The 56,602-nt window shown below is 69.7% G+C and carries 51 protein-coding genes (1 of these 51 cut by a window edge); 28 read left to right on the plus strand and 23 right to left on the minus strand.

The window, feature by feature from the left end; translation table 11 throughout:
- Positions 1-261: 261 nt before the first annotated feature.
- Positions 262-1,239: a LuxR C-terminal-related transcriptional regulator gene (locus ACFXHE_RS23375; RefSeq protein ID WP_379386167.1), complete on the minus strand. Its 978-nt coding sequence runs from the start codon at positions 1,237-1,239 to the stop codon at positions 262-264.
- Between the two features lie 156 nt (positions 1,240-1,395).
- Here ACFXHE_RS23375 and ACFXHE_RS23380 point away from each other — a divergent pair, with 156 nt between their 5' ends.
- The 3 genes from ACFXHE_RS23380 to ACFXHE_RS23390 are packed head-to-tail and all read left to right on the plus strand — an operon-like array spanning position 1,396 to position 4,532.
- Positions 1,396-2,820 (plus strand): amidase, encoded by a 1,425-nt coding sequence (locus ACFXHE_RS23380; protein WP_379386168.1) that lies wholly within the window; start codon positions 1,396-1,398, stop codon positions 2,818-2,820.
- Between the two features lie 54 nt (positions 2,821-2,874).
- On the plus strand, positions 2,875-3,525 hold the full coding sequence (locus ACFXHE_RS23385; protein WP_379386170.1) for a hypothetical protein: 651 nt from the start codon (positions 2,875-2,877) through the stop codon (positions 3,523-3,525).
- Positions 3,522-4,532: a nucleotidyl transferase AbiEii/AbiGii toxin family protein gene (locus ACFXHE_RS23390; RefSeq protein ID WP_379386172.1), complete on the plus strand. Its 1,011-nt coding sequence runs from the start codon at positions 3,522-3,524 to the stop codon at positions 4,530-4,532. The genes ACFXHE_RS23385 and ACFXHE_RS23390 overlap by 4 nt, the downstream gene beginning before the upstream one ends.
- 71 nt (positions 4,533-4,603) lie before the next feature.
- Here the strand turns inward: ACFXHE_RS23390 and ACFXHE_RS23395 are convergent, their stop codons facing one another.
- On the minus strand, positions 4,604-5,308 hold the full coding sequence (locus tag ACFXHE_RS23395; protein ID WP_379386173.1) for a hypothetical protein: 705 nt from the start codon (positions 5,306-5,308) through the stop codon (positions 4,604-4,606).
- Between the two features lie 115 nt (positions 5,309-5,423).
- Here ACFXHE_RS23395 and ACFXHE_RS23400 point away from each other — a divergent pair, with 115 nt between their 5' ends.
- The 7 genes from ACFXHE_RS23400 (at position 5,424) to ACFXHE_RS23430 (ending at position 12,223) form a co-directional block, all read left to right on the plus strand.
- Positions 5,424-6,461, plus strand: a complete 1,038-nt coding sequence (locus ACFXHE_RS23400; protein WP_379386175.1) for a FecCD family ABC transporter permease — start codon at positions 5,424-5,426, stop codon at positions 6,459-6,461.
- A gap of 143 nt (positions 6,462-6,604) precedes the next feature.
- Positions 6,605-7,630 carry a FecCD family ABC transporter permease gene (locus ACFXHE_RS23405; RefSeq protein WP_379386177.1) on the plus strand — a complete coding sequence of 342 codons (1,026 nt, stop codon included), beginning with the start codon at positions 6,605-6,607 and terminating at the stop codon, positions 7,628-7,630.
- Positions 7,627-8,454, plus strand: a complete 828-nt coding sequence (locus ACFXHE_RS23410) for an ABC transporter ATP-binding protein (protein WP_379386179.1) — start codon at positions 7,627-7,629, stop codon at positions 8,452-8,454. The genes ACFXHE_RS23405 and ACFXHE_RS23410 overlap by 4 nt, the downstream gene beginning before the upstream one ends.
- 78 nt (positions 8,455-8,532) lie before the next feature.
- Complete coding sequence (locus ACFXHE_RS23415; protein ID WP_369636422.1) at positions 8,533-8,934, plus strand: BlaI/MecI/CopY family transcriptional regulator; 402 nt, start codon at positions 8,533-8,535, stop codon at positions 8,932-8,934.
- Between the two features lie 43 nt (positions 8,935-8,977).
- Positions 8,978-9,919 (plus strand): M48 family metalloprotease, encoded by a 942-nt coding sequence (locus ACFXHE_RS23420; RefSeq protein ID WP_354831820.1) that lies wholly within the window; start codon positions 8,978-8,980, stop codon positions 9,917-9,919.
- Positions 9,912-11,624, plus strand: coding sequence for a DEAD/DEAH box helicase (locus ACFXHE_RS23425; RefSeq protein WP_379386182.1), 1,713 nt, complete (start codon positions 9,912-9,914; stop codon positions 11,622-11,624). The genes ACFXHE_RS23420 and ACFXHE_RS23425 overlap by 8 nt, the downstream gene beginning before the upstream one ends.
- 215 nt (positions 11,625-11,839) lie before the next feature.
- Entirely contained in the window at positions 11,840-12,223 is a 384-nt protein-coding gene (locus ACFXHE_RS23430; protein WP_379386184.1) for a hypothetical protein, read from the plus strand.
- Positions 12,224-12,231: 8 nt separating this feature from the next.
- On the opposite strand, the gene ACFXHE_RS23435 is transcribed toward ACFXHE_RS23430, so the two are convergent.
- Entirely contained in the window at positions 12,232-12,672 is a 441-nt protein-coding gene (locus ACFXHE_RS23435) for a nuclear transport factor 2 family protein (protein ID WP_379386186.1), read from the minus strand.
- A gap of 95 nt (positions 12,673-12,767) precedes the next feature.
- Between ACFXHE_RS23435 and ACFXHE_RS23440 the strand changes: the two genes are divergently transcribed.
- The 4 genes from ACFXHE_RS23440 to ACFXHE_RS23455 all read left to right on the plus strand — a co-directional run bounded on the left by ACFXHE_RS23440 (position 12,768) and on the right by ACFXHE_RS23455 (position 17,896).
- Positions 12,768-14,204, plus strand: a complete 1,437-nt coding sequence (locus ACFXHE_RS23440; RefSeq protein WP_379386187.1) for a GuaB1 family IMP dehydrogenase-related protein — start codon at positions 12,768-12,770, stop codon at positions 14,202-14,204.
- Between the two features lie 338 nt (positions 14,205-14,542).
- A complete protein-coding gene (locus ACFXHE_RS23445) occupies positions 14,543-15,919 on the plus strand; it encodes a hemolysin family protein (protein ID WP_379386414.1) in 1,377 nt (458 codons plus the stop codon).
- Positions 15,912-16,976 (plus strand): hemolysin family protein, encoded by a 1,065-nt coding sequence (locus ACFXHE_RS23450; protein WP_379386189.1) that lies wholly within the window; start codon positions 15,912-15,914, stop codon positions 16,974-16,976. Before ACFXHE_RS23445 ends, ACFXHE_RS23450 begins: the two co-directional genes overlap by 8 nt.
- Positions 16,976-17,896 carry a 3-methyladenine DNA glycosylase gene (locus tag ACFXHE_RS23455; protein ID WP_379386416.1) on the plus strand — a complete coding sequence of 307 codons (921 nt, stop codon included), beginning with the start codon at positions 16,976-16,978 and terminating at the stop codon, positions 17,894-17,896. The genes ACFXHE_RS23450 and ACFXHE_RS23455 overlap by 1 nt, the downstream gene beginning before the upstream one ends.
- A gap of 270 nt (positions 17,897-18,166) precedes the next feature.
- Here ACFXHE_RS23455 and ACFXHE_RS23460 read toward each other — a convergent pair whose 3' ends face one another.
- Positions 18,167-18,805 carry a DUF4232 domain-containing protein gene (locus tag ACFXHE_RS23460; protein WP_379386190.1) on the minus strand — a complete coding sequence of 213 codons (639 nt, stop codon included), beginning with the start codon at positions 18,803-18,805 and terminating at the stop codon, positions 18,167-18,169.
- A gap of 268 nt (positions 18,806-19,073) precedes the next feature.
- On the opposite strand from ACFXHE_RS23460, the gene ACFXHE_RS23465 reads away from it, so the two are divergent.
- The 5 genes from ACFXHE_RS23465 (at position 19,074) to ACFXHE_RS23485 (ending at position 23,950) form a co-directional block, all read left to right on the plus strand.
- Positions 19,074-20,651 (plus strand): LVIVD repeat-containing protein, encoded by a 1,578-nt coding sequence (locus tag ACFXHE_RS23465; RefSeq protein WP_379386192.1) that lies wholly within the window; start codon positions 19,074-19,076, stop codon positions 20,649-20,651.
- Positions 20,652-20,722: 71 nt separating this feature from the next.
- Entirely contained in the window at positions 20,723-21,307 is a 585-nt protein-coding gene (locus tag ACFXHE_RS23470; protein WP_379386418.1) for a DUF305 domain-containing protein, read from the plus strand.
- Positions 21,308-21,439: 132 nt separating this feature from the next.
- Positions 21,440-22,438, plus strand: coding sequence for an adenylate/guanylate cyclase domain-containing protein (locus ACFXHE_RS23475; protein ID WP_379386194.1), 999 nt, complete (start codon positions 21,440-21,442; stop codon positions 22,436-22,438).
- Between the two features lie 184 nt (positions 22,439-22,622).
- Positions 22,623-23,345 carry a PaaI family thioesterase gene (locus ACFXHE_RS23480; protein ID WP_379386196.1) on the plus strand — a complete coding sequence of 241 codons (723 nt, stop codon included), beginning with the start codon at positions 22,623-22,625 and terminating at the stop codon, positions 23,343-23,345.
- A gap of 101 nt (positions 23,346-23,446) precedes the next feature.
- Positions 23,447-23,950: a DUF4231 domain-containing protein gene (locus ACFXHE_RS23485; protein ID WP_379386197.1), complete on the plus strand. Its 504-nt coding sequence runs from the start codon at positions 23,447-23,449 to the stop codon at positions 23,948-23,950.
- 67 nt (positions 23,951-24,017) lie between these two features.
- Here the strand turns inward: ACFXHE_RS23485 and ACFXHE_RS23490 are convergent, their stop codons facing one another.
- The 3 genes from ACFXHE_RS23490 to ACFXHE_RS23500 are packed head-to-tail and all read right to left on the minus strand — an operon-like array spanning position 24,018 to position 26,694.
- A complete protein-coding gene (locus ACFXHE_RS23490) occupies positions 24,018-25,307 on the minus strand; it encodes an acyl-CoA dehydrogenase family protein (RefSeq protein WP_379386198.1) in 1,290 nt (429 codons plus the stop codon).
- A 2-nt stretch (positions 25,308-25,309) separates the two neighbouring features.
- Positions 25,310-25,951 carry a TetR/AcrR family transcriptional regulator gene (locus ACFXHE_RS23495; RefSeq protein ID WP_379386200.1) on the minus strand — a complete coding sequence of 214 codons (642 nt, stop codon included), beginning with the start codon at positions 25,949-25,951 and terminating at the stop codon, positions 25,310-25,312.
- A complete protein-coding gene (locus ACFXHE_RS23500; RefSeq protein ID WP_379386202.1) occupies positions 25,948-26,694 on the minus strand; it encodes an SDR family NAD(P)-dependent oxidoreductase in 747 nt (248 codons plus the stop codon). The genes ACFXHE_RS23495 and ACFXHE_RS23500 overlap by 4 nt, the downstream gene beginning before the upstream one ends.
- 183 nt (positions 26,695-26,877) lie before the next feature.
- On the opposite strand from ACFXHE_RS23500, the gene ACFXHE_RS23505 reads away from it, so the two are divergent.
- The 3 genes from ACFXHE_RS23505 to ACFXHE_RS23515 all read left to right on the plus strand — a co-directional run bounded on the left by ACFXHE_RS23505 (position 26,878) and on the right by ACFXHE_RS23515 (position 30,444).
- Positions 26,878-29,061: a malate synthase G gene (locus ACFXHE_RS23505; protein ID WP_379386204.1), complete on the plus strand. Its 2,184-nt coding sequence runs from the start codon at positions 26,878-26,880 to the stop codon at positions 29,059-29,061.
- Positions 29,062-29,164: 103 nt separating this feature from the next.
- Complete coding sequence (locus tag ACFXHE_RS23510; protein ID WP_379386205.1) at positions 29,165-29,752, plus strand: Uma2 family endonuclease; 588 nt, start codon at positions 29,165-29,167, stop codon at positions 29,750-29,752.
- A gap of 116 nt (positions 29,753-29,868) precedes the next feature.
- On the plus strand, positions 29,869-30,444 hold the full coding sequence (locus ACFXHE_RS23515) for a TetR/AcrR family transcriptional regulator (protein ID WP_379386207.1): 576 nt from the start codon (positions 29,869-29,871) through the stop codon (positions 30,442-30,444).
- Here the strand turns inward: ACFXHE_RS23515 and ACFXHE_RS23520 are convergent.
- Positions 30,435-31,406: a helix-turn-helix transcriptional regulator gene (locus ACFXHE_RS23520; protein WP_379386209.1), complete on the minus strand. Its 972-nt coding sequence runs from the start codon at positions 31,404-31,406 to the stop codon at positions 30,435-30,437. The genes ACFXHE_RS23515 and ACFXHE_RS23520 overlap by 10 nt on opposite strands.
- A 109-nt stretch (positions 31,407-31,515) precedes the next feature.
- Between ACFXHE_RS23520 and ACFXHE_RS23525 the strand changes: the two genes are divergently transcribed.
- The 3 genes from ACFXHE_RS23525 (at position 31,516) to merB (ending at position 33,416) form a co-directional block, all read left to right on the plus strand.
- A complete protein-coding gene (locus ACFXHE_RS23525; RefSeq protein ID WP_379386211.1) occupies positions 31,516-32,355 on the plus strand; it encodes an alpha/beta fold hydrolase in 840 nt (279 codons plus the stop codon).
- A 99-nt stretch (positions 32,356-32,454) separates the two neighbouring features.
- Positions 32,455-32,859: a MerR family transcriptional regulator gene (locus ACFXHE_RS23530; RefSeq protein WP_379386213.1), complete on the plus strand. Its 405-nt coding sequence runs from the start codon at positions 32,455-32,457 to the stop codon at positions 32,857-32,859.
- Positions 32,856-33,416 carry an organomercurial lyase gene (gene merB, locus ACFXHE_RS23535; protein ID WP_379386215.1) on the plus strand — a complete coding sequence of 187 codons (561 nt, stop codon included), beginning with the start codon at positions 32,856-32,858 and terminating at the stop codon, positions 33,414-33,416. Before ACFXHE_RS23530 ends, merB begins: the two co-directional genes overlap by 4 nt.
- 75 nt (positions 33,417-33,491) lie before the next feature.
- Here merB and ACFXHE_RS23540 read toward each other — a convergent pair whose 3' ends face one another.
- From ACFXHE_RS23540 to ACFXHE_RS23550, 3 genes are read right to left on the minus strand one after another with little or no spacing between them, the layout of a single operon-like run.
- Entirely contained in the window at positions 33,492-34,454 is a 963-nt protein-coding gene (locus ACFXHE_RS23540) for an NAD(P)-dependent alcohol dehydrogenase (protein ID WP_379386217.1), read from the minus strand.
- Complete coding sequence (locus ACFXHE_RS23545; protein WP_040857236.1) at positions 34,451-34,678, minus strand: helix-turn-helix transcriptional regulator; 228 nt, start codon at positions 34,676-34,678, stop codon at positions 34,451-34,453. The genes ACFXHE_RS23540 and ACFXHE_RS23545 overlap by 4 nt, the downstream gene beginning before the upstream one ends.
- Positions 34,672-35,097 (minus strand): hypothetical protein, encoded by a 426-nt coding sequence (locus tag ACFXHE_RS23550; RefSeq protein WP_379386219.1) that lies wholly within the window; start codon positions 35,095-35,097, stop codon positions 34,672-34,674. The genes ACFXHE_RS23545 and ACFXHE_RS23550 overlap by 7 nt, the downstream gene beginning before the upstream one ends.
- 99 nt (positions 35,098-35,196) lie before the next feature.
- Between ACFXHE_RS23550 and ACFXHE_RS23555 the strand changes: the two genes are divergently transcribed.
- Positions 35,197-36,414 (plus strand): cytochrome P450, encoded by a 1,218-nt coding sequence (locus ACFXHE_RS23555; protein ID WP_379386221.1) that lies wholly within the window; start codon positions 35,197-35,199, stop codon positions 36,412-36,414.
- Between the two features lie 12 nt (positions 36,415-36,426).
- On the opposite strand, the gene ACFXHE_RS23560 is transcribed toward ACFXHE_RS23555, so the two are convergent.
- Positions 36,427-38,979, minus strand: a complete 2,553-nt coding sequence (locus ACFXHE_RS23560) for a cytochrome P450 (RefSeq protein WP_379386223.1) — start codon at positions 38,977-38,979, stop codon at positions 36,427-36,429.
- A gap of 119 nt (positions 38,980-39,098) precedes the next feature.
- Here ACFXHE_RS23560 and ACFXHE_RS23565 point away from each other — a divergent pair, with 119 nt between their 5' ends.
- Together ACFXHE_RS23565 and ACFXHE_RS23570 are read left to right on the plus strand one after the other, a co-directional pair.
- Positions 39,099-40,376 (plus strand): glycosyltransferase, encoded by a 1,278-nt coding sequence (locus ACFXHE_RS23565; protein ID WP_379386225.1) that lies wholly within the window; start codon positions 39,099-39,101, stop codon positions 40,374-40,376.
- A complete protein-coding gene (locus ACFXHE_RS23570) occupies positions 40,373-41,152 on the plus strand; it encodes an ABC transporter permease (protein ID WP_379386227.1) in 780 nt (259 codons plus the stop codon). Before ACFXHE_RS23565 ends, ACFXHE_RS23570 begins: the two co-directional genes overlap by 4 nt.
- A gap of 4 nt (positions 41,153-41,156) precedes the next feature.
- On the opposite strand, the gene ACFXHE_RS23575 is transcribed toward ACFXHE_RS23570, so the two are convergent.
- The 11 genes from ACFXHE_RS23575 to ACFXHE_RS23625 all read right to left on the minus strand — a co-directional run.
- Positions 41,157-42,104: a hypothetical protein gene (locus ACFXHE_RS23575; protein WP_379386229.1), complete on the minus strand. Its 948-nt coding sequence runs from the start codon at positions 42,102-42,104 to the stop codon at positions 41,157-41,159.
- Positions 42,101-42,733, minus strand: coding sequence for a nitroreductase family protein (locus ACFXHE_RS23580; RefSeq protein ID WP_379386231.1), 633 nt, complete (start codon positions 42,731-42,733; stop codon positions 42,101-42,103). The genes ACFXHE_RS23575 and ACFXHE_RS23580 overlap by 4 nt, the downstream gene beginning before the upstream one ends.
- A complete protein-coding gene (locus ACFXHE_RS23585) occupies positions 42,733-43,740 on the minus strand; it encodes a ScbA/BarX family gamma-butyrolactone biosynthesis protein (protein ID WP_379386233.1) in 1,008 nt (335 codons plus the stop codon). The genes ACFXHE_RS23580 and ACFXHE_RS23585 overlap by 1 nt, the downstream gene beginning before the upstream one ends.
- Positions 43,737-44,672 carry a nucleoside-diphosphate kinase gene (locus tag ACFXHE_RS23590; protein ID WP_379386235.1) on the minus strand — a complete coding sequence of 312 codons (936 nt, stop codon included), beginning with the start codon at positions 44,670-44,672 and terminating at the stop codon, positions 43,737-43,739. The genes ACFXHE_RS23585 and ACFXHE_RS23590 overlap by 4 nt, the downstream gene beginning before the upstream one ends.
- A complete protein-coding gene (locus ACFXHE_RS23595; RefSeq protein ID WP_379386237.1) occupies positions 44,669-45,778 on the minus strand; it encodes an SDR family oxidoreductase in 1,110 nt (369 codons plus the stop codon). Before ACFXHE_RS23595 ends, ACFXHE_RS23590 begins: the two co-directional genes overlap by 4 nt.
- Positions 45,775-46,056 carry an acyl carrier protein gene (locus tag ACFXHE_RS23600; RefSeq protein ID WP_379386239.1) on the minus strand — a complete coding sequence of 94 codons (282 nt, stop codon included), beginning with the start codon at positions 46,054-46,056 and terminating at the stop codon, positions 45,775-45,777. Before ACFXHE_RS23600 ends, ACFXHE_RS23595 begins: the two co-directional genes overlap by 4 nt.
- Entirely contained in the window at positions 46,053-49,574 is a 3,522-nt protein-coding gene (locus ACFXHE_RS23605; RefSeq protein ID WP_379386241.1) for an AMP-binding protein, read from the minus strand. The genes ACFXHE_RS23600 and ACFXHE_RS23605 overlap by 4 nt, the downstream gene beginning before the upstream one ends.
- On the minus strand, positions 49,571-52,297 hold the full coding sequence (locus ACFXHE_RS23610) for a phosphoenolpyruvate synthase (protein WP_379386243.1): 2,727 nt from the start codon (positions 52,295-52,297) through the stop codon (positions 49,571-49,573). Before ACFXHE_RS23610 ends, ACFXHE_RS23605 begins: the two co-directional genes overlap by 4 nt.
- A gap of 568 nt (positions 52,298-52,865) precedes the next feature.
- A complete protein-coding gene (locus tag ACFXHE_RS23615) occupies positions 52,866-54,134 on the minus strand; it encodes a cytochrome P450 (protein WP_379386245.1) in 1,269 nt (422 codons plus the stop codon).
- Entirely contained in the window at positions 54,116-55,561 is a 1,446-nt protein-coding gene (locus tag ACFXHE_RS23620; protein WP_379386247.1) for an FAD-dependent oxidoreductase, read from the minus strand. The genes ACFXHE_RS23615 and ACFXHE_RS23620 overlap by 19 nt, the downstream gene beginning before the upstream one ends.
- A protein-coding gene (locus tag ACFXHE_RS23625; protein WP_379386249.1) for a cytochrome P450 crosses the window boundary here: on the minus strand, positions 55,558-56,602 show its 3' portion. Its footprint extends 176 nt past the window's final position; 1,045 of the gene's 1,221 nt are visible here — the last part of the coding sequence; the start codon falls outside the window, past its right edge — the gene reads right to left on this strand; it ends in the stop codon at positions 55,558-55,560. The genes ACFXHE_RS23620 and ACFXHE_RS23625 overlap by 4 nt, the downstream gene beginning before the upstream one ends.

Raw genomic sequence — 56,602 nt, forward strand, 5'->3', positions numbered from 1 at the left:
ACCGCCGGGGCTACGCCCTGCCCATTTAAGTAAAGCCTCCCCTTACCGGGATGGGGCCTAAGGCTCGACGTCGCCCCCCCGGGCGGCGGGGGCCCCGAACCCCTGCGGGTGGTGGGTTCCGTCGTTCGACGGAACCCACCACCTTCGTCTTGTCCGGCCATGCCCCACAGCAGGCGGATCCATCCCGGGTATCGGGCGCTCTCCACGTCGTAGAGCTGCAGATCGAGCGGGACCCCGCCGCGACTTCATGTTCCGCGCCGATCAGCGTGCGGCATCGACCTCGAGGCCCCAGCGCACCGCGGTGGTGGCGGCGACGGTTCGGTTGGGCGCGTTCAGTTTCCGCAGGATGCGTTCGATATGGGTGGCGATGGTGGAGGGTTCGACGCCGAGGTCGGCGGCGATCCGGGCATTGGATCCGCCCGCCGGGAGCAGCGCGAGGACCTCGAGTTCGCGCAGGGTGAGCGCGTGCGGCGGGTCGATCCGGCGGTAGGCGACCCGGGTGCCGCCGGAGCGGGCCGGGCGCATCCGGGTCCGGTAGACCTCCCCGCCGGCGAGCAGGAGATGGTCACGCGGACAACCGGATTCGGCCACCAACCGCGCGAGCTGGAATCCGGCGGTACCGGCCGCGAACAACCTCGGTGTGGCGAACTCCGTCACCGCGTGCACGGCATCCCCGGGGCCGACGAGCACGACCGATTCCCCGGGATCGACCGCGGTCTCGGGGCTGCGGCACGGATCGAGCGCCGCGCCGACCACGTCGGCGAGCAGGGCGAGCGCGGTCATCGACGACCGCGAGAACGGCACGCCCGCAGTGCCACTCATGTTCAGCATGCCCAGGTAGCGGCCGTCCGCGCCGAACAGCGGCTGGGTGAGACCCTGCCGGTAGCCGAGCGGCACGATGACCCGTTCGAACACCGGGCCGGAGCGGGCCGTGGCCGGAACCTCGGCGAGTTCCAGCGGTACCCGCTCGTCGCGGAGCCGGGTGAACATCGGATGCGTGTGCAGGCAGGTGTCGATGACCTCGAGCGCGCTCGACGGATACCCGACGCTGGCCGCGGTGTGATGCACTCCGGCGACCGGATCGAACCGTGTCAGCGCCGCGTGCTCGAAGGCGACGACCCGCGACAATTCGAACAACACCCGGCCCAGACCCGGCCGGTCCGGTGTCGCCGCCGCGATCGACGTCCGGACCCGCAGGGCGACGGCCGGGTCCAGACCCTCATCAGATGCGGCAACCATCCGGCCAGTATGACGCCGGTCACGATTCCCGCTGCCGCGGGACGGTGTGCAGACAGCACCCGGACCGCTGAACCGCGTCCGTCGATCGACGGACGCCGCACCCGGCGCGGCGACCTACGTTCTGGCGCACCAGCACACAGCACCGGGAGGTTTCCGATGGATATCGCCGACTACGCGGCACACGACGCGACGGGTCTAGCCACCCTCATGCGGCAGGGACAGGCCGGGGCCGCCGAGGTCCAGGCTGCGGCAGCGGCCGCGATCGCCCAGGTCGATCCCCAGCTCGGGGCGGTCGTGGGCGAGGTGTTCGAGCGGCCGCTGGACTACGACCCGTCCGGTCCGTTCGCCGGCGTGCCGTTCGCGATCAAGGATCTGATCATCCACGCGGCGGGCGTGCCGCAGCGCAATGGCAGCCGGCTGTTCGGTGACGGTGTGGCGCACCCGCACGACACCGCGCTGATGACCCGCTTCCGGCGCGCGGGCCTGGCCACCATGGCGGTGACCACCTCCCCCGAGCTCGGTTTCAACGCCACCACCGAGGCCCGCGCCTACGGTGCGCCCACCCGGAATCCGTGGGATCCGGCGCGCAGCGCGGGCGGATCCAGCGGTGGCGCAGCCGCATTGGTGGCTGCCGGGGCGCTGCCGGTCGCGCATGCCAATGACGGCGGCGGATCCATCCGTATCCCGGCGGCGGTGTGCGGACTGGTCGGGCTGAAGCCGAGTCGCGGACGGGTCTCCGCCGCACCCGATTACGCCGATCCGCTGCTGGGTATGGGTGTGGAGTTCGCGGTCACCCGGACGGTGCGGGACTGCGCGGGCCTGCTCGATGCCGTACACGGCAGCGAACCCGGGGACAAGTACCTGTTCCCCTCCGAGCCGGCCGACTTCCGCACGCTCATCACCCGGCCCGCGCCCGTACTGCGCATCGCCGTGACCGCCGACCTGTCGCAGGCCGATCCGGACTGCGCGCGGGCGGTCGCGGACGTCGCCCGCGAGCTGGCCGACATGGGGCATCAGGTCGAACTGGCCGATCCCGCTGTCGATTACGAGGCGTTCCACCGCGCCAACCTCGACGCCTGGTGCAGTTTCCTCGCCGACGCCGTCACCAACGCCGCGGCCGCGCTGGGCGTCACGCCGGGTGCCGATCACCTCGAAGCCACCACCCGCGCCTGTGTCGCCTACGGCGCCACCCGCACCGCGGCCGATCTGTACGCGGTCGAGTCGACCTTCAATACGGCTCGCCGCGCGGTGGCCCGGCTGCTCACCGACTACGACCTGTACCTCACCCCCACCACCGCGCGCCCGGCGCTGCCGCTGGGCCACCTCGATGCCGACGATCCGGCGCTGACCGCATCCGAGTGGTATCGCAAGATCTTCGAATTCGGTTCGTACACCGCACTGTTCAATGCAACGGGCAACCCGGCGATCTCGCTGCCGCTGGGCCGATCGGCGTCGAACCTTCCGGTCGGTGTGCAGTTCGTCGCCGGCTACGGCCGGGAGGCCACCCTGCTCGCGATCGCCGCCGACCTGGAGCGCCGACTCCCCTGGCACCGGCAGCGCCCCGGGATCTACGCGCACTGATCCTCCGCCGAAAACCCTGCGACGGCACGGCGGTGGGTTTGCGAGGATGGCGCGGTGACCGCGACCGCTCCCCCGATCTTCCACGGCGACTTCGAAGCCCACCTCACCGTGCGCGCGACCGATGCCGGACGCCTCGAACGGTACGCCGCCGCACACGGATTGAAGTTCGTGCACATCGTGCTGGAGCGCGGCCGCGTCATCGACCAGCCGATGCTCACCGTCCACGCCGCGGGATCGCTTCCCGCGGTTGCGGATTCGGTAGCGGCACTCACCGCGCGGCTCGATGCTGCGGGATTCGAGGTGGTCCGCACCAAGATCGAGGCGACACCCTGGACGACAGGCGTGCCCGCCACCGATGACGCAGCCGTCGCACTGGGTGCCGGCTACTACTTCGAGCACCACATCAAACTGCTGCTCACACCCGGCACCGAGGTGCGCCCACTCGCCCGCCTCGCCACCGCCCACACCGCACACCTGTCCGCCAATGCCCGCCGCACCCGCCCCGACGGCCGCACCGAGCGGTTCGTCACCCAACGCTGCCGCCTGGTCGGCGACGCCACCGCCACCGCCCGCCACACCGCCCTGCTGACCGCGCTGCAGGCGAACAACTACGAAGTACTCTCCGCCGAACGTGAATTCGTCGTCCTCGACACCGACGAGTCGATCGACGCCGGCTGGATCGCCGAGGGAGGGAATCGGCCATGACAACCACCCCGTGGACCGCGCTGGGGCCCGGCCCGTGGAAACCCACCGCCGTGGTCCCGGCCCAGCCGCCGTCCCGAGCGGACCGGGAACTGCGCGACCTGCCCGGCACGCTGCTGCCGGTCGCCGGTGACGGCGTCCTGCAGCGGCCGGTCTTCGATCCCGCCATGGCGGAGCATCGTATGGGAATGCGTTTGAGCGAACCGCACTTCGACGATGCGGACCTGGCCGCGGCCTGGTTCGCCGCCCGCCGCGACGCCCTCGATACCGTCCTGGCGGCCATCGCCGCTTCTCCCTGGAACGACCACCTGGTATTGCGCGGTAGCGTCCTGCTCGGCGCCTGGTTCGGCGACCTGGCCCGCGAGCCCGGCGACGTGGATTTCATTGTGCTGCCTGCCGAGTGGGAGTTCCACAGCGACCTCACCGACAGCATGCTCGCCGATATCGCCGCCCGGGTGGCCGCGGCCGCCGAGACCTCCGAGTCGATCCGTCTCCACGCCGGCGAGGCCCTCGATGCCGACATCTGGACCTACGACCGGGTCCCCGGTCGCCGCCTGGTCGTGCCCTGGACCGCCCTCGATACCAGGATCCCCGCCGGCACAGTGCAATTGGACTTCGTGTTCAACGAACACCTGCCCGAACCGCCGCGCTGGACCGAGATCCCTCGCCTCGGCCGCCCCGGCCCGGCCGCCGCCATGCTCGCGGCCGGCCCGGAACTGTCGCTGGCGTGGAAACTGCTGTGGCTCACCGACGACCGCTTCCCCGAGGGCAAGGACCTCTACGACGCCGTCCTGCTCGCCGAGCACTGCGCGCCGACGCCGGAACTGCTCCGCGCGGTCACCCCGGACACCCGGTTCATCCAGCTGCGGCAGATCGCCATCGACGCCGACTGGGCCGAGTTCGCGAAGGACCGCCCGGACCTGGCGGACCAGCAGGAGGCCTTCGCCCGGCGGCTGACCGAAGCCCTCGCGCCGGCCTTTCCCCCAGGGGAGGTCGGTGAGCAGCGCTGACAGGGATTGCCCCTCACCCCGGTCGAGACCGGATCCGGTCTCGACCGGCCGACGCCAGGTGCGGGTCGGGCCTACCTGATGCAGGCCCGGCGGACCGGTAGACCGCGGTCCTCGAACGCGGCCAGCATGGCCTGGCCGCGACGCGCGCCCTCCGAGGAGGACGTGCGCGACAGCGCGGGCACGTAGGTCGCCGCGCCCACAATGGATTCCGCGACCAGGCCCCAGAAGCGGCGGACGCCCAGACCCGCGCAGCGCGCCATCGCCTCCTGGACCAGGGACAGGGCCGGCAGGCAGCGGTGGGCGAGCCAGACGTAGAGCGCCGGCTCACAGGGCAGGGCCACGACGCCGTCCTCGCCGGTGAGGAGGTCGCCGTCGATCACGCGGATCGTGGTGTCGGACAGGCCCGCCCAGTCGATGCCGCCGTCGTTGTCGGTGTGGATCCACAGGTTCTCCAGGCCCGGATCCCAGGCTCGGCCCTCGGACACCACCATGGCCATCACCCGTCCGATCACCGCATGGATGAGCGCCGTGGCCACTACCTCGGCCGCGATGTCGGCATTGCTCATCTCGGCCGCGTGCCGCCGGTACATCATCTCGATCCGGCCCTCGCGGATGCCGTCGGCGAGCCGCCACCAGCGGCGTTTGCCCTGGTCGGCCATGGCGGCGACGGCGTAGACGCGCGGGTGTTCGGGTTGCAGGGCGCGCAGGCGGGAACAGGCCGTCCCGAAGGCGAGCCTGGAATCGCGCGGCGGGCACACGGTTACGGGTTCGAGCATCGAACCTCCTCATTCATCGACTATTCGGCCAATGCATGGACAACGAGCACGGGAAGATAGGTTAGGCTTACCAGACTTATCGAAGCAATGAACGCGTCAGGAGTAGTTCGTCACCGTGCCCGCCGTAGTCACCACCAGACGGCGACGTCTGTCCGGACTTCTCGTTCTCGCCGCCCTGCTGCTGTGTGCCATCGCGGCCAGCATTGCCCTCGGCTCCCGGAATCTGAGTCTCGGAACCGTGTACGACGCGCTCATTTGCCCTGGTGGACTGCCACTCTCGTGTCCCGCGGACAGCTCGGCCGCCCAGATCGTGCGCGAATTACGCCTTCCGCGAACAGGACTCGCCCTGGCCGCCGGACTCGCGCTCGGCATGGCCGGAACCCTGATCCAGGGCTACACCCGAAATCCGCTGGCGGACGCCGGATTACTCGGCATCAATGCGGGCGCGGCCTTCCTGGCCGCGCTGAGCATCCACCTGCTCGCCCTCACCACGCCCGCGCAGTACATCTGGTTCGCCTTCGCGGGCGCGCTGCTCGCGGGCCTGGTGGTGTTCGGCGTCTCCTCGCTCGGGGGCGGCCGGGCGAGCCCGCTCAGCCTGGTCCTCGCCGGCGCCGCCGTCACCGCGTTCCTGCAGGCCATGACCAATATCGTTGTCCTGCTGGACGGCACGGCCCTCAACACCTACCGCTACTGGGTGGTCGGCGACGTGGCCGGGCACGACGCTTCCACCTTCGGTCAGGTCCTGCCGTTCCTCGCGCTGGGCGCGATCCTCGCCCTGGCCTCCGCCCCCGCCCTCAACCTGCTCGGCCTCGGCGATGATGTCGCCCGTGGTCTCGGCGTGAATGTCACCCGCAGCCGGGCGCTCGGCCTGGCCGCGATCGTCCTCCTGGCGGGCGCGGCCACCGCCGCCGTCGGACCGATCGCCTTCCTCGGCCTGATCGTCCCCCACCTGGCGCGCGCCCTCACCGGCCCCGATTACCGCTGGCTACTCCCCTTTTCAGGCCTGCTCGGCGCTCTGGTCCTGCTCCTGGCCGACACCGCCGGCCGCCTCATCGCGCGCCCGGGCGAACTCCAGGCCGGCGTCACTCTCGCCGCCCTGGGAGCACCGTTCTTCATCCTTCTGGTCCGCCGCCGAAAGCTGGTGAGCCTGTGACTCTTCCGACACCTCCCAACGCCACCCGCAGTGCAGTGAGCCCCAGCCACCCCACGGCAAACACCCGCGGAAACACCGCGCCAACTTCCGTCGACACGGTGCGCACTGTTCGACCTGCGGTGCGAGTGGGTCGAATATCGGCGGTGTTGCGAATCGGCGCGGCGCTCACCGTGGTTGCGCTGGCGGCGATTCTGTTCGGGTTGTTCGCGCTGGATATCGCGGTGGGCGAGTTCCGGATTCCGCTCGGGCGAGTGCTGGATGTGCTGGGCGGCGGAGGGACTCGCGCGCAGCGATTCGTGATCATGGATTCGCGGCTGCCCAGGGCGCTGACCGCGATCGTGGTCGGAGCGGCGCTGGGATCGGCGGGCGCGGTGACGCAGTCGATTCTGCACAATCCGCTGGCCAGCCCGGATCTACTGGGCATCACCTCCGGCGCGAGCTGCGGTGCGGTCGCGGTGCTGGTCGGGATGGGTGGCGTCGGGACGGGTACCGCCGCGGCGCTGGGAGTTTCGGCGGCGGCACTGGCCGGCGGGCTGCTCACCGCCGTGCTGATCTACCTGCTGGCCTGGGGCCGGACCACGACCGGGGACAGCGGGGTCATGGGATTCCGGTTGGTGCTCATCGGGATCGGCGTGAACGCGGCGCTGCTGTCGGTGGTGAGCTGGCTACTGACGCGGGCCACGCTGGCCGATGCCGCACATGCCCAGCAGTGGCTCACCGGGTCGCTGAACGCGGCGGACTGGTCGACCCTCGTGCCCGCCGCGATCGGCCTGGGCGTCGCGCTGCTCGTCACGGCCGGGTCGGCGCGGACGCTGGCCGCGCTGCGGTTCGGCACCGACACCACGCGCATTCTCGGCGTCCGCATCCAGACCCGGCAGGCGATTCTCATTGCCGCCGCGGTCGGTTGCGCCGCGCTGGCGACCGCGGCGGTGGGCCCGCTCGGGTTCGTCGGGCTGGCTGCACCGCAGATCGCGCGGCGGCTGCTGCGGACCCCCGGGGAACCGGTCATCGCCTCGGCGCTGGTCGGAGCCATCGCGGTGGTCGGGGCGGACCTGCTCGCGCGCACCGTCTTTCCCGTCTCGCTGCCGGTCGGCGTGGTGACCGCGGCCGTCGGCGGACCGTTCCTGCTCTACCTGCTCGTTCGCACCAACCGGAAGGCGACCCTGTGACTCTCGCGGCGGAAAGCATCACCCTCGGCTACGGCGAGCGGGTCATCGTCGACGGGCTCTCGGTGCAGATCGAGCCCGGGCTGATCACCACGGTCATCGGCCCCAACGGCTGCGGCAAGTCGACGCTGCTGCGCTCCCTGGGCCGGTTGCTGCGGCCCCGGTCGGGCCGAGTCCTGCTGGACGGCAAGGCCATCTCCACCCTGAAGACCAAGGACATCGCGCGGATTGTCGGCATGCTGCCCCAGACGCCGGTCGCGCCCGAGGGCCTGACCGTCGCGGATCTGGTTGCTCGCGGCCGGCATCCGCATCAGTCCTGGCTGCGGCAGTGGTCGGCCGACGACGAGGCCGAGGTGACCGCCGCCCTGGAACAGACCGGTATCGCGGAGCTGGCGGGCCGCACCCTCGACGAGCTCTCCGGCGGCCAGCGCCAGCGCGCCTGGATCTCCATGGCCCTGGCCCAGGGCACCGACATCCTGCTGCTCGACGAGCCGACCACCTACCTCGACCTCGCCCATTCCCTCGAGGTCCTCGACCTCGTCGACCGCCTGCACGACGACCTCGGCCGCACCGTGGTCATGGTCCTGCACGATCTGAATCTGGCCATCCGCTACAGCGACCGCCTCATAGTCATGCACGCCGGCCGCATCGTCGCCCAGGGCGTCCCCGCCGACATCATCGACGCCGAGCTGCTGCGCGAGGTTTTCGGCCTGCGCGCCGAGGTGCTCGAGGACCCGGTGTCGGGGCGGCCGATGATCGTGCCCATCGGCGCGCGGCACGTGCGCGACTCCCGATCCGGAGACATGCCGGCGGATGCCGGGGTATGAGCAATACCACACCAGCAACTCGCCGGTTACGACGGGCTGTAGTACGCATTCCTGTCGTTGTCTCCGTAAACTTGTGGGATGGCAGGTCTTGGTGAACTCGAGAAAGCGGTCATGGACCAGTTGTGGTCGGCCGACGAACCGCAAACGGTCCGGCAGGTCCATGAAGCCCTCGCTGAGCGTCGTGAACTCGCGTACACCACGGTGATGACCGTTCTGCAGCGCTTGGCGAAGAAGAATCTGGTGGTCCAGCAGCGCGACGACCGTGCGCACCGCTACGCGCCGGTGCACACGCGCGACGAACTCGTCGCCAGCCTCATGTTCGACGCACTGCAGCAGGCGGACGAAGTCGGCAGTCGCCGCGCCGCGCTGGTGCACTTCGTCGAACAGGTCGGCGCGGACGAGGCTGCCGCTTTGCGCGACGCACTCGCTAAGCTCGAAGCCACCGAGGTGGCGCGCAAGGACAAACCCGAGTCCAAATAGCCGTAGCCTCGGCCCGAGCCCCACAACGCAGTGAGCTGAGGACATGGACTGGACAGCGCCGGTTTTCGCCGGTCTCGCCCTGTTATTGGCGGGACCGGTGCCAACGCTGCTCAGCCGGGCCACCTGGCCCTATCGCAGCCCCCGTGCGGCGCTGGTGCTGTGGCAGGCGATTGCGCTGGCCGCGGTGCTGAGCGCCTTCGGTTCCGGACTCGCCATCGCCTCCCGGCTCCTCGTCCCGGGCGGCGACGGCCGTCCGACCACCACGCCCAGCAAGGAGATCGACGCCCTCGGTCTGCCGCTGTGGCTGGCCCTGGTCCTGGTGTTCGCGCTCACCCTGCTGGTCGGCGCGCGGTTGATCTGGTCGGTGATCCGGGTCGGCATCCACACCCGCCGTCGCCGCGCCCGCCACCGCATGCTGGTCGACCTGCTGGATCAGTCGGGTGTGCATCGGAAATCGGCCGACATCCGGGTACTGGCCGCCACCGAACCGATCGCCTACTGCCTGCCCGGCCTGCGCCGGCGGGTGGTCCTCAGCCAGGGCACCGTCACCAACCTGTCCGACGAGGAACTCACCGCCATCGTCAGCCACGAGCGCTCCCACCTGCGCGCCCGCCACGATCTGGTGCTCGAGGCCTTCACCGCCGCGCACGAGGCGTTCCCCCGTGTGGTCCGTTCCAAATCCGCGCTGGACTCGGTGAAGCTGCTCATCGAACTGCTCGCCGACGACTCCGCGGTCAAGGTCACCGGTCCCACTCCCCTGGCGCGCGCCCTGGTGGCCTGCTCCAATTCCCCGGCCCCGCAGGGCGCCATGGCCGTCGGCGGCCCCACCACCCTGATCCGCATCCAGCGCCTGGCCGGTCCGATCGGCGATCTCCGCATCGCCGTCGCCGCCTACCTCGCCGCCGCCGCGATCCTGGTCGTCCCGACCCTCGCCGTCGCGATCCCCTGGCTGGTCGAGCTCAGCCGCCTGGTCAGCCGTGCCTGATCCCCACCACCTACCTGCTCCCGAATCCGACTCGGGCGCGGCGCAATCCGCCATGCCCGCCGCCGATTCCGGTGCGGGCGAGAGCCTTTCGCCACCGCCCGCGAGCAGCGGCAACCCCGCACCCACTCCGTCTTCGACACCCACTTCAGCCCTGGAGGAAACCATCGCCACCGACTCGTCACCCGCAGCCGAGGCTTCGCCGACCGACCGAGCGGCCGAAGCCCGCCGCCGGACCGGCGCCCGCGAGAGCGGGCAGGACCAGCGCGACCCGGCTGGGACCACGAGCCCGGTGAACGACCATGCGGGGGCCGGTTCCGGAGGCGGCGAGGTGCGATTTGCGGATCTGGGACTGCCGCCCGTACTGATCCAGGCGCTGCGTCGGGGCGGGATCGATAAGCCGTTTCCCATTCAGGCGGCGGTGATTCCGGACATTCTGGATGGACGGGACGTGCTGGGCCGGGCGGCGACGGGGTCGGGGAAGACCCTGGCATTCGGGCTGCCGATGCTGGTGCGGCTGTTCGGTGCGCCGAGTGCGCCGCGGCGGCCGCGGGGGCTGATTCTGGCCCCGACGCGGGAGCTGGCGATTCAGATCGAGAGCGCGTTGGACGAGCCCGCGCTGTCACTGGGGTTGCGGCTGGCCACGGCGGTCGGCGGGTTGCCGATCAAGAAGCAGGAGGAGCGGCTCGCGCGCGGGGTGGACGTCGTCATCGCGACGCCGGGGCGGTTGACCGATCTGCTCGGGCGGAAAGCGGTGCAGCTGGGCGACATTCGGGTCGTCACGGTCGACGAAGCCGACCACATGGCCGAGCTGGGCTTCCTGCCGCAGCTGACGGCGCTGCTCAACAAGGTGCCGGGCGACGCGCAGCAGCTGCTGTTCTCGGCGACCCTCGACGAGACGGTCGACGGACTCGTGCGGAAGTACCTGCGGGAACCGGCGACCCATGCGATCGGCGCCCTTCCGGCCGCGACGTCGGCGGGGCCGGTGGAAACCGGTGCGGCAAACGCGGATTCGGGCAGCGAGCTCGGAAGCGTCGCGGCCGGACCTGATATCGCGCACTACGCACTGCATGTCCGGCGGTCCGACAAGCGGGCGGTGGTCAGCGAGATCGCCGCGCGGCAGGGCCGGACGCTGCTGTTCGTGCGCACCCAGCACGGTGCCGACAAGCTGGCGCGCAAGCTGCGCGAGATCGGGATCGGCGCGGTAGCTCTACACGGCGGGAAGGCGCAGAACCAGCGCAATCGCATGCTCGCGGCATTCGCGGACGGGACCGCGCCCGTGCTGGTCGCCACCGATGTGGCCGCCCGCGGGCTGCACATCGACGATGTCTCGCTGGTCGTGCACGTGGATCCGCCCGCGGATCCCAAGGACTATCTGCACCGGACCGGGCGGACCGCGCGGGCGGGCGCGTCGGGCACGGTCGTCACCATCGTCACCCCGGACGATCGGGAGGAGGCCACGCGACTGGCGGAGCGGGCCTCGGTGACGCTCACCGACGTGGAGGTGCGGCCGGGTGATCGGCGGCTGCTCGAGATCACGGGCGCGCGCCGGCCGAGCGGCCGTCCGGTGCCGGATCCCTCGGCGCCGCCGGCGCCCGCGGCGGAGGCTCCGCGCGAGCAGCCGCGCTTCCGGCAGCGGCCGAAGGGCGAGAGCCGGCCGCACAACAAGAAGCGCAAGCCGGGCGCGGCCCGACGTTCGTCCCGCTGACGCCAACACGTTTGGACGTTCCTACGACACGCGCGCGAAATCGAGCGGGTTTTCCGGCAAATCGGACGAGATTGAGATAACTCCGAGCTCAAAAGTGGTCGTAGCAATCTTTTAGCAAACGGCAATTGGGTGGCTCGGCACGGGAGCGGACAGCCTCCGTGTCATTCCCTGCTGGGAATCGCGAACTCGCAGCCGGCCGGTGAACCATTTGGGCCATGAGCGAACGAAAGAACCTGCGCTACACCGTCATCGAAGCCACGAACGAGGGTGGTTCGACGTTCACCGACGCCGAAATCCCCTTGGCAGAGCGAACTCCGGCGATCGGAGTGCCCGCGATGGCGGTCAGCGGCATGCCCTCGACCGCGGGTGTGTCCTACCTGCGCAGCGCGGGCTTCGACAGTGAGCCGCATCCGGCCCCGGCCCGGCAGTGGGTGGTCATGCTACGCGGCGTGATCGAGGTGACCACCTCCGACGGTGAGCGCCGGCGGTTCGCACCGGGTGATCTGGTGCTGGCCGCCGACACCGCGGGACGCGGTCACACGACCGTCGCGGTGGGCGAACCGCCCTTCGAGGCGCTGTTCATCCCCACCGCGTCCTGAGCTACCGCTCAGAGCAGGTCGGCATTGCCGTCGATGGTCTTCAGCTTGTATTCGAAACGGTCGATGCGCCAGCCCTTTTCGGTCCGCTGCAGGCCGAGGACATAGCTGCCGACGAACCAGCGGGTGGTGCCGCCGGTGGCGTCGTTCTTCACGTGCACGGCGATGGCGTCGGCGTGGGCCAGCGCGGTGTCGCCGGTGATCTCGACGAGGTGATTGCCGGCCTGGTGGTGGACGGCGTCGAGGGCGCCCAGGCCGGTGGCCCAGGCATCGGCGATGTCGGCGCCGGGCCGCGGGCCGGCGGGTCCGCCGAAGCCGTTGTCGAAGAACACCTCCTCCGCGAGCACCGACTCGCGCAGGTCGGCCCAGCGGGCCTGGTCGCAGTAGACGAAGAGTTTGGTGATGGTGTCGCTGACATCCAGTCGATCGGCGAGCGCCGCAAGATCGGTCACGGACGCCAACATAGGAGACCCCGCTGGCACCCGCCTGGTATTTTCCCCGCCCGATCGCACCGCGAACTCTCAGCATTCAGCTACCATGGTCCAACGTGCAGTTTCTTCCCGGGCAGACTCCGCCCTACGACCTGACCTACGACGACGTCTTCCTCGTCCCCCGCCGGACGGATGTGGCGTCCCGGTTCGATGTCGATCTCTCCACCACCGATGGGAGCGGCACGACCATTCCCCTCGTGGTCGCCAATATGACAGCCGTCGCCGGCCGCCGCATGGCCGAGACCGTCGCCCGCCGGGGCGGCATCGTGGTATTGCCGCAGGATCTTCCGATCCCCGCGGCCGCCGCCACCATCGCCTTCGTCAAGAGCCGCTCGCTCACCGCCGACACCCCCGTGGTGCTCGATCCCGACCAGTCGGTGTCCGACGCGCTGGCCCTCATCCACAAGCGCGCCCACGGCGCGGTCGTGGTGGTCGACAACGGCAAGCCGGTCGGTGTGGTCACCGAGGCCGCCTGCGCCGACGTGGACCGCTTCGCCCGCCTGAGCGTGGTCGCCGACGCCAATTTCGTCAGCGCCCCGGCCGACTCCTCGCCGCGCGACGTCTTCGATCTGCTCGAGGCCGAGCACGCCCACCTGGCCGTGCTGGTCCATGCCGACGGCACCCTCGCGGGCGTGATGACCCGGACCGGCGCCATCCGCACCGGCATCTACACCCCGGCCACCGACGCCAATGGCCGGCTGCGCATCGCGGCCGCCGTCGGCATCAACGGCGACATCCCGGCCAAGGCCAAGGCCCTGGTCGACGCGGGCGCCGACGTCCTGGTCATGGACACCGCGCACGGCCACCAGCAGAAGATGCTGGAGGCGCTGGCCTCGGTGGCCGCGCTGGATCTGGGCGTGCCGCTGGTCGCGGGCAATGTGGTCTCCGCCGACGGCACCCGCGATCTGATCGCGGCCGGCGCGGACATCATCAAGGTCGGCGTGGGCCCCGGCGCCATGTGCACCACCCGCATGATGACCGGCGTGGGCCGCCCGCAGTTCTCGGCGGTGGCCGAATGTGCCGCGGCAGCCCAGGAATTCGGCAAGCACGTGTGGGCCGACGGTGGCGTGCGCCACCCGCGCGACGTGGCCCTGGCCCTCGCGGCCGGTGCGGCCAACGTGATGATCGGCTCCTGGTTCGCGGGCACCTACGAGTCGCCCGGCGACCTGCGCGTCGACCGCGACGGCAACCGGTACAAGGAGTCCTTCGGCATGGCCTCCAAGCGTGCCGTGGCCGCCCGCACCGCTACCGACTCGGCGTTCGACCGGGCCCGCAAGGCGCTGTTCGAGGAGGGCATCTCCTCCTCGCGCATGCGCCTGGATCCCGAGCGCCCGGGCGTGGAGGACCTGATCGACCACATCACCTCCGGTGTGCGCAGCTCGTGCACCTACGCCGGCGCCCGCACCATCGGCGAGTTCCACGAGCGCGCCATGCTGGGCGTGCAGTCGGCCGCCGGTTTCGCCGAGGGCCGGCCGCTGCCCTCCGGTTGGTGATCACCACCGGCTAGTACTGCACATCCCGAACCCGGCGGGTCCCTCTCGGATCCGCCGGTTTTCGCGTGCGCGGGGCCCGGCCCTGCGGCGATGCGGGGCCGCCGCCGGATGTGATACGGCACCGCTGTGCGGAAACCGTGGAAGCCGCCCGGTAGCATGGCCTGACCGGACCCAAGAAATGGGTATCCGTGGCGTATCTCCGCCAGCAACCCCTGCGAAAGGAACAAGTTGTCACCCGCGTCCAAGGGCGCTTCACAGGAGGGCTCCTCTACCGAGCCGGGTGACGAACCCGGCTTCCCCGCAATACCGGCTTCGGAAACGGCCAGGTGGTGCTGACCGTGTCGGTCCTGCTCACCGTTCTCAGTCTGCTCGGATTCATCGCTCTGACCGCCGGCACGGCACTGTTCGTCGCCGCCGAATTCTCGCTCACCGCCCTGGAACGCTCCACCGTGGAGGCGCACGCCCGCGACGGCGACCGCCGGGCCCGGCAGGTGCGGCAGGCGCATCGCACACTCTCGTTCCAGTTGTCGGGCGCCCAGCTGGGCATCACCATCACCACGCTGATCACCGGTTATATCGCCGAGCCCGTGCTGGCGCGGCTGCTGGAGCCGATGTTCCGCTCGTTCGGGGTGAGCGCCGGTACCGCGCAGGGCATTTCGCTGGCGCTGGCACTGCTCATCGCGACCTCGCTGTCCATGATCTACGGCGAGCTGGTGCCCAAGAACATCGCCATCGCCAACCCGCTGTCCATGGCACGGCTGACCGCGGGGCCGATGATCGCGTTCTCCACCGTGTTCAAGTGGATGATCAATTTCCTGAACGGGGCCGCCAACTGGGCGGTGCGCCGACTGGGCGTGGAGCCCGCGGAGGAACTCCGTTCGGCGCGCTCGCCGCAGGAATTGGGTTCGCTGGTGCGGACTTCGGCGCTGCACGGGGTACTGGATCAGCGCACCGCGCAGGTGGTGGATCGCTCGCTGCAGTTCGGTGAGCGCACCGCGGAGGAGCTGATGACGCCGCGGATGACGATCGAATCCCTCGATCGGGATTGCACTCTCGCCGATCTGGTCGACGCCGCCCGCGAGACCGGTTACTCCCGGTTCCCGGTCATCGACGGCGACCTGGACAACACCCTGGGCTTCGTGCACGTGAAGCAGACCTTCGTGCATCCGGCCAAGGATCGCCGCAGCATCAAGCTGAAGACGATCGCCCAGCCGGTGCCGATCGTGCCCGCCAGCCTCGATGGTGACGAGGTGCTCGAGCGGGTGCGCCGGGACGGTATGCAGGTGGCGCTGGTGGTCGACGAGTACGGCGGCACCGCCGGCATCGTCACCATGGAGGACCTGATCGAGGAGATCCTCGGCGACGTGCGCGACGAGCACGACGAGGAGGAACTCGATGTGCGCCGCACCCCGAACGGCTGGAACTGCTCGGGCCTGCTGCGCATCGACGAGGTCTCCCGCACCACCGGTTACGACGCGCCCGAGGGTGAGTACGAGACCATCGGCGGCCTGGTGCTGACCCGGCTGGGCCGGATCCCCGAGACCGGCGACGAGGTGCTGCTGCCGCAGCCCGGCAACCATCAGCTGGAGCAGCCGCACACCAAGGGCGGCTGGATCGCCCGGGTGGAGCGGATGGACGGCCGGCGCATCGACCGCGTCCTGATCCGGCCCGTCGACGCCGAGGCCCTCGCGATCTGGGAGCACAGCCATGGGTGACCTGTACGCCGTCCTGCTGACGCTGGTGCTGCTGCTGGGCAACGCGTTCTTCGTGGGCGCGGAGTTCGCGCTCATCTCCGCGCGCCGCGACCGGCTGGAAGCGCTTGCCGCGCAGGGCAAGCGGAGCGCCAACACGGTGATCAAGGCGGGTCAGAACCTGTCGATGATGCTGGCGGCCGCGCAGCTGGGCATCACCATCTGCTCGATCCTGCTGGGTCGCGTGGGTGAGCCGGCGGTGGCGCATCTGCTGGAGAAGCCGTTCGATCTGGTGGGCGTGCCGGATTCGCTGCTGCATCCGATCTCGTTCGCGCTGGCACTGACCATCGTGGTGATCCTGCACATTCTGCTGGGCGAGATGATTCCGAAGAACATCGCGCTCGCGGGTCCGGAACGGTCGGCGCTGCTGCTGGTTCCGCTGCATCTGATGTGGCTGCGGCTGGCGAAGCCGTTGATCGCGATCTACAACTTCGCGGCCAATATCACCCTGCGCGCCCTGCGGATCGAGCGGAAGGACGAGCTGGATTCCACGGTGTCGTCGGTGGAGCTGGCCGAGATGTTCGGCGAGTCCCGTTCGGAGGGTCTGCTGGACGAGGAGGAGCATCGCCGCCTCACCCAGGCGCTGGGCTCGAGCGACCGGATCGTCGCCGATGTGATGGTGACGCTGGCCAAGACCCGCTCGGTGCCGCTGCGCGGGGACGGGACCACGCTGGGCGATATCGAATCCGCCGTCGCCGAAACGGGATTCTCCCGGTACCCGGTGCGTGCGGACGACGGTTCCCTGGTCGGCTACCTGCACGTCAAGGACGTGCTCGATCTGACCGCCGACGACAGTGCGGGCCCGGGCACCCCCATCCCCCGCACCGATATCCGCCCGCTGCCCACCGTCAGCATGGGCACCACCCTGTTCGAGGCGCTGGCCCGCCTGCGCCGCACCAACTCGCATCTGGGCCGCGTGGTCGACAGCCGCGGCAATACGGTCGGCATCGTGGCCCTGGAAGATCTGGTGGAGGAGTTCGTCGGCACGGTCCGTGACGCCACCCACCGCCTCGCCGAATGATGAACGCGCGCACCGATTCCACTGTGTCGTCCGGACCCGAATGGCTGTCCGGCCCCGCTTGGCGGGGCCGGGCGGCCGCCCACCGCGACCGCGTCGACGCCCTGGTCGGCCCGTATCTCGAACGCCGGGCGGCCGGTTCGAAGCACCCGGTGATCGATTTCCTGTTCACCTACTACGGCCACAAGCCCGCCCAGCTCCGACGCTGGCACCCTGGCTTCGGCGTCGTCCTCGCCGACGCCGGCGACTACGCGGGTTCCCGCGGCTACCGCCAGATCTCGGCCCCTCCCGCCGACGCTGTCTCCTCCCTCGGCTGGACCGCCGACCCGGCCTTCCTCGAAAAGCGCCGCGACACCCTCGAATTCGTCGCCCGCCTCCTCTCGGCGACCGCCACCCGCCCAGCCCAGCTCTCCTGCTTCGGCCTCCACGAGTGGGCCATGGTCTACCGCACCGACGACGTCCGCCACCAGCAGGTCCCCCTCCGCCTGGGCTCCGAAGGCACCGACGCCGTAGTCGACTCCATGCAGCTGCGCTGCACCCACTTCGACGCCTTCCGCTTCTTCACCCCCGAAGCGGCCCCCCGCAATATCGAACCCCTCACCCGCGAGCTGCAAATAGACCGCGAACAACCCGGCTGCCTCCACGCCAACATGGACATCTACAAGTGGGGCTTCAAACTCACCCCCCTGATCTCCTCCGACCTCCTTTTCGACGCCTTCGAATTGGCATGCGCCGCCCGCGAACTCGACATGAAGGCCAGCCCCTACGACCTCCTCTCCTACGGCTACACCCCCATCCGCATCGAAACCCCCACCGGCCGAGCCGAATACGTCCGCGCCCAAGCCGACATCGCCACCCGCGCGGAAGTCCTCCGCACCCGCCTCCTCGACGCCTGCCGAGAGTTGCTGGCCACCAGCAGCTAGCCACCTCGACGGGCAAGGCTGGACATGCCCGGTTCCGCTGTTCGCCTGTTGAGGACAGCAGTAGAGATGCAGAACCCCCGGAATGCCTCATCGAGGCCGAAGTTACCAATGGTGTCAGCAGTTGCGTATCAAGCAATTTCGGTGCGAAGCGCGTGAACTCTGAACCGGCTCGATGCTCCTCGCATCTGGGCCTTCGTCCAGGGAATCCGGCAGTTCGGCAACTGCTGAGGACGCCCCAGTGACCGCCACTCGGTGATCGGGCGGATCTCTCTACTCGGTGACGGGGTGGATCTTGAGGGTGCAGGTGTAGACGGCGGTGTCGATTACGCGGGTGTCGGTTGAGTTGGGGGCGGTCACTTCGGTTTTGACGACTTTGGGGTCGGGTTTGTTGTAGGGGCCGCAGGAGGTGCCCTCGGCGATGGCGTGGGCGGGGTGGCCGGACTTGACCACCACGGTGGGTGGAGTGTCGGTGCCGGCGGGGAGGCCGCCGATGTAGCCGTTGGGGGTGCGTTCGGCGTGGATGACGGTGCCGGTGTCGGTGATTTCGTCCAGGCCGGGGTAGCCGGTGAGGGTGCAGGCCTGGGACGGGTTGGCGATGGCGAAGGTGAGGGTTATGCCGTTGTGGCTCATGGCGGCGCCCATGCTCTTCGCGCTGACGTCGACCTGGCCGGAGGCGCAGGCGGGGATGGGGGTGTCGGTGGGTTGCGCGGCCGTGGAGGCGGGAGTGCCGGTGGCCGGGCCGCCGCCGGGATTGCCGCCGCCCTGGTTGCCACCGGACGGGGTACCGCCCGTGGTGAGCGCGGAGGTGGTCGCCGCGGGGGACGGGGTGGAGGACGGGGAGCTCGAGCAGCCGGTGGCGGCTGCGAGCACGGCGCACGCCAGTAGTGCTGTGAATCCTGTTGTGCGCATGAGTCACCTGTCCCCTTCGATCATCGGATGTTTCCGAAATCGACGAGCCGACCGGGTCTGTTACGCACTGCAGCAAGGGATTTGGCCTGGCTCCCGGGACGATAGGCCCGACTGACCGATGGTGTCACAGACACTTATTTGTGACTCGCCCTACCGGACAGTCAGTTTATACGTTAGCGTTCCGAGACGTAATGGTGACCACATTGCATAGCTGTCTGTGCCACCGGTCACGATACGGACATTTCGGAAGAAGACGGGGGTAACCGCAATGATGCGGTTCACGGGCGTGCGCCGGTCCAAGCCGGCGGCGGTGCTGGCGGTGACGCTGCTGGGGGCGGCCCTGCTGCCGATGCAGGGTGCGACGGCGGATCTGCAGTCCGACATCGCGAATCAGGTGCAACAGTTCCTGGATGTCGGACGCACCTCGGTGCCGCGGGCGGACTGCGGGGACGATGCGCTGCCGGAAACCGGTCTGCAGGGCGATGTTCCGGCCGAGGATCGCAACAGCGGGCGCAGCACGCTGGGGTATCGGTGCAATCTGTCGTTCGTCGGCGGCTATGTGGGCAGGGGCGCGGGGATCACCTCGGCGACCTACGACCACTGCTCCTACACCGGGTCGATGTTCCCGGGCAATATTCTCGGACCCGCGCAGGGCGTGCAGGTGCTGGATGTGTCGGATCCGGCGGACCCGGTGGTGACCGGAAGCCTCACCGAGCCCGCCATGCTCGCCGGAACGTGGGAATCGCTCAAGGTCAATGCCGAGCGAAAGCTGCTGGTGGGCACCGGCGTTCCGGTCGGCGAGGGCGCCGGGTTCCTGTCGGTCTACGACATCTCCGACTGCGCGCACCCGCGACTGCTCAATACCGGTGCGGGCACGAATCTGCTGATGCCACTGCCGATCACGACCCACGAGGGCGGGTTCTCCCCGGACGGCCGGACCTACTGGGCCTCGGGCATCGCGCCCGGTTTCGTCAGCGCGGTCGACCTGACCGACCCGGCGAATCCACGCGTGATCTGGCAGGGCCTCACCGGCATCGAGGCGCACGGCTTCGGGATCAGCCCGGACGGCAACCGCATGTACCTGTCCGCACTGGCCGGTTTCACCGTGCTGGACATCAGCGCGGTACAGCGCCGGGATCCGAACCCGCAGGTCAACCATCTGGGACGGGTGTTCTGGACCGATGGCTGGGCGACGCAGCACAGCATTCCGGTCACCTATGACGGCAAGCCGTACCTGTTCACCGTGGACGAGGGCGGCGCGGGCGGGGTGAAGCTCATCGATATCTCCGACGAGACCAACCCGACGGTCGCGGCCAAGATCAAGCTGGAGATCAACCTGCCCGAGCATCAGGATTCCATGCTGGCCTCGGCCATGGGCGGCTCGGTGTTCTCCTACGACGCCCACTACTGCGCCGCCGATCGGCCCGAGAATCCGACCGCGCTGGCCTGCGGCTGGGAGGAATCCGGCATCCGGGTGTTCGATGTGCGGGATCCGTTCCACGCCAAGGAGATCGCGTACTTCAATCCGCCCGCCCGCAAGGGCCGGAACCTGGAGCTGTGGAACTCCCCGCACGCCCTGGCCTCGCTCATCGGCGTCCCGGTGATGGAGTTCCCGTCGGCGGCGCGGGCGGTGCTGGAGGGCAAGTTCGATCCGAACAAGGCGCTCTCGTCGCGGTCCGGCATGGTCGCCTTCGGTGACCTGTCCACCGACTGGTGCTTCTCCCCGCCGGAGTGGCACGGCAACCAGTTGTGGGCCACCTGCAATGACAACGGCTTCATGGTGTTGCAGCTCGCCGACGACGTGTACACCCCGCCCGCCGACCAGCAGTCCGTGGTGGGATCGTGACGGCTCGCCCGGGCGCTCGGGTCCGGCCGGTGGCGATCACAACGCTCGCCCTCGCCCTGCTGGCGGCCGGGATGCTGCTGCGCCCACTGCTGATTCCCGAGAGCCGTTCCGCGCCACCGGTGCTCAGCCGGGTCGAGATCGGCTTCAGCCAGGACATGACCGCCCATCACGAGCAGGCGCTGATCATGGTGCAGCGCTTGGATTCCGGGGTCGATCCCACCGTGCGCCGGCTGGCCCAGCAGATCGCCGATGCCCAGCGCATGGAGATCGGCACCATGCTCGGCTGGCTGCGCCTGGCCAACGCCTCCCCGGACTCCACCCATCCGATGGCGTGGATGACGGCGGATGCGGCTGCCGCGCACAACCATTCGATGCCGACCATGACCAGTACGAACGGCACCTCCATGCCCGGCATGGCCACCGAGGCCGAACTCGACTCGCTGGCCGCCGCCCGCGGCAAGGCCGCCGAGGTCCTCTTCTTGCAGCTCATGCTGCGCCACCACCGCGGCGGCGTGGCCATGGCGCAGGCGGCCGATCGGCTGCTCGCGTCGGGTCCGGTGAAGGAGGCCGCGCGGGGCATGATCACGGCCCAGTCGCAGGAATCGGGGCTGATGACGATCATGCTCGCGCAGCGCGACGCCCAGCCCCTGTCCTGAGGTGCGGAAACCGAGGTGTGGCCTGTCGCCCACGGCCGCAACGGTTTTGGAGTCTTCACGGCTCGACTGGCGGAATCGGACGCTGTCGCGGGACGCCCGTGTCTCCGTCACTCGATGTGCTGTACTGGCGGCATGATCGAATCTGGTGGCCTGACCGAGGCGGTCGACGCGGTGGTCGAACGGTCGTTGCTCGGCGGCCCGCGCCGGTACACCCGCGCGCAGGTGGCCGAGCTGTCCGGTGTGCCCGCCGACCGGGCCCGCAAGCTCTGGGTGGCGCTGGGCTTTCCGGCCGCGGCCAGCGACGACGAGGTGGCGTTCACCGACAACGATGTCGCCGCGATTCGCGCCTTCACCAGCCTGGACCAGGCTTCGATCGCGGACGAGCAGAATCAGATCGCCGCCGCCCGGACGCTGGGTCAGGCGATGGCACGGCTCGCCGAATGGCAGGCGGATCTGATCACCCGCGAGATCGGCGGCCGGATCGCGGCGGGCGCCGGGCGGCCCGAGGCGGGCCGGGAGGCCACCGAACAGGCTATCGCGGTCCTCGCCGAATTGCAGGACTACGCCTGGCAACGGCACATGGCCGCAGCGCTGACCCGTTCGCTCGCCTCCGGCGGAGCCACCCGCCACCTGCTGGTCGGCTTTGCCGATATGGTCGGCTACACCCGCCTGTCCCGCCACCTCGACCCCGACGAGCTGACCGAACTGCTGGAGACCTTCGAGTCCGCGACCACCGAGGTGATCACCGCGCACGGCGGCTGGGTGATCAAGAATGTCGGCGACGAGGTGATGTTCGCCGCCGAGGACGCCCGCGCCGGCGCCCGCATCGGGCTGGACCTCAATACGGCGATCACCCGTGCGGCCCAGACGATTCCGGAGATGCCCCAGATCCGGGTGGGCCTGGCCTACGGACCCGTTCTGACCCGCTTCGGCGACCTCTACGGCACGGTCGTCAATGTGGCCGCCCGGCTCACCGGTGTGGCCCGCCCCGGCACGGTCCTGGTCGACGACGGCGCGGCAGCCGAACTCGACGGCGACGATGAGCTGACGATCCGCCGTCTGCGCAGCGTGCGGGTCAAGGGCTTCTCCCGCTTGCGTTCCCACCTGGTCCGCGAGCGCAAGCGCCGCTAGCCCGACCGCTCCGCCGCAGCCGGCCGGGCCCGGTGATCCCCGCCCGAACCTCGGCTGTTCCGGCCGATGCCCGGCCTCGTCATCGCTCGCCGAGAGTGGGAAATTTCACCGGCTGCGCCCCGGCCTGCCGTGGGTATGGTCAAGGGATGATCGGCCGACCGGCCGGGAGAGGTTGACTGTCAGCATGACTCGGGCCGAGGCGCTCACCATTCCGACGCATATCCACGGTTATCCGGAGATCGCGTTCGGTGGCTACCTCGCGGGATTGCTGGCCGCTCAGGCCGGCGCCGACACCGTGCGCGTCGACTTCCGGCGCGCCGTCACGGTCGACACCCCGATCCTGCTCTCCCGCCCCGGCGACGGCCGCGTCGCCTTCACCGCCACCGACGACACTCTGCTGGTCGAGGCCGCGCCCGCGGCGCTCACCCTCGACCGGCGGCCCGCGCCCTCCTGGGCGGTGGCGAAATCCGCTGTCGAACTGGGATTGTCGGGTGATCGGACGGTCACCGACTGCTACGGCTGCGGGCTGGCCTGCGAGCCGGGCCGCGGGCTGCTGCTGTTCCCGTCGGAGCTGCCCGGTGAGCAGATGATGGCCGCCGCCTGGACCCCCGACGCCGGGCTCGGCGACGAGTCCGGGGAGCTTCCGCCCGAGGTGGTCTGGTCGGCGCTCGACTGCCCGGGCGGCCGCGCCGCGTTCGTCTTCTCGCGAATGGGCAGCGGCGCGTTCACCGCCGCCATGACTTCGCAACAGCTGCGACCGATGTACGCCGGGGCCGACTACATCTCGCACGCCTGGGTGGTGGCGCGCGACGGCCGCAAACACACGGTCGGCGTGGCGCTCTCGACCGCCGACGGCGAACTGTGTGCCCTGTCCGAAGCGCTCTGGATCGAACCGCGCCAGGGCTGAGCCGACTCGCCGGGCGCGCCGCGCCGCCGATATCGTTGGCCGCGAGGCGGACTCGCCGCAACCGGTGAGCGCGGCAACGGTACGCGTGCCACACTGACCGGGTGGCAGGATCTTCGTCGCCCCAGGCCCAAACCGACGCCATGGCAGCGGTCATCGACTGGAATGTCGTCGGCCCTGCGTTCCACGATTTCTGGACCAGCACCTACGCCCGCGAGGTCACCAACACCGGCCACCTCACCGGCCGATTCCGCAGCTGGGGGCAGATTCTCCGCTTCATCGCGATTGTCGCCAGCGCTGTGGTGACGGGCCTGGCCGGATTCGAGGGCTCGCTCATCCGCGCGTCCACCGCCTTCGCCGGCGGAGTGGCCGTGGTGGCCACCGGCAGCGCCGCCATCTTCCACGCCGACCAGCGGGTGGCGACCAACCGGCGCACCCAGCAGTTGCTGCTCTCCGAAGGCTGGCGCTTCGTCGCCGGCGCGGGCGATTACACCGGTGGCCCCACCGCCGCGAACGCCACCAAGTTCCTGCTCAGTGTCGAGCAGATCCTCTCCACCTACGTGGACGACTACGTCAAGACCATCGACGAACCCACGCCGGCACCCTGATCGCCGAACAGCCCGCGGGCGAGAGGCACCGGATCACCCTCGTCCGTGGGCCATTGGATCGGACGGGCTACAGGTTTCCGACGGTGTGCTCGAGCCGGTCGGCCACCAGCTGACGCGCCTGCTCGCGCAGGGCGGGCCGGAAACCGCTGGGGTAGACCGGATCTGCGGGCGCGTAGGTCTTCAGGACCTCCTTCGCCAAGGTGATCTTGTGCACCTCCGTCGGCCCGTCGGCGATGGCCATCACCTGGGCGTAGTTCATCATGTCGAGGAACGGCAGATCGGTGCTGACGCCGATGGCGCCGTGCAGATGCATGGCACGCTGGGCGATGTCGTGCATGACCTTGGGCATGGCCACCTTGATCGCGGCGATGTCGTGGCGGACCTTGCGGTAGTCCTGTTCCTTGTCGATGCGCCAGGCGGTGCGCAGCACCAGCAGCCGGAACTGCTCCATTTCGATCCAGGATTCGGCGATCTTCTCCTGGGTCAGCTGCTTGCCACCGAGCACGCCTTTGCCCATCGGCCGCGACACCGCCCGCTCGCACATCATGTCGAAGGCCTTGCGCACCAGCGCGACCGTACGCATGGCGTGGTGGACGCGGCCGCCGCCCAGGCGGGTCTGGGCCACGACGAAGCCGAGGCCCTCCGCACCCAGCAGCGCGTCCGCCGGAATGCGCACGTCGGTGAAACGCAGGTGGGCCTCGTGCTCGCTGAAACCGGGGACGGTGAAGTTCCGCACGATCTCGAGACCGGGGGCGTCAGCGGGCACGATGAACATCGACAGCCGCTGATGCGGCGGCGCGTCCGGATCGGTCACCGCCATGACGATGTGGAAGGCGGCGAATTCGGCGGCGGAGTTGAACCACTTCTCGCCGTTGATGACCCACTCCTGGCCCTCGCGCACCGCGCGGGTCCGGAAGGCCGTCGGGTCCGAACCGCCGGTCGGCTCGGTCATGACGTAGCACGAGCCGATCTCGCCATCGAGCAGAGGCTGCAGATATTTCGCCTTCTGCTCGGGCGTGCCGAAGTGGGCCAGGATCTCGGCGTTACCGGAATCCGGTGCCTGACAGCCGAAGACGAGCGGGGCCCACAGGGACGTGCCCAGCATCTCGTTGAGCAGGGCCAGCTTCAGCTGCCCGTAGCCCGGGCCGCCCAGCTCGGGTCCCAGGTGGCAGGCCCACAGCTGCTGCTGTTTCACCTTCTCCTGCAACGGTTTCATGAGCGCCCGGATCTCCGGGTTCCGACGGTCGTAGGGGTTGGGGTAGAGCAGGTCCAGAGGTTCCACCTCGGTCCTGACGAACTCCGCGACCCAGTCCAGTTTCTTCTGGTATTCCGGGTCCGTCTCGAAATCCCAAGCCATGATCAGCCTTTCGTGCTCTTGCGCGGTTGGATGAGTCCGTCCAGGACGGTGGTGCAGAGAATGTCGGCGATCTCGTCGGGGGCGTGCTGCCCGTCGGGCCGGTACCAGAAGGTGACCGAATTGAGCATGCCCAGCACGCCGTTGGTGACCACGTGGTCGTCGGTGCGCAGCACGCCCGCGGCCCGGCCGGCGTCGATGACCTGCTGCCACAGCGCTTGCAGGCGGTCGCGCAGCTCTTGCAGCTCCCGCGCCCGTTCGCCGGTCAGCGCGGTGACATCGCGCAGCTGGATGGCCACGGCCCGGCGATTGTCGATGATCAGCCGGACGTGGCTGTGGATCAGCTTGCGCAGCTTGGTGATCGGATAGTCGGGGCCGTCCGCGATCTGCTCGGCCTCGGCCAGCATGAGCCGGGTGTAGTCGGCGAGGATCTGCCACAGCAGCTCCTCCTTGGATCCGATGTGGTAGTACAGCGCCCCGCGCTGCACATCGGCCCGTTCCCCGATCTCGGCGACGCCGGTGCCGTGGAAACCCTGCTCCGAGAACAGTTCCAGCGCCGCGCGCACGATCCGCTCCCGGGTCTCCCCCGGCCCGCTCGCCGACGCGGGCGGGCGGCCGCGGCGACGGGCCGGGACGGCGGCGGTCATCGGAATCCACCATCCAGGGCCAGGGTCGCGCCGGTGCAGTAGGCGGAGGCGTCGGAGGCGAGGAACAGCACCGCCCCCGCGATGTCGGCGGGCACCCCGATCCGGCCGAGGGCGGTGTGCCGGGCCAGTTCGGCGCGCATCTGCGGGGGCCACGCCTTGGCGATATCGGTGTCGAAGGGGCCGCAGCGGATCGTATTCACCCGCACCGACGGCCCGTAGGTGTGCGCCAACCCCACGGTCAGGGCCTCGAGACCGGCCTTCGCGGCGGCGTAGGGCACCGCCAGCGGTTCGGGATGCGCGGCCTCGATCGAAGATATATTCACGATCGATCCGCCGCCCGCCGCGGCCATGCGCGCGCCGAGAAGCGCCGCGAGCCGGAAGGGCCCCTTCAGATTGGTGGCGATCACCTTGTCGAACATGGCCTCGGAAACCTGGTCCAAGCTGGGATAGAGCAGGGACATCCCGGCATTGTTGACCAGCACGTCGACCGTCCCGAACTCGCCGTAGGCGGCCTCGGCGAGCGTCTCGCACTGCTCCCAGTCGCCCACATTGCAGGCCACCGCCAGCGCCCGCTGCCCGGTCTGCGCGCGCACCTCGGAGGCTAGTTCCTCACATGCCCCGAGCTTGCGGCTGGCGATGACGACATCGGACCCGGCCGCCGCGAGCGCCAGCACCATCTCGCGCCCGAGCCCGCGACTGCCGCCGGTCACCACAGAGACCTTGCCGGACAAGGGTTTTCCCATGAATCGCACCTTCGCTCCGAGCGGCCGGAAAATATTCCAACCAGTACATTAAATGTACCGATCGATACAATCAACCCCCATCGTTCGAGGCCTCAACCCCGAGGCCGTGAAATACCGCCCGGTAACCGCGAGTAATATGACGCCCGTACTTTTTCCACCCGGCTTCTCGAAATGAGGCAGTAGATGACAGAGCGGATTCAGGTCGGCGGGCTGCAGGTTGCCAAGGTGCTCCACGATTTCGTGGAGAACGAGGCCCTTCCCGGCACCGGTGTTGATTCCGCCGCGTTCTGGTCGGGTGCCGAGGCCGTCATCAATGACCTCGCTCCCCGCAACCGCGCACTGCTGGCGGAACGCGACGACATCCAAGCCAAGATCGACGAGTGGCACCGCGCGAACCCGGGCGCAGGCTACGACAAGGCTGCCTACAAGCAGTTCCTCACCGAGATCGGCTATCTCCGTCCCGAACCGGCCGACTTCCAGATCGGCACCGAGAACGTGGACGCCGAAATCGCCACCCAGGCGGGACCGCAGCTGGTCGTGCCGGTGATGAACGCCCGCTTCGCCATCAATGCCGCGAACGCGCGCTGGGGCTCGCTGTACGACGCCCTGTACGGCACCGACGCCATCTCCGAGGCCAATGGCGCGGAGAAGGGTTCGGGCTACAACAAGGTCCGCGGTGACAAGGTCATCGAGTGGGCCCGCAACTTCCTCGACGACGCCGTGCCGCTGATCACCGGCTCGCACGTCGGCTCCACCAAGTACTCGATCGAGGACGGCGAGCTCGTGGTCGGCCTCGAGGACGGCACCGAGATCGGCCTGGCCGACAACGACGCGCTGGTGGGCTACCTGGGCGACCCCGCCAACCCGACCTCGGTGCTGCTGAAGCACAACGGCCTGCACATCGAGATCCAGATCGACCCGGCCTCCCCGATCGGTTCCACCGACACCGCGGGCGTCAAGGACGTGGTGCTGGAGTCCGCGGTCACCACGATCATGGACTTCGAGGACTCGGTCGCGGCCGTGGACGCCGAGGACAAGGTCCTCTGCTACCACAACTGGCTGGGCCTGATGAAGGGCGATCTGGCCGAGCAGGTGTCGAAGGTCGGCAAGACCTTCACCCGCACCATGAACCCGGACCGCGTGTACACCGCTCTCGACGGCAGTGAGCTTGTGCTGCACGGCCGTTCGCTGCTGTTCGTGCGCAACGTGGGTCACCTGATGACCTCCGACGCGATCATCGACGCCGCCGGCAACGAGGTGCCCGAGGGCATCATGGACGGCCTGATCACCGTCCTGATCGCCAAGCACGCTCTCAATGGCGAGACCCAGCTGAAGAACACCCGCACCGGCTCGATCTACATCGTGAAGCCGAAGATGCACGGCCCGGACGAGGTGGCCTTCACCAACGAGCTGTTCGGCCGCGTCGAAGAGGTCGTGGGCCTGCCGGTCAACACCCTCAAGGTCGGCATCATGGACGAGGAGCGCCGCACCACGGTGAACCTGAAGGCGTCCATCTTCGCCGCCAAGGACCGCGTGGTCTTCATCAACACCGGCTTCCTGGACCGCACCGGCGACGAGATCCACACCTCCATGGAGGCCGGGCCGATGGTCCGCAAGGCCGAGATGAAGGCCCAGCAGTGGATCAAGTCCTACGAGGACTGGAACGTCGACACCGGCCTGGCCACCGGCCTGCCCGGCAAGGCGCAGATCGGTAAGGGCATGTGGGCCATGCCCGATCTGATGGCCGAGATGCTGGTCCAGAAGATCGGCCACCCGAAGTCCGGCGCCAACACCGCCTGGGTGCCCTCGCCCACCGCCGCCACCCTGCACGCCACCCACTACCACCTGGTGGACGTGTTCAAGCGGCAGGCCGAGATCGCCAAGGGCGGCCCGCGCGCCACCGTCGACGAGATCCTCGAGATCCCGCTCGCCCCGAATACCGACTGGTCCGCCGAGGAGATCCAGCAGGAGCTGAACAACAACTCGCAGGGCATCCTCGGCTACGTGGTGCGCTGGATCGACCAGGGCGTCGGCTGCTCGAAGGTGCCCGACATCAAGGACATCGGCCTCATGGAGGACCGCGCCACCCTGCGCATCTCCAGCCAGCTGATGGCCAACTGGCTGCGCCACGGCATCGTCACCGAAGCCGACGTCATCGCCTCCCTCGAGCGCATGGCCCCCGTCGTCGACCGCCAGAACGCCGGCGACTCGTCGTACTTCCCCATGGCCCCGGACTTCAACGCTTCCATCGCCTTCCAGGCCGCGAAGGAACTGGTCCTCGAGGGCACCAAGCAGCCCAACGGCTACACCGAGCCCATCCTGCACCGCCGCCGCCGCGAGGCCAAGGCCTTCAACAAGTCCGTGTAGGACCCATCCGCTCCACCTCACGAACCGAATCCCCGGTCGACAATTGTCGATCGGGGATTCGCCTTAGACTGGCGGAAGTTCCCTGACGAAAGGACAGGAGCCGGTGAGTGCCGCCATCGAGGACGGGTACGGCTACGGGCCGTACACGGTGGAAGATCTGCACGGCCTGCCCGATGAGGGCAAGGCACACGAACTCGTCGATGGCTGGCTGATCGAATTGTCGCCAAGTTTTCGCCACGACCACCTCGCAAAGCTCTTGACGCGCATCCTGGAACGTGCGGCCGAGGAATTCGGAGCTGACGTTTATGTCCAAGCCCCGATGGATATTTCCACGCCGTCAGGCGCACGGAAGCCCGATGTCGCCATCGTGAGCGCAGCTGCTGCGCGTACTGTCTACGATCTCGGACTTTCCCTGATCCCCGGCGGCGACGTCCAGGTGGCGATCGAGATCGTGTCACGCGGTTCGGGCAGCGAACGAGAAGACCGCGGCCGCAAGGTGATCGAATACGCTCGGACCGGAATCGCTCAGTACTGGCTCGTCGATTTCGATCCACGTCCACGAATCCAGATCCGACGCCTCGACGGCTCCTCCTACGGAGAACCGATCATTTTCGAGGAAGCGGACGTCCTCGAGGTCTCCGACCCGTTCCCGATCTCCTTCCCGCTCTCCCGCTTGACCGACTTTTCCTGACGATTCCGCGACAGGACGGCCGAAGCACCCCGATGGAAACAGCGCGCCGCCGGACCGATTTCGATTGTTCCTATGGATGCTAGGTTTTGGCTTAGTGGGCGTAGGAAGGAGGGCGGATGTCTCCGCGGGTTGGGTTGACGACGGACCGGGTGGTCGGGGCGGCGGCTGAACTGGTCGATGAGATCGGGTTCGAGAAGCTCACGCTGTCGGCGCTGGCCAAGCGGGTGGGGGTGAAGGATCCGAGTTTGTATGTGCATGTGCGGGGGTTGCAGGATTTACGGGTGCGGGTGGCGCTGCTGGCCAGTGGGGAACTGAACGAGCGGATCGGGGCGGCGGTTCTCGGTCGTTCCGGGAGGGAGGCGTTGGTGGCGTTCGCCGATGCGTATCGGTCCTATGTGCTCGAGTATCCGGAACGCTATGCGGCCACGCAGATTCGGATGGATCCGGCCGAGGTGGCGGGTGAGCCGGCGCTGCTGCGCAGTGTCGAGCTGACGGCGGCGCTCCTGCGCGGGTACGGATTGGGGGAATCCGAGGGGCTGGACGCGGCTCGCCTGCTGCGCAGTACCTTTCACGGATTCGCCACGCTCGAGTCGGCCGGTGGCTTCGCCCACTCACGCTCCCCCGGCGACTCCTGGCCCCACATTGTCGAAGCGCTGCACCAGACGTTGTCGAACTGGCCGTCCTATACGTAGCGGCGGGCCATGGCGGCCGTTTCGGTGGCGATGCGGTGGCGGAGGTCTTCGGGGGCGAGGACTTCCGCACCCGCGCCGAGGCGGAGCAGGTCGGGGATCGCGCGGTCGGTGGATTCGATGGGGAGGCGGATGTCGCGGTGCCCGGTAGGGGTGGGGTCGGTGGCCGAGTCGCACGCTGCCTGCGCGGTGGCGGGGTCCAGGAGTTCCGGTAGCCGGTCGAAGGTCTCGGCGGTGAGCCGGATCAGGACCGAATGGTGGTGGCGGCGTTGGTCGAAGGATTCCAGGTAGGCGGCCCAGTAGGCGGCGAGCTCGAAGCCGGGTGGGCGGGATACGGGTTCGGGGAGGACCTCGAGTTCCATGATCCGGGAGATGCGGTACGTGCGCAGGTCGGTGGCGGTATGGCCCACGAGGTACCAGTTGCCGGATTTGAGGACCAGGCCGAGGGGTTCGGTGGTGCGGGTGACCAGATGTGGTGTGGCCCAGCGGATGTAGGTGAAGCGCAGGGCGCGTTCGTTCCAGACGGCGTCGGCGACGGTGGTGAGGTGGGGCGTCGGCTCGGCTTCGCTGTACCAGCCGGGGGCGTCGAGGTGGAAGCGTTCGGCGACGCGGCCCGCCCGGTCGCGGAGTTCCGGGGGCAGGGCGGACATGACCTTGAGGTTGGCGGCGGTGACGATCGCTCCGAGTCCGAGATCTGCTGCGGCGCTGGGGAGTCCGGCGAAGAACAGGGATCCGGCCTCGTCGGTGGTCAGCAGCTCGAGTTTCGCGCGGAAGCCGTCGAGGAGGCGGTAGCCACCGTCGTGGCCCGGATCGCCGTAGACGGGGATGCCGGCGGCGGAGAGGGATTCCATGTCGCGGTAGACGGTGCGGATCGAGACTTCCAGCTGGCCGGCGATCTCCTGGGCGGTGACCCGGTCGCGTGTCTGCAACAGCAACAGGATCGACATGAGACGGCTGGCGCGCATATCGAAAATTCTGCCCGAATCCACTGACACTAGATGTCAGTGGAGCCGACATACTGTCCTCCTCGTTCCGAACGGACCCCGTCCGACCATCGAATGAGGAGACACCGCAATGCCTTTCGTCGAAACCCGCACCGGCACCTCGCTGTTCTACCGCGATTGGGGCACCGGCCGCCCGGTGCTGTTCCTGGCGGCGGCCGGGATGGACAGCACCGAACCGCGCGGTGTGATGGCCGATCTGGCCGGGCGCGGCTACCGCACCATCGCCCTGGACCGCCGCGGCCACGGCCGCTCCGACGATCCGGGCCACGGCTACGACTACGACACCCTCGCCGATGATGTCGCCGACCTGATCGACCACCTGGACCTGTGCGATCTCCTGCTGGTCGGCCATTCCATGGGCGGCGGCGAGATCGTCCGCTATCTGACCCGCCACGGCAGCGCCCGGGTGGATCGCATCGCACTGGTGGCGGCCGCACTGCCGTTCCTGCTGGCCACCGACGACAACCCGGACGGCGCCCCGCGCGCGGCCGCCGATGCCCTCCGCGATTCCTGGCACCACCATCAGGACCGCTGGCTCACCGACAATGCCGACCCCTACATCGGCGCCGGCCTGCCCGGCTGCGAAGTCTCCGCGATCGCCCGCGACCGCGTCCTGCAATCCATTGCGGGAACATCGATCCGGGCGACCCTCGAATGCAACCGCGCAGTGGTCGAAACGGACTTCCGCGCCGAAATGCGCACCATCACCGTCCCGACATTGATCATCCACGGCGACTCCGACGCCTCGATCTCACTCGATTTCGGCGGCCGCCGGCAAGCCGCACTCGTCCCGGACAGCGAGCTCGTCATCTACGAAAACGCCCCCCACGGCCTCTACCTGACCCACCCGGAACGCCTGACCCGCGACCTCCTCGCCTTCGCGAAGTCCCCGGTTCCCGCCTCGGCGTAGCGAAGTCGGTCCAGCCCGGCTGCCGCCCACTCCCCACCGATCCGGCAGCCGCGGCTCACCCTTGACTCTGTACCCGAGTACAGGGTTGAGAATGGCGCTATGCGCAGCAGTGAGGTGGCCGCCCGCGCGGGCGTGAACGTGCAGACCCTGCGGTATTACGAGCGGCGAGGTCTGCTGGCGGAGCCGCCGCGTTCGACGGGCGGGTATCGCGCGTATCCCGCGGACGCGGTGGCGACGGTCCGATTCGTCAAGCGGGCGCAGGATCACGGGTTCAGCCTGGACGAGGTCGAGGTCCTGCTGCAGCTCGCCGCGGGCGGCCCCGAGGACTGTGACACGGCGCGGGAGCTGGCCGAGTCGAGGATGGCCCTGCTCGCCGAGCGCATCGCCGACCTGCAACGCATGCGGCGATCGCTGGCCGAGCTGGTGGCGACCTGCGAGCGCCCGCGCGAGGACCGCTGCTGCTCATTGCTGGAGACCTTGCACGAGAAGGGAGATCGGTCGTGAAGCTCGAGATTCTGCAGGTTCCGGACTGCCCGAACGTAGCGGTGCTGGAGGATCGCATCCGGCAGGCGACGGCGGGCCATCCGATGGTCTTCGAGATCACGCACCGCATCATCGACGACCCGGACGAAGCGGCCGCGGCGGGCATGACCGGGTCGCCGACGCTGCTGGTCGACGGGGTCGACCCGTTCGCTGTGCCGGGGCAGGTACCGAGCGTCTCGTGCCGCCTGTACCGCTCCGAGTCCGGCGGCATGGACGGCGCCCCGTCGGTCGGCGCTCTCCGCACGGCTCTGCGGCTCGAGCCGATCGGTACGCCGGAGGACTCCCGGGCTACCGGCGACTGCTGCGCACCCCCGGACACCACGGTCGTGTTCCTCGGCGCCCGAGCAGGCGAGGGCCCCTCCGCCGACTCCTGCTGCAACGACCTCAACTTCTTCACCGACCGCGACACCGCCCAGCGCTGGGCCGACGCCCATCTCCACCTCGACGGCACCATCCTCGATCTGCCTGCCGCCCACCGACTCGGCAACGACATCTTCGGCACCCAGCTCCAGCGCTGATTCACCTTTGCGCCAACCCATATCGCTCGCCGAACCCCTCGCCGCACTCGGCGGAGGGGTTCGCTCGTCTCCGCGTCAGCTGACCACGATCACGGACTTGCCCGTGGAGTGTCCGGCGGCCAGGTGCGTGATGGCGGCGGTGGCTTCGGGGAGGGCGAAGGTTCGGTCGATGCGGGGAGTCAGCGCGCCTGCGGTGGCGAGTTCGGCCAGGGTGCACAGGGTTTCGGGTTTGGGGAGGGTCAGGAGCGAGCGCAGGCGGTGGCGGGTGAAGGGTGAGAGGAGTTGGGCGCGGAGGGAGCGGCCGAGGCCGCCGAACCAGCGGCCGCCGCCTTCGCCGCCGCCGAGGACCAGGGTGCCGGTGGCGGTGAGGAGCGAGCGCAGCAATGGGAGGGGGCGGTTTCCGGCCATGTCGAGGATGAGATCGTAATGACCGGTGAGGGTTTCGGTGGTGTAGTCGATGACGTGGTCGGCGCCGAGGTCGGTGACGAAGGCGGTGGACGCGCCCGAGCAGACGCCGGTGACCTCGGTGCCGTAGTGCTTGGCGAGCTGGACCGCGAGGTGGCCGACGCCGCCGGCCGCGCCGATGATCAGCACGCGCTGACCGGCCTCGATGCGGCCCGCGTCGCGCAGGCCGGTGAGGGCGGTCATGCCGGAGATCGGCAGGGCCGCGGCTTGTTCGAAGCTCAGATTGACGGGTTTACGCTGGAGTTTCATGGCCGGGGCGCAGGCGAATTCGGCGAATGAGCCGGGGACGGTGCCGAAAACCTCGTCGCCGGTCCGGAATTCGGTCACCTGCGGCCCGACCGCTTCCACGATGCCCGCGACATCCCAGCCGCGGACCCGTTCCCGGGGCGCGCGCAGCCCGAGCGCCAGCCGGGCGATCCGCGGCTCGCCGGTCATGAAATGCCAGACGCTGGGATCCACGCCCGCGGCGCGCACGCGGACGAGCACGCCGTCCTGTCCGGTGTCGGGCGTGGGAATGTCGGTGTAGGACAGCATGTCGACGGTGCCGTAGGCGTCCTGCGCAATAGCCTTCATGGCTGGTCTTCTTCCGGATACTCGAAGATCTCGTCCAGTGGTGCACGGAACACCCGGGCGATCTGGAACGCCATCTCCAGCGATGGCGAGTACTTGCCCTGCTCGATGGCATTGACGGTCTGCCGGGTCACCCCGAGCCGATCCGCCAGTTCGGCCTGTGTCATCTCGCCGTGCGAGAAGCGCAGCGCGCGAATGTTGTTGGTGACCCTGGTCGGCTTCACCATGGCCAGGTCCCCCGCCGGTAGGCGACGAGCTTGGCTACCGCGCCCACCACCGCGGAGAGCGTGAAGCCCAGGTAAATCGCATTGGCGATCCAGAACCGGTCGCCTTTGGCCATGGCCAGTACCAGCGCGGTGACCGCACCGAGCACGACGAAGGCATTGCCGGCCTGCGTTCCACGCATATCGATTTCACGGTCGCGCTGATCCCGCCGGTCCCGATCCCGGGACCCGATCGCCACGGCGATGCTGGCCACGATCGAGACCACGATGGACCCGCCGACCGCCCACAGCAGCGGCGCGACATAGGCCACGTCCGCCACCGCGGTGTGCCGCGCACGCGCCAGCACGACGATCAGATAGATCACGTACGAGACCACGGCCGCGACACCCAGGATCCAGGTTCGCTTCTCCTCGTAGGGCATGCACCGAGTGTAAAGAAAACACGACTCGATGTACAGAATTTTTTACATCGCGACGAATTGCCGTTCGCCGCAAGCCATTCCATCGACTAGGGTCGCGGTATGGCCGACATCGAAGCCCCGGACCGGATCGAATCCATCAGCCCGGAGTTCTTCGCCGATCCGCACGCCCACTACCGGTGCTGGCGCGAGCACGGGCCGGTGCGGCGAGTCCGGTTTCCCGACGGAGTGATCCGCTGGGTCATCCTCGATTACGCCGCGGGCCGGGCCGCACTGTCCGATCCGCGCCTGCAGAAGGCGGCCGCGGTCAGCGACGCACTGCTCAGCCGCAAACGCGGTGTGCCGCAGTCGGATCCGAATGTGCTCGCACTGCTGTCCCACATGCTCAATACCGATCCGCCCGGGCACACCCGGCTGCGGAAGCTGGTGACCCGGGCCTTCACCCCGCGCCGGGTGGCCGCGCTGGGCCCGCGTATCGAGGAGATCACCGGCTCGCTGCTGGATGCCCTGGAGGGCCGCTCCGAGGTGGACCTGCTGCGCGAATTCGCCGAGCCGCTGCCGATCACGGTGATCTGCGAGCTGCTCGGTGTTCCGCTCGGCGATCGCGCCGACTTCCAGGAGTGGACCCGGGCGCTGGTCGCGGTCGCGGGCCTGGACGAGGACCGGGCCCGCGCCTCCGAGGCCATGGCGGCCTACCTCACCCAGCTGGTGCGGGCGAAGGCAGTGGAACCCGCCGCCGATCTGCTGTCCGCGCTGGCCGTCCCCGCCGACGACGGCGATGCCCTCACCGAGTCCGAGCAGGTCGGCATGGCCTTCCTGCTGCTGGTCGCCGGGCACGACACCACCGTCAATCTGATCGCCAACGGCACCCTCGCCCTGCTCCGCAATCCGGCGCAGCTGCAGGCCCTGCGCGCCGACCCCGAGGCGATTCCCGCTGCGGTGGAGGAATTCCTGCGCTTCGACGGTCCGGTGAACATGAGCACCATCCGGCACACGACCGAACCGGTCACCATCGCGGGCACGGACATCCCCGAGGGCGAATTCGTCTTCGTCGCATTGGCCGCCGCCAACCGCGACGCCGACCGCTATCCGGCCCCCGACGCCCTGGACCCCGCCCGCGACACCACCGGCCATCTGGCCTTCGGCCACGGTATCCACTTCTGTGTCGGCGCCCCGCTGGCCCGCCTGGAAGCGCGGGTCGCCTTCGCCGCATTGCTGTCCCGGTTCCCGGACCTGCGCCTCTCGCCCACCGCCGAGGCGCTCGCCTGGCATCCGAGCACCCTCATGCACGGGCTACACGAGCTGCCGGTGCTGCTGTAGTACCCGCCGGGGTCAGCGGGCCCGCAGGGTGACCGGCAGCGCCGACGGCGAGAGCACGAAGTCCCGATTGGAGGCCCGCACCCGGTGGCCCGGCACCGGGGTGATCCGCCAGCGGGACAGCAGTGCCGCGGAGGCCAGCGCGATCTCGAGCATGGCGAAGTGGTCGCCGAGGCAGCGACGGCGGCCGACGCCGAAGGAGATCATCGCCTTCTTGGCGGTGTCGGCGGCGTTCTCGGCGGACCAGCGTTCCGGATCGAAGGATTCGGGGTGGGTGAACCAGCGCGGGTCGTGCTGAACCATGTAGGGGCTGAACATGATCGCAGCCCCCGCCGGAATGGTGACATCCCCGATGGTCAGGTCGGCGCTGGCGTTGGCGGCGCTGATCCAGGGCCCCCAGAATCGAATGGTCTCGGAGACGACCTGTTTCAGGTACGGCATGGCGGCCAGGTGTTCGGGCCGCACCTCACCGGTGCCGACCACGGCGTCCAATTCCGAGTACAGGCGTTCGGCGATGGCCGGTCGCAGGCTGACCTCGTGCCACAGCCACCCGGTCAGCGACGCCATGGATCCGACACCGCCGGCGAGCATGAGGATGGCCTCGTCGATGATGTGGTCGTCGGACAGCCGCGCTCCGGTCTCGCTGTCGGTGTGCCGGATGAGCGCCGACACCACATCGTTGAAATCCTCGTCGCGCCTGCGGTATTCGCTCACCACCGCCCCCACGGCGGCGCGCAGGTGGCGGGACTTGCTGCGCCACCGGTAGTTCGCGATGACCCGCAGCCTGCGCAGCTGCGGCGGCAGTGCGGTGCGCACGATGACCTGGCTGAGCAGCCACGGCACACTGTCACGGATCTCGCGGCGTGCGCTGTCGCCGAAGTCGGCCGTGAACAGGGTCGCCGACACGGTGTCGAGCACCAGCCCGTGCGCCTCGTCCATGAGATTCACCCGCTGACCGACCGGCAGTCCTGCGGCCCAGGCATTGGCGATATCGGCTGCGGCTTCGGCATATTCGGCCAGCCTGCTCTGCCGTAGCGCGGGCGAGATCATGCGGCGGCGCAACCGGTGTTCGGGCCCGCGCAGCACATTGACGGCCCCGCCCGCGATATCGTCGATGGCCTCGCGCAGGTCCTCCCGCTCGAATTCGGCGTCGCTGAGATTGACCTCGCGCAGCAGGTCCGGGGTGGTGAGCACGTAGCCGGTCTGGCGGCCGAAGTGCACGCGCACGATCGGCCCGAGCGCGGGCAGCGAGGTCACGAAGCCGGGTGCGTCGGTGAGCGCGCGCAGACTGTGCCCGAGCACCGGCACACTGCCCGGGGCGGTGGGGATGTCCGCCAGGCTCCGCGGCATGACGGGCGGCGGCGCGGCGGCCAACCCGGCACCGGCGTCCCGGTAGACCTCCAATACCCGTGCGATCTGGTGCGATTGGCGCACGGTGTCGACCTGACCCGCCAGTTGCGCCCGCAGGTCGGCGAGCACCGAGCGGTCCGCCGCCAGCTTGGCGAGGGTCTCGCTCAGCGCCTCGACCGACGGATCCGCCGACCGGATGCCCGCGGGCACCGATTCGGCGAGATCGGGATCGCAGTACACCACCGGCAGTCCGACGGCGGTGGCCTCGAGCAGCACCATGCCCTGGGTGTCGAATCCGTTGGAGGGGAACAGCAGTGCGTCGGCCGCGGCCATGGCGTCGAGGCAGGCGGCCTGGCTCACTCTGCCGTGCAACCGGATTCGCTCCCCGAGCCGCCGTTCCACGATGCGGCCGACGGCCGCGCCGTGCAGGTCGCCCTCGCCGTAGATGTCGAGCACGCAGTTGTCGGTGCGCCGCACCGCCTCGATGGCTTCCAGCAGCCGCTTCTCCCCCGACAGCCGCCCGCACCACACCAGCCGTAGCGGCCCGTCCGCGGGGCGAGTCACGGCGGTGCGCGCGTCGAGCAGCGCGTCGTCGACGCCGTTGGACACCACGGTGATCGGGCGGGTGAGCCCGTGCGCGAGCAGCAGGTCGGCGAAGTGCCGGGTCGGCGCGATCACCTGGTCGGCGGCCTGGGCCTGCCCGCTGATCGTCCACCAGGCGTGCCGGGCGGCGGCCGATTCCCCGGCCCGGTGCGGCATGTGATGCTCGTGCGGCACCCAGCGGCCGTGCAACCCGCGCAGCGCCAGGGCGGTGGCGTAGGGCGCCGGCGAGGTGTGCTCGATGAAGGCGTCGTCGCGGCTCTGCGCGGTGTGCACGAGCGGAATCCGGTGCCGCCGTGCCGCTTTCATGCCCGCGATGGCGACGCCGTAGGTGCTCTGGGTGTGCACGATATCGATCGGCCCCCGAGCGGCGAATTCGGCGTCGATGAGCGCGGCATTGCGCCGGGTCGGTGCGACGACCGCGAATCCGTTCACGGCAGGAACCGGCAGCGGTTGCAGCGCAACGACATCCGGGTCCGGCGCGGCCGCCGGATCGGGCACGGTGAACACGGTGATCCGGTGCCCGGCGCGTTCGAGTCCGCGGCGCAGCCCGGTGACGGCGGTCTGCACCCCGCCGAGCGAGGCCGGATGGTAGTCCACGAACATGGCGATGTGCATCAGCGCAACCCTACGCAGCGCCGCCCCTCAGTGAAATGCCCACATTTCCTACGTCTGGACGCCGGCCCGCAGAGCACCTCAGTGTCAAGGGATTCCGTCCCCCTGCCGAGAGAGGCCGCATGCGCATTGCGATACCGCTGACCGGAACCCGGGGCGATGTGCACCCGATCGTGGGCCTGGGCGTCGAACTGCAGCGCCGCGGCCATGAGGTGCTGATCGGCGCGCCGCCGAATCTGGTCGAATTCGTTACCGCCGCAGGCCTTCCCGCGCAGGCCTGCGGACCGGACGTGCAGCGGCTCTACAGCTCCGACGAGGGCCAGCGGGCGCTGGCCGCGGGCAATACGCTGCGGCTGATGCAGCTGGTCGGCAAGCAGATGGCCGAGTACGGCGAGCGGATGAACCGTGAGGTCATCGACGTGTGCGCGAAGGCCGATCTGATCGTGGCCAGCACCGTCACCGAGGACCGGGCGTCCTCGATCGCGGAGGCCATGGGTGTGCCGCTGGTCAGCCTGCACTACTATCCGGCGCGCATGAACAGCGCCTACCCCTTCCCCGGTCTGCTTCCCGCACACTGGAATCCGCCCGCCCCGGTCAATCGGGCCACCTGGCTGCTGGCCGAGAACCTGCGCCGCGTGGTGTTCCTGCGCTACCTCAACGAGCTGCGCGGCGTGCTGGGGCTGCCGAAGTCGTACACCAGCCCGGCCGCAGCGCTGGCGCGGGCGCGGGTGCCCGAGATCCAGATCTACGATCCTGCCCTGGTGCCGAACCTGCCGGAGCAATGGGACGACCGCCGCCCCTTCACCGGCTTCCTGACCCTGGATCAGGCCACCCGCGCGGCGGTCGGCGAGCTGGCGGGCAGCCACGACGACATTCTGTCCTGGGTCGAGGCGGGCGAGCCGCCGGTGTTCTTCGGCTTCGGCAGCATGCCGATTCGCGATGCCGCGGCCGTGTTCGCCATGGTGGAGCAGGTGTCCACCCGGCTCGGGGTGCGTGCCCTGGTGCACGCGGGGTGGAGCGACCTGGATGTCGCGAACACCGTGACGGGCGACCGGATCAAGCTGGTCGGCAATTTCGCCTACGACCTGATCTTCCCGCACTGCGCGGCCGCCGTGCACCACGGCGGCATCGGCACCCTGTTCGAAAGCCTGCGGGCCGGACTGCCCACGGTGGTGTGCTCGGTGTCGTTCGAGCAGCCCATGTGGGGCGGGCAGGTGGAGAAACTCGGTGTGGGCGCACATCTTCCGTTCACCGCCATGACCGCCGACCGGCTGGCGGGCGCGCTGGCGCCGTTGCTGAACGCGCGCACCCGGCAGCGGGTCGAGGGCTTCGCGGCATCGCTGCGGACCACCGGGGTGGCCGAGCACACCGCGGATCTCATCGAGGCCGCCGCCCGGTGACCGCTCCCATGCTCACGGCGGTACGCCATTTCGTCCCCGACACCCTGGTCATGTTCCGGCGCTGCGCCCGCCGGACCCTGCGCAGCACGGACACGCTGGTCATCTCGCTGACCATGCCGATTCTGATGATGCTGCTGTTCACCTACGTGTTCGGCGGCGCCATCGAGGTCGGCGGGTCGTACCTGAACTATGTGGTGCCGGGAATCATGCTGCTGTGCACGGGTTTCGGCGCGTCGATCACCGCGACCAGCGTGTGCACCGATATGACGCGGGGCAGTATGGACCGCTTCCGGACGCTACCCATGTTCCGGCAGGCACTGTCGGCGGGGCATCTGAGCGAGGGCCTCGTGCGCACCATGGCGGCCATCGCCATCGCGGTGGGTGTCGCGGTGGCACTGGGTTATCGGCCGGGTTCGGGGCCGCTGGGCTGGCTGGGCGCGGCCGCGCTCATCGCGCTGTTCGTGGTCGCGATCACGGCCGTCGCGGTGGCGCTGGGTATGGCGGCGAGCAATCCGGAGGCGGCGGGCGGGCTCACCTACGCCATCACGTTCATTCCGTATGTCAGCAGCGCGTTCGTGCCGACCCGCACCATGCCGGGCTGGCTGCGCGGCATCGCCGATCGGCAGCCCGCGACCCCGGTGGTCGACACCGTGCGCGCGCTGCTCGACGGCACCGCCGCCGATCGGGCGCCGGCGGCGGTGCTGTGGTGCCTGGCCATCGCGGCGGCCGGATTCGCCTGCGCTGCCGTGTCCTTCCGGCGTTTGTCCTACCGCTGATCGCTCAGCCGCGGGTGGCCACCGCCGCCTGCGCGATCAGCGTCAGGTACAGGGTGAGAATGAACAGGACCGCGGGCAGCACCGGGTACTCGTCGTCCCGCGACCGCAGGAACCGCCACGCCCCGATCGCCGGGATCAGCGTGAGCGCCAAGGGAATCCAGCCGAGGACGGCGGCCGCGCCGTGCCACTCCCACGGCTTCGCGACGGCGATCTCACCCACCGCCGCCGCCAGTGCGCACAGAACCGACGCCCCGGCGCTACCGAGCGTACCGAGCGCGTTCGAGTAGTACATCTCCCCCGGCCGCAGGCTGCGCGAGGTCTTGCGGGCGAACTCGAATTGCAGGAAGGCTCCGGCGAACACGAGCGCCACCACCGCGACCCGGCCGTGGGCCGCCGCCTCGCCGGTGTCGATGGCCGACAGCACGACATACGCGGTCACCAGCAGCTGCACCGGGTAGGTGACCACGAGGTTGAGCATGATGTCGGTGCGCACCGTCTCCGAAAGCTGTTCCAGCGCCCAGAGAATCAGGCCGTAGGCGAGTACCGCCGCGATGGCCACCGCCGAGCGCACCGACAACGCGAGGCTGCCCGCGATGGATACCACCGCGATCACCCCCATGGCACTGCGCAATTCGAGCGCACTCACCGCTCCGGTGACCAGCGGCCGGTCCGGATTGTGCACCCGGTCGTACTCGAGGTCCTTCTGCTCGTCGACCATGCGCAGGTACAGCAGCACGATCGCGACGATGCCGATACGGGCGGCGGTCGCGCCGGTCGGATGCCAGGCGACCCCCGGCTGCGTCAGCAGTGCCGCCGTCCCTTCGAGGGCCAGCACCCAGAGGATGCCGTACAGCAGGTAGTGCGGCTTGTACATCACCTTGGTGAACCGTGCGATCCGGCCCACCGAGGTGAGAAGACCGGTGCGGGACGGGATTTCGGCGAGATCGGTCACGGCGCCGCCACCTCCCCCGGCGTCGGCCAGCCGTCCCAGCCGGTCAGTTCCGCGGCGGGTGTCCGGCGCACCGGTTTGCCGCCGCCCGGGAGCAGGTGTGCGACCGGCAGCATGGCCACCTGGGTAACCTCCTCGAACGGAATGCCCAGCAGCTCGGCGACTTCGCGCTCGTAGGCCAGATGCGCTGTGGTCAGCGTCGATCCGAGTCCGCGTGCGCGCAAGGCCAGCTGGAGATTCCAGACCACCGGATAGATCGACCCGTAGAAGCTGGCCAGCCGCAGCGCCGAGGGTGCGGCGGGCGGGCGGCCCAGCGCGCACACCACGATCAGCGCGGGCACCTCGCCCAGGTGGTCGGCCAGGTGCTGCCCCGAGGCCAGATCGGCCAGCTGATCCGGCCGGGGTGTGCGGCCGGAGAGGTTGGCGGCGAACCCCTTCCGGTAGTATTCGCCGATCCGGGATTTGAGTCCGGGGTCGCGCACCACCACGAACCGCCACGGCTGCCGGTTCGAGCCGCTGGGCGCGTGCACCGCGATCTCCAGGCACTCCCGCAGGTCGCGGTCGTCGACGAGCCGCTGCAGGTCGAGGCGTTTGCGGACCGCGCGGGTGCCGGTCAGCAGATCGGTGTCCATCAGTCGCCGTCCTCCGCCAGTGCCAGGTCCCCCGCGAATTCGAGGTCGATCCGCGCCGCCACGGCGCCGGCCTGGCGGATCTCACAGTGCACGACGGTGGCGTCCACCCCGGAGTCGGTGCGCTCGGCCACGCACACGGCGGGCAGGTCGAGTTCCACGAATTGGTCGAAAGCGCTTGTCACGCTGATCAATCGGCGGGGCTGCGGGCCCATGGTGGTGAGCGCGACCTGCCGGCAGGCCTCGATGAGCAGGTTGCCGGGCACGTGGTCGAGCTGATGGTCGAACAGGATCGGATGGGTGGTGTCGGCGACCAGCGCGGCACGGGACCGGCCCGGGGTGGACTCCGGCGGCCCGATCACCACATTGCGGGGATTCTCCCGGCCGACCAGCGCGGCGGCGGCCCGCGTGCCCGGCGAGGCGGGAATCTCGAAGGGCCCCAGGCCCAGCTGCTTCCGGTAGCCCGCGCGGATGGCGGCCCACTGCCGCGGATCCACCCAGGAGAAGGAGCCGTCCACGGTACCCATCGGAACTCCCCGGCAGCTGATGTCGAGGACCAGGTCCAGGCCCTCCAGCCGCTCACCCCGATGGTGTTCGCGCAACGCCCGCACCCGCAGTTCGAGATCGGCGGGGGAGGAACCGATCTCCCAGATCGCACCGTCGATGCCGGTGCCGTTGAAGGTGCGCACCAGGAAGGCCCGGTCGGTGGGCACGTCGAAGAACTCGTGGGTCACCGCGATGGAGGCCTGCCGGGCGGCCTCCATGACCGCGATCAGGTCGTGGTGCAGGCCCAGCGCGCCGGCGTGATCGCCGTAATGGCCGTGCATGCGCGGCAATTGGGCCCCCGCCACGAACTCGCCGGAGGTCTCGGCCTCCAGCGAGGTCACGAAGACCTCGGCGACCGCCTGCCGGTGCGCGAGCGCGCGCGGGATGGTGCGCAGGTGGGTGGCACGCACAGCGGCGGCGCGGGTGAGCGGGTGGGAGGTTCGGGGTGGCTGTGTCGTCGTCATGGTCTGGCCTCCAGCCAATCGGTCGCGCTGACCGGGCGCAGGGTCTGCGACCCGGTCCCGGCGCGCATGGGTAGGACGTAGGAACCCAGCACGATGAGCGACCAGGGGTCGAGCTCGCGGCCACTGGACCACGCCACCTCCAGCAGCGCGGCCTGGGCGGCCGGGGAGCCGGGTTCGGCCGCGGAGATCCGATCGTCCAGGGATTTCATTGCGGCGGAACCCAGTTCGGTGCACAGCCGGGCGATGGCGTCGGAGCGCTCGAAGCTGCGGGCGGGGGCCCGGTCGTAGAGGTCGCGGGCCAGCGCGACGGCCGCGTCGGTGCGGTCGCGCCCTTCGAGCGCGTGGGCGAACACCTGGGCCCGGGTGGTCTCGTCGAAGTAGATGGCGAGTTCGCGCAGCACGTCGGCGGGATCGTCGGGGGAATGGACGAGATTGAGCAGGTAGTTATGACGGCCGAGCAGGTAGCGCAGTTCACCGGGCTGCCGTTTGCGGGGGTCGGTCGCGCCCTTGGCGGCGGTGAGGCGCACCGGTGTCGGCAGGTCGGTGACCGGGCCGCGGACCACGAGCACCAGGACATCGGAGATCCCCACCAGCAGGTCGGCCAGCCGCCGCCGTTCCGGGGAGGCGATGTTCCAGGCGAAGTACCACAGGGCGCGGGCCACATGCCGGTCCACCACCACGCGGCGGGCATCCACCACCTGGAAGTCGTTGTCCGCCAGCCAGGTCAGGGTCGGTTCGACGGCCCGGGCCACGATGGCGTCCGGTTTCAGCAGCAGCAGCGAGTGCTCGCGGGCGAAGGCGGCGGCGTCGATGCCGAGCCGCTGTGCCTGCTCGACGGTCTCGAGCACATAGGTGTCGGTGAGGTAGGCGTCGACCTTCTCCTTCGACGGAGTCGCGTCGGCGAGCAGGGTGCGCAGGGCGTCGTCGGTCACGACCGGACCCCCGTTCCCGGTGCCGATGCGCCGATTCCGGTGCGCGCCAAGGTTTCCGCGATGGACGGCAGCGGCGCGCCCAGGTAGCCGGATTCCAGGCAGTGGTCCAGCAGCGCCCGCAGGTAGTCCTTGCCGGTCTGCGGTGGGAGCCGGTCCAGCAGGCGGTCCGCGTTGCTGGTGTCGAAGGACAGCCGGCGCTGGAAGTAGCTGGTGTAGAGCGCGCCGATGCGCAGGTAGTACTCGCGCTCGATGGGGTCGAGATCCTCGGCGCGGAAGGAGGATTCCGGCACGAAGGTCGCGACCTCGAAGGACGGGTACTCGGCGAGCACGTCGGAGACCTCGCGCAGTGACGGCGTGTCCCGGCCCACCGCGTGCAGGGTGGATCCGGCGACACTGTCGAAATCGGTGACCGCGGCGGCGATCACATCGGCGACGTGGTCGACCGGGGCCAGGGCGAGCGTGGCGTCGTAACGGCCCGGCAGGGTGCGCAGCTTGCCCTCGACCATGAGTTTCACCACGGTGTAGAGGTTCTTGTACTCGCGGATGACGCCGTCGCCCAGTGCGCCGGTGACGATGCCCGGACGCACCACCGCCCATCGCAGCCCGCGTTCCCCGGCCGCCCGGATCACCTGTTCGGCCCGCAATTTGCTCTGCTCGTAGCCGTTTCCGAAGGATTGGCCCGCATCCAGTTCGTCCTCGCGGATGACGCCGTGCCGCAGCCCGCACACATAGGCGGTGCTGACGTGCAGCAGCGGCACGTCCCAGGCGAGGGCCAGCGCGACGGCGTGCTCCGCGCCGCGCACATTGAGCTCGTCGTAGGTCTCGGCGGTGGCGTCGAAGGCGGTGGTGGCGGCGCAGTGCACGATGATGCCCACCCGGCCGGCGAGATCGGCGGCCGTCGCGGGGTCCAGCCCGAAGACCGGCCGCCGGATATCGCCGGTGATCCGCAGGTCCGGTTCGTACCCGCTGCCGTCATTGCGGCGGATATCCGAATTGCTGTGCAGCACAGCGGCTACCGGGCAGCCGGAGGCGCTGAGCCGGGCGGCGACTTCCGACCCGACCAGTCCGCTCGCGCCGGTGAGCAGGACGGTGTTCCGTTCGCTCATGCGCTCACCTCCAGGGTGCGGGTGACCAGATCCACGACCTGGCCGACCCGCAGCACCCCCATCAGCTGTTCGGGCCGGTAGCGCGGCAACGCGAAGCTCTGTTCGAGCACCATGGTCAATTCCATGAGCCGCAGCGAGTCGAAGCCGAGGTCCTCGATCAGGCGCAGCTCGTCGGTCTGTTCCAGTGCGTCCGCGGCACCGTCGAATTCGGCGGGCCGCGGGGCCATGGTGGCGATGATGTGCCGGACGCGTTCGGCGACAGTGGCTTCGGTGGTCATGACTGCTCGCTCTCTCGCAGGTGGGGCTGCTGGCCGCCGCTGGCCAGCAGATCGCGGGCCTCGTCCAGAGGCAGATCGGCGTCGAGATACCCGGCCAGCCGCAACCAGTCGTAGCCGAGGGTGAGGGTGCGCTGCCACTGCTCGCGGGAATCGAAGGAGGCCGGGAAGTCCCGGCCCGCACCGGTATCCGCGGCCAGGCGCCGCACCGTGGCGACGACGACGTCGACACGGGCAAGATCGTTCAGCGCGTCGCCGCCGTTTCGCAGGGTGCGCGAGAACCGCACGCGCGCCGCCGATTCCAGAGCCGCGATCAGCGTGTCCCGCTCGGGGGCGTGCGCGGGCAGCAGCCCGGCGACCGTGCCGACCGGATCCACATCGGCGGGCAGCGGATGAATGCCGAACGCGCTCAACAGCACTCGCACACTCATGGCGATGAGCCGGTGCGCGGCGATATCGGCGACCTCGCCCTGCGCGTCCTTGACCGCGCCCACCAGATCCTCGCGGGCGTTCTCGAGCACCACGTTGGACCACACCAGATTCAGACCGGCCCCGATGAACCGCCGGGCAGGCAGCGGCGACAGCGTCGCGATTCCCTCCCCACGCGCCGCACCGGTGAGTCCCAGCGCGGGCGTCGCCACCACGGCCACCGGCGTGTACGCCTCCACCGGTTTACACATGGCCAGGGCTGGTTCGAGCACCTCGCCGCCCCGCCACTGCAACCCGACGAACCCCAGCCGGACGAACTCCGCCAGCTCCGCCCCGATATCGCGCTGAGCGCGCGCCATGACATCCCGGATCGACTGCCGGAACACCACCGACCGCCATGCCTGGGCTCCCGCCTCGGACAGCACGAAAACCTCGCTGTCGGCACGCAGCACGTGCAGGCGTCCGGCCAGCGGCCAGGTGGTCACGGCGGGACGCCGCGTGAAGATCAGCTCGTGCGGGTCGTCCGCGACGCCCGCCACCCCGAGCTCTGCGGCCAGGGCCACCGTGGCAGCCCATCGCGCACCTCCCCGCTCCCGAGCCACCGCGTCGGCAGTGGCGGGGATCGTCCGAGCGCTCTCCCCGCCGGAATCCGATGATTCAGTCGATTCGAGCGGCGCGAGCCGCCCGGAATCGTCCTCGCTACTCGTGTCGTCCCGGTCGTCGGCGCCGGTCAGCTCGCGGTAGCGGTCGATCAACGCGTCGGGGGCGGTGCGATCGAGTTGCTGTGGCAGCCATTTGGTTTCGAGGTAGGTTTCGCCGCGGCGGGCGAGCCAGGCCTTCATGGCTTGGCGGAGGCCGTCTTCGGCCCAGGCCTCGGCTTCGGTGTGAGCTCCGAAGGCGCGCAGGGCGATGGCGTAGCCCAGGGCGTGGCGGGCACGGGTGGCCCACCAGTCGGCGACGAGGGTGGTGAAGGCGTCGTGGGTGAGGATTCCGCGCAGCTGGTCCAGATCGACCGTGCCGGGTCGGATGACCGTGGCTCGCAGGAAGCGCTGGCAACGGTTGAGGCCATCCTCGTCCGGGTCGGTGGCGGCCCGCTCGAGTTGCCGGCGCAGCTGGGCCACCGAACGGGTGCGGACCTCGACGCGGCGACCGTCGAGGAACAGGACGGTCGGCAGGGTCGGCAGTTCGTCCGCGCCGGGGGCCACCGCCAGGAAGTCGATGTCGGAGCCCGCATTGCCGAACCCCTCGGCCAGCGAGCCCTCGAACAGGACAGCGGCGTCCTCGGGAACGGCGACCGACCGCAGCGCGCCGTCCAGGAGCTGTCGCAGCCTGTCCATGGGCATCCCGGGCCGCGGCACGGCCTGTACCGGCTGGAGGGAAGTGGGTTGCTCCGCAGCGGTATCCGCCTCGTGCAGCACCGCGCCCGCGAGGGCGCCGTCCCGCAGCAGCTGCCACATGTGGCGGCGGCGGGGCTTGCCGCTGGAGGTGCGGCGGATGAGGCCGCGCGGCCCGGTGACGATGTGCACGGTCTGGGCGGGTCCGAGGTGGCCCCGAATGAGGGCGCGGGCCTGCGGAATCCAGTCGCCGGGCGCGGTCTCGGCGAACAGGGCGACACCCTGGAGTCCGGCCTCGACGAGGCCGACGGCGGCGAGCTTGCCCTTGGTGAGCCCGGTTTCCTGGGCGACCCGGGATTCGATGTCCTCCATGAACACCGAGCGGCCGCGCACCTTGATGCTGGTGCCCATGCGGCCGAGGACGAAAACCTCTCCGCGGTAGAGGAATCCGGCGTCCCCCGAGTACAGGCGGCCGTTCTCCAGGCGGGTGGACGAGGTCGCGCTCGCCTCCCCGGAGTAGCCCAGCGCCACCGAGTCTCCGGTCACCACCATCTCGCCCAGGACGCCGTCGGGCAGTTCACGGCCCTCGTCGTCGACCACGGTCACGGTGGATTCGGGGGTGGAGAAGCCGAGCCCGGTGATCCAGCCCGCACCCGCCACGCGGTGGGTGTCGTCGAGCATCGCCTCCTCGAGCACCGGAACCGGTTCTCCGAAGCGCAGATTCGGATTGTCCAGCCGCAGCGCGGTGATGGGCCGCCGGGTGGGCGAGGAGGTCACCATGAGCGTCGCTTCGGCCAGCCCGTAGGCGAGGGTGAAAGCGCCCATCGAGAAGCCTTGCGGGCCGGTCAGATTCGCGAAGGCCTGCAGATCGGCCACCTCGACCGGCTCGGAGCCGATGGCCAGCGTCCGCCAGCCCGACAGATCCAGGCCGGCGATCTCTTCGGGCCGGACCCGGTGCGCCACATAGCCGAGCGCGAACGACGGCGACGGCGCGTGCTGGGCGTGGGTCATGGCGCGCAGCCAGCGCAGCGGGTCGCGCACGAACTGGTCGGGACGCATGAGGTACAGGTCGGCCTGGTTGGTGACGCCCTGCAGGAAGGCCCCGACCAGGCCCATATCGTGGTAGAGCGGCAGCCACGACACCATGGTCTCGCCCGGCTGCCAGTCGATGAGGCGGGTGATCATGGCGATGTTGTTGGCCAGGTTGTGCCAGCTGACCCGTACGCCGCGCGGTGCGCCCGAGGAACCCGAGGTGAACTGCAGCAGTGCCACTTCCGACACGTCGACGAGCTCGCGCGTGGCGGGGACGGCGGGCAGCGCCGCAGCATGGACGACCACCGGTTCGTCGGTGCGACCGGCCGCGAGGCAGGCGCTGCGCACGAAGGTCTCGAACTCCGGGGAGGTGACCACCATGCGGGGCGCGGCCTGTTCGACGATGCCCGCGATGTGCGCGACGATCTGCTCCAGGTCGCCGAACATGGGCGGCGCGACCGGGGTGAACACCCCGCCGCACGCCCACACCGCGTAGAACGCCGCCACACACGGGAATCCGGTCGGCATGATCACGCACGCGCCGTCACCGCTGCCGAGTCCCGCGGCCCGCAGCAGGTCCGCGATCGACCACACCTGGTCGGCCAGCTCCCGATAGCTGCGGTACTCCCATCCGTCGGCCTCGTCGGCCAGGTACAGCCCGGTGCCGGCCGAGGGCTCGATCAGCCACCTGCGCACGGTCGCCTCGTCGTTCACGTGGTCGATCACTGGTCTCCTTCGGGAAGCACGGTGACGGTGCCGGCGGCCCCATCGACTCGAATACGCATGCCGCTGCGCAATTGGCGGGTGATGCCGGGCAGCTGGACCACGGTCGGCACGCCCAGCTCGCGTGCCACGATCGCCACGTGGGTGAGCGGGCTGCCGCGTTCGATGACCAGCGCCGACGCCGAGGGCAGGGCCGCCACCCAGCCCGGATCGGTGCGATAGGCGATGAGGATGCCGCCGGCCACGTCGCGGGGTTCGTCCACGATCACCGCGGCGCCCTCGACAATGCCCGCCGCCGACGGAGTCCCGGTGAGCACCGTGCCGGGAGTGGCCGCGGCCGTCGCGGTGACCGGCACCCAGCCCTGCTCGGCCAGTTCGGCATTGCCCAGCCGCGGTCCGATGGTGCGGAAGCGGGCCGGGGCCACCAGCGTGGAATCCTTGGCGCGCAGCGACTTCCGCACCGTCACCACCTCGCGCAGACGGTCCGTGTCCGCACCCTCGTAGCAGCCGCGCAGTTCCTCGACGGTCAGCTGGAACACGTCCTCGAACTCGTCGATCACGCCGCGCGCCGCCAGATCCCGGCCCATCACCCGGATCATGCGCTTGACCATGCCGAACGCGCGGGTGCGGCAGAAGCGCAGCCGCTCACGGTGGGCGGCGCAGCGGGAGACCTTGGCGCGCAGGCGTTCGTAGACGCGCCGCCGGACGCCGTGGCCGAGGTGCGCGTCCAGGTAGGCGTCGGCCTCGCCGGCGCGGTTCGCGGTCACGGTGTCGCCGACCCGGCCGACCGCACTGCGCAGCATGACGAACAGATTGGCCGGATTCTCGCGCAGATCCGGTGTTTCCAGCTTGAGTTCATCGAGGCTGCGGTAACCGTAGCGGTCCAGATAGTCGTCGAGGGCGGCGAGGAACTCGGTGCGCCCGGCGGCCCGCAGCGCGTCGTGAATCGCATCCGGCGCAGTCGAATTGACAATGTCGTTCAGTTCCGGATCAGCGCGCACGACCCGGGCGAGCTCTGTCATGGCGCGGGCCGGCTCGGCGGATTCGACATCCGCGCCCGGGCCGACCACGGCGTAGAGGAACCATTCCGGCGCCTTGGGCAGGAACAGCTTGGTCAACAGGAACATCAGGCCCGAAAGGGTGAGCAGGATGGCGTCGAGCACCATGAGCGGGCCCCACCGCCGCACCAGGTCGCCCTCCACCGTGCGATAGGAGCGGTAGGCCTGCTCGCCGGTCAGCGCGGTGTAGTCCACGGCGTCGTACTCGTCGTAGACGCGGTAGAAGTCGGTCATGAACCGCTCGACCAGGTCGTCGATGCCGAACAGGCGCCGCGCGTAGATCACCGTGGTGCGCGCCCGCGAGCGCAGCCGGGCCGCCGTGCTGTCGAATTCGAAGGGGCGCAGCGTCTTCGCGATATCCGTCGGCAGCGGTTCGGCCACGCCGAGGGCGGCCTCGAGCACCCGGCGGTTGAGCGGATAGCCGGGCGCGATGCCGACCATGCGGTACCAGTGCAGCAGGTTGTAGTAGACGCGGCCGTGAAAGCTGCCCAGCAGCACGGGAGTCCACGCATCGGTCTGCCGCAGCTGCTCGGGCGGCACCCCCAGGGAGGCCGCGTAGCCGCGGTACACGCGGCCGTAGATATCGGCGGCGGTGGTGTAGGTCAGCGGTGAGGTGACGCCGCTGAAGCTCTCGATGATGTTGGAGTTGTCCCAGATTCGCGTCTCACCGGGACCCACCCGCTCGCCCGCGCCACGCAGCTCGACCTCGCGCGCGGACAGCGTCGACGCGGTCGCGGTGATCGGCCGGGTCTGCAGCAGCCACACGCCGGTGTCGTCGATGGCCCATTCGATGTCCTGCGGTGCACCACAGGATATTTCGACCTTCCGTGCGATCTCGGCGAGCTCGGCGGTCTCGGCGTCGGTCAGCACCCGCGCGCCGCGTCGGCCGGCCTCGACCTCGACCGTCGCGCAGCCCTGCCCGTCGCCGGGATCGAAACGAATATCCTTGTCCCCCAGCGTGATATCGAGCAGGACACCGGTGTCCCGGTCCAGGATCATCGAGTCGGCGTCGACCGCGCCGGACACCAGCCCCTCCCCCAGCCCGTAGACGGCGCTGATCACCAGCTCGTCGTCCGCACCGGTCATCGGATTCCGCGTGAACACCACGCCACTGGATCGCGCCGAGATCAATCGCTGTAACACCACCGCGGGCGCGTAGGCGCGAGACAGGCCGTGCGCGAACGCATATCGCACCGCACGCTCGGAGAAAGCCGACACCCAGCAGTCCCGCACCCGGGCGGTCACCGCTTCGAGACCGTGCACGTTCAGGTGGCTGTCGAACTGCCCGGCGAACGAAGCCTCCGCCCCGTCCTCGGCCGACATGGACGACCGCACCGCGATCGGCTCCGGCCCGAGCCGCGCCCAGGCCTCGCCGATCACCGCCACCGCCGCCTCGGACACCTCCGCGGCCGCCAGCGCCCCGCGCAACTCGGCGGCCCGCGCCACGGCGGCCTCGACCTCCCCGAGCGCCGCGAACCCCTCCAATTCCCCGGTCAGGCCCGCCGCGCTCGCGAACCCATCGAACACCTCCGTGCCGAGCGCCACCCACTCGGGCACCCGCACCCCCACCTCCCCCAGCGCGTACAACCCCCGCGCCTTCCCACCCCCATACGCGGCGACATCCACCGAATCCGACCAAGGGCCGAGCAACCGCACAACCTCTCCCATCACCCTGAGGCCAGTCACATCACAGCGAATGCCGGAGCAAGATCAGGGGTTCTACTTTGAGTAGTCCACGTTTCAAACGCACACCAGCCCAAGGTTCTTGGGTCTGCCTCACCCCGGTTCCTCGAGCCACCATCACGGCCGAAGCCACGCAGTGCAATTCGCACAGCGAGTGTGACACGGCCGCACGGCGCCAGAAAGCCCGATAATCTCCGGCGGGCACCGATGCACACCCCGGTCCCCGCCGGTGACACTGCGAATCCTGTTGCGCAGCTCGTCATCCCCCTGCACCAGATACTCGACCGGCACGGCGATCTTCCGCGCCGCCTCCACGAGCGTCTCCTCGCCCGGACCGCCGAACACAGCTGCCGTGATCCGGGATTCGACAGCGGTCGAATGGATCCCCCTGCAACGCGTCCAGCGTCGCTCGCCGCTCCGGCACCGCCCGCCCGCGACGACGGAGTTGTACCCCAGCACGATCGGATGGATCGGCTCCCCGGCTGCCTGCGCTGCCCGGCACGGCGCTCACACGCATCCACCAGCGGACGGCGCGCCGGTACGCGTCATCGGATCAGGCGGGATGAAAACCCACCTGCAACGCCTCCAGTCCTCGAATCACCACGTTCGGCTTGAACGGTGGATTCTCCGAAAGCAACTCCATCGCACCGACTTTGCGCAGCAGCACGTCGAGCAGGATCTCCATCTCCAGCAGGGCCAGGGGGGCGCCCAGGCAGTAGTGGATGCCGAGGCTGAAGCCGAGGTGCTTCTTGGCGGGGTGCATGGGGTCGGAGTAGCGGGCGACATCGGTGCGGTCCGGGTCGGGGAAGACCCGCTCGTCGTGATTGGCGGAGTTGATGAGAACGACCACGCCCTCGCCGGGTTCGAAGTCGTGCCCGGCGACGGTGATCGGCCGGGTGGCGGCCCGGGTGCTGATCTGCACCGACGGTTCCAGGCGCAGCAGCTCGTCGGGCGCGGAGGCGGTGAGTTCGGGCCGGTCACGCATCGCCTCGATCTGGTCGGGCGCGCGCAGCAGCCGCAGCATGCCAGTGCCGATGAGGTTGGCGGTGGTCTCGTGACCGGCCACGAAAGTGGTGATGCAGGTGGCGAGCAGTTCCTGCTCGGTGAGCACGTCACCGCGATCCTCGACCTGCGAGAGCGCGCTGAGCAGGTCGTCGCGCGGATTCACGCGCCGCTCGTTGAGCAGTTCCCGGAAGTAGCCCATGAATCCGCGCGAGGCGGCGCTGCGCGCCTTCAGCGATTCCTCGGGCAGCGTGTAGTCGTGGTCGAACCCGCGCGCCAGGTCCTGCGACCACTGGTGCACCTGCTCGTAGGCTTCCTCGGGCACGCCGATGAGCTCGCAGGCGATGATCAGCGGCAGCGGGTAGGCGATCGTCTCGACCAGGTCGAATTCGCCTGCCTCCAGGGCCTTGTCGACCAGCTCCTCGCTGAGTTTCTCGATGCGCGGCCGCAGCCGGGCCACGGTGCGCGGGGTGAACCCCTTGGTGACCAGGTTGCGCAGCCGGGTGTGGTCCGGCGGCTCCATCCACAGGAAGGAGGTGGGCAGTTCTTCGGGAGCGTCCTCGGGTTCGACGGTCGGGTGCATCATCCCGGCCTCCTCGGCGTGGCTCCACGCCGTGGTGGACAGCACCGCGGCGCAGTCCTCGTACCGGGTGAGCACGTGATGCCCGAGCGGGGTCTGATGAATGGGCCCGGCGTCGCGCAGTACGCGGGCCGGAGTGTACGGGTCGGAGCGGCCGTCGGGCCCGAAGAGCTGGACCAGCGCGTTCACAACGGCCGGATCCTGCGCATCGGCAACGGCGTTCATCTCTGGGGCGGCCATGATTGTCCTCCTGGATTCAACGATGGGCCGACATGGCGAGTGCGGCGATTGCCGCGCAGCATGATTCGGCCCGCCAGCACCGGTTGGGTCAGCGCGGCTGGCGGTTCGACGAGATGGGCGACGCGCATGAAGGTGCGTGCCACCAGCGGGTCCCGGTGGGCCGCGCGATGTGCCTGCGCCACATACGCATTGGTAAGCCGAGTGCGCAGCCCGCGCCGTCCCGCGACCCGCGGATGACGCAGATCCGAGGCCGCCGCGAGCTGCCAGGCAGTGGCGGCGGCCTCGGTCGCGGCCGTGTAGAAGCGCGCGGGCAGCTCCGCGAACGGCAGGCCGCTGTCCAGGCATGCACGCAGGGCGACCGCCTGCAGCGCCGCCACGGTCATGCCCTGGGCGTAGAGCGGGTTGAACGCGCACTGGGCGTCACCGAGTACGACCAGTCCCGCGGGCGCGGCGAGCAGCCGGTCGAAGCGGCGCCGCACCGAGGACCGGAACCGGTAGGGCATTGGATCGTCGAGAGGATCTGCGGCCGTGATGATCTCGTGGATGTCGGGCGCGTCCAGGCTCGCGGCATACATCTGGAAGCCCGCCGCGTCGGTAGGCGGATGATCGCCCATCATGCCCGCGAGGGTGACGAGCCAGCGATCGCCCTCTACGTGGACCGCCCCGCCGCCGTGCCCGTCGGCACCGGTGGAGATGATCACCGAGGCGTGCCCGCCCAATTGTCCCTCGCCGTACCGGTAGAGACGCGAGGCGTACCCGAGGTCGACCTCGAGCTGCTCCTCGACCGGCGTCGGCGCGCCGATCACCCGGAGCCACTCGCAGATCCGCGATCCCCGCCCGCTCGCGTCGACGACGAGATCGGCGACGGCGATCTCACCGTCCGGAGCCGAGCCGCGCGAGCCGGCTGCTGCCCCGTCGCCACCTGCGGCATCGAAGTCTGTGCCGGGGTACCGATCACGGTACGACGCCACCCGCACGCCGGTGATGCGAGCACTGTCCCCGATCAGCCCGCGGACCGTGATTCCATCGCGCAGCAGCACATTCGGCAGTTGCAGGGTGCGGCGGCGCAGCACGGATTCGAGCAGTGGCCGGGTCGCGATGATCGAGGTGAGCCCGGTCGAGGTGGCGGCCAGCCGCGATCCGGCGATGTACCACCGGGTTCCGACGAGCACCTCGGCGGTCTGCGCTCCGGCCTCGACAAGGTCGGCGGTGCAGCCGGGGAACAGCTCCTCCAGGATGGTGCGGCCGCGGTCGAGGAGGCCGTGCAGGTGCCGGCCCTGCCCGACACCGCGGCGCACCGCGGACGCGTCGCCGGTATCGCGTTCGAGAATCGTGACCCGCGTGCAGAATTCGGCGAGCACGCGGGCAGCGAGCAGTCCCGCGATACCCGCGCCGATGACGATCGCGTGCCGGTCCGCCGGGCTCATACCGTCACCGGCAGGGCCATGACACCACGGTGGATCAGGCTGGGCCGGTAGCCGACGGTCTCCGCGCCCAGCCGCAGCCCGGGCGCGCGATCGAGCAGGGCGCGCACCGCGGCCGCAGCCTCGAGCCGCGCCAGCGGGGCGCCGACGCAGTAGTGGATACCGAGGCTGAAGCCCAGATGCTTACGGGCGGGTCGGTTTCCGGCGTACCGAGTGACGTCGAAGGTGTCGGCGTCGGGGTACACCCGGTCGTCACGGCTGGCCGAGGCGGTGAGCACGACGACACCGTCACCGCGCCGGAACTGCCGGCCGCCGACCACGGTGTCGGCGAGGGCCACCCGGATGGTGAACTGGGTGGGCGCGTCGTAGCGCAGCATCTCGTCCAGGGCCGGTTCGATGAGTTCGGGTCGCTCACGCAGCAATTCGAGCTGGGCCGGGTTGCGCAGCAGCGCCAGCAGCCCGTTGCCGATCAGGTTGATGGAGGTCTCCATCCCCGCTACGAGCAGCAGCAGGGCCATGCCGATGACTTCCGCCTCCGTCAGCGTCTCACCGTCCGTGCTCGCCGCGACCAGTTCGCTGAGCAGATCCGGGCCCGGCTCCCGCTTGCGCCGCGCGACCAGTTCGCCGAAGTACCCCATGCAGGCCAGCGCCGACCGCCCGCGCGCCTCGATGTCGGCGGGCCCGAGCAGCGAGTCCGGGTCGCTGCCGCGCGCGATGGCCAGCTGCCATTCCCGGAACCGCGCGCCGTCGGCCGGATCACCGCCCAGCAGCCGCACCGGGATCATGGCCACCGCCAGCGGCACCGCCAGATCCTCGAGCACATCGAATTCCCCGCGCTCCAAGGCGGTGTCGACCAGATCGTTCACCACCCGCCCGGCCACCGGCGCGAGTTCGCCGACCATGCGCGGCGTGAACGCCTTGGCCACGAGCTTGCGGTAGCGGCCGTGCTGGGGCGGATCCATGCGCACGAAGGAGCCGGGGATGGCGGCGGTGGTGTCACGGAAGGGACTGATCCCGGCGGCGTACCCGTGTCCCCAGTCCGCG

Source organism: Nocardia sp. NPDC059229, assembly GCF_042754165.1.
In the GTDB taxonomy this organism is placed as follows: Bacteria; Actinomycetota; Actinomycetes; order Mycobacteriales; family Mycobacteriaceae; genus Nocardia.

Excerpts from the sequence above, each read along its gene's own strand:
- ACFXHE_RS23390 (WP_379386172.1), top strand. The coding sequence starts at position 3,522 with ATGACAACCACCCCGTGGACCGCGCTGGGGCCCGGCCCGTGGAAACCC.
- ACFXHE_RS23455 (WP_379386416.1), top strand. The coding sequence starts at position 16,976 with ATGAACGCGCGCACCGATTCCACTGTGTCGTCCGGACCCGAATGGCTG.
- ACFXHE_RS23565 (WP_379386225.1), top strand. The coding sequence starts at position 39,099 with ATGCGCATTGCGATACCGCTGACCGGAACCCGGGGCGATGTGCACCCG.
- ACFXHE_RS23415 (WP_369636422.1), top strand. The coding sequence starts at position 8,533 with ATGGCAGGTCTTGGTGAACTCGAGAAAGCGGTCATGGACCAGTTGTGG.
- ACFXHE_RS23520 (WP_379386209.1), bottom strand. The coding sequence starts at position 31,406 with ATGCGCGCCAGCCGTCTCATGTCGATCCTGTTGCTGTTGCAGACACGC.
- ACFXHE_RS23585 (WP_379386233.1), bottom strand. The coding sequence starts at position 43,740 with ATGACGACGACACAGCCACCCCGAACCTCCCACCCGCTCACCCGCGCC.
- ACFXHE_RS23610 (WP_379386243.1), bottom strand. The coding sequence starts at position 52,297 with ATGGGAGAGGTTGTGCGGTTGCTCGGCCCTTGGTCGGATTCGGTGGAT.
- ACFXHE_RS23470 (WP_379386418.1), top strand. The coding sequence starts at position 20,723 with ATGCTGCTGCGCCCACTGCTGATTCCCGAGAGCCGTTCCGCGCCACCG.
- ACFXHE_RS23560 (WP_379386223.1), bottom strand. The coding sequence starts at position 38,979 with ATGCACATCGCCATGTTCGTGGACTACCATCCGGCCTCGCTCGGCGGG.
- ACFXHE_RS23420 (WP_354831820.1), top strand. The coding sequence starts at position 8,978 with ATGGACTGGACAGCGCCGGTTTTCGCCGGTCTCGCCCTGTTATTGGCG.
- ACFXHE_RS23460 (WP_379386190.1), bottom strand. The coding sequence starts at position 18,805 with ATGCGCACAACAGGATTCACAGCACTACTGGCGTGCGCCGTGCTCGCA.
- ACFXHE_RS23505 (WP_379386204.1), top strand. The coding sequence starts at position 26,878 with ATGACAGAGCGGATTCAGGTCGGCGGGCTGCAGGTTGCCAAGGTGCTC.
- ACFXHE_RS23375 (WP_379386167.1), bottom strand. The coding sequence starts at position 1,239 with ATGGTTGCCGCATCTGATGAGGGTCTGGACCCGGCCGTCGCCCTGCGG.
- ACFXHE_RS23530 (WP_379386213.1), top strand. The coding sequence starts at position 32,455 with ATGCGCAGCAGTGAGGTGGCCGCCCGCGCGGGCGTGAACGTGCAGACC.
- ACFXHE_RS23545 (WP_040857236.1), bottom strand. The coding sequence starts at position 34,678 with ATGGTGAAGCCGACCAGGGTCACCAACAACATTCGCGCGCTGCGCTTC.
- ACFXHE_RS23515 (WP_379386207.1), top strand. The coding sequence starts at position 29,869 with ATGTCTCCGCGGGTTGGGTTGACGACGGACCGGGTGGTCGGGGCGGCG.
- ACFXHE_RS23380 (WP_379386168.1), top strand. The coding sequence starts at position 1,396 with ATGGATATCGCCGACTACGCGGCACACGACGCGACGGGTCTAGCCACC.
- ACFXHE_RS23550 (WP_379386219.1), bottom strand. The coding sequence starts at position 35,097 with ATGCCCTACGAGGAGAAGCGAACCTGGATCCTGGGTGTCGCGGCCGTG.
- ACFXHE_RS23480 (WP_379386196.1), top strand. The coding sequence starts at position 22,623 with ATGACTCGGGCCGAGGCGCTCACCATTCCGACGCATATCCACGGTTAT.
- ACFXHE_RS23490 (WP_379386198.1), bottom strand. The coding sequence starts at position 25,307 with ATGGCTTGGGATTTCGAGACGGACCCGGAATACCAGAAGAAACTGGAC.
- ACFXHE_RS23495 (WP_379386200.1), bottom strand. The coding sequence starts at position 25,951 with ATGACCGCCGCCGTCCCGGCCCGTCGCCGCGGCCGCCCGCCCGCGTCG.
- ACFXHE_RS23450 (WP_379386189.1), top strand. The coding sequence starts at position 15,912 with ATGGGTGACCTGTACGCCGTCCTGCTGACGCTGGTGCTGCTGCTGGGC.
- ACFXHE_RS23620 (WP_379386247.1), bottom strand. The coding sequence starts at position 55,561 with ATGAGCCCGGCGGACCGGCACGCGATCGTCATCGGCGCGGGTATCGCG.
- ACFXHE_RS23465 (WP_379386192.1), top strand. The coding sequence starts at position 19,074 with ATGATGCGGTTCACGGGCGTGCGCCGGTCCAAGCCGGCGGCGGTGCTG.
- ACFXHE_RS23595 (WP_379386237.1), bottom strand. The coding sequence starts at position 45,778 with ATGAGCGAACGGAACACCGTCCTGCTCACCGGCGCGAGCGGACTGGTC.
- ACFXHE_RS23580 (WP_379386231.1), bottom strand. The coding sequence starts at position 42,733 with ATGGACACCGATCTGCTGACCGGCACCCGCGCGGTCCGCAAACGCCTC.
- ACFXHE_RS23395 (WP_379386173.1), bottom strand. The coding sequence starts at position 5,308 with ATGCTCGAACCCGTAACCGTGTGCCCGCCGCGCGATTCCAGGCTCGCC.
- ACFXHE_RS23430 (WP_379386184.1), top strand. The coding sequence starts at position 11,840 with ATGAGCGAACGAAAGAACCTGCGCTACACCGTCATCGAAGCCACGAAC.
- ACFXHE_RS23555 (WP_379386221.1), top strand. The coding sequence starts at position 35,197 with ATGGCCGACATCGAAGCCCCGGACCGGATCGAATCCATCAGCCCGGAG.
- ACFXHE_RS23475 (WP_379386194.1), top strand. The coding sequence starts at position 21,440 with ATGATCGAATCTGGTGGCCTGACCGAGGCGGTCGACGCGGTGGTCGAA.
- ACFXHE_RS23525 (WP_379386211.1), top strand. The coding sequence starts at position 31,516 with ATGCCTTTCGTCGAAACCCGCACCGGCACCTCGCTGTTCTACCGCGAT.
- ACFXHE_RS23615 (WP_379386245.1), bottom strand. The coding sequence starts at position 54,134 with ATGGCCGCCCCAGAGATGAACGCCGTTGCCGATGCGCAGGATCCGGCC.
- ACFXHE_RS23540 (WP_379386217.1), bottom strand. The coding sequence starts at position 34,454 with ATGAAGGCTATTGCGCAGGACGCCTACGGCACCGTCGACATGCTGTCC.
- ACFXHE_RS23500 (WP_379386202.1), bottom strand. The coding sequence starts at position 26,694 with ATGGGAAAACCCTTGTCCGGCAAGGTCTCTGTGGTGACCGGCGGCAGT.
- ACFXHE_RS23600 (WP_379386239.1), bottom strand. The coding sequence starts at position 46,056 with ATGACCACCGAAGCCACTGTCGCCGAACGCGTCCGGCACATCATCGCC.